Here is a 56,997-nt window from a genome sequence, read left to right on the forward strand (position 1 = left end):
GGTGGTGATGTCGTCCAGGCGGCCGCTCACCGTCTCGAGCGTGCCGCTGAGGCCGCCGAGCTCGCGCTCGCGCACCTCGCGCAGCAGCCACTCCATGCCCTCAAGCCGCTGGCGGATCTCGTCGAGCACGGCGCCCTGGGTGCGCTGTTCGTAGACGTGGTCCTGGGCGGCACGCGCGAGCAGCTCGCGCATCCTGTCGGAGATGGCGGTCTGGCTGCCTGCCTGGAGAAGGGTGGTGTGGTTGGAGTGATCCACCGAAAGCTCCTTCACTCGCCGACGGTCTGCCGCGCAGCGGTGTGGTTTTCAGATTCGTTAGGGGAGAACTCCCGCCCGGCCACCCTAGTAGCTCGATCAAGATCCTTCGGGGCTGACTTTAAAAGATCGTGGTTATAGATGTATCGCCCCGATTTGTCATTTACGCAGGTCGAGAGGGGGTACAGATGAGTGCGGAAGGGCGGTCCATAATCCTGGTCAGAATGACGACCGCGGATTTGTCACCGGAAAGTCGCAGGTCACGCCGCAAACGCTCGATGTCGACCGCGGAGGCGCGTTTCTTGATAGTCGCATTTCCGACCTGGCGTGCGCGGAGGGCGGCTCGCAGGCGTTTGACGGAAAACGGCATGGCTTCGTGCACCTCGTACCTGGAGGCCCATTCGGTGTCGAGCGGATCGTCGCCGGTGATGTAGGCGATCAGCGGGTCGGCGAGGCGCCCGCCGACCCTTTCTGCCACCTCGGCCACCAGGTGGGCGCGGATGGCCGCGCCGTCGGGTTCGTAGACGAAGCGCCCCAGCGGGCCGACACGGGCCTCGGCGCCCGTGGGGGTGAGCGTGCTCCCGCCAGGCAGGAGCGTCGCCCTCCTGAGGCCCGCGCCGCCCGAGAGGCGGCCGGTCCAGACGACGGCCTCCTTGACCTCTCCCCTGTGGGAGACCCACTCCGCCTCGGCGCCCTCGGGGATGAACTCGTACGGGATGCCGGGCGCCACCTTGAGGCAGGCGGCTGGAGCCCTGCCGAGCAGGTCGAGGACCACGGGCCACGGCGGCGAGTAGGCGTTGGGATCGAAGGTCCTGCCCCTGGCCGTACGGCGGGCGGGATCGGCGAACAGGACGTCGTAGCCGGAGGGGTCCACGGTCGCGGCGTCGGCCGTACGGACGGTGGCCAGGTCTGACAGCCCCAGCGCGTCGATGTTGGCGCGCGCGACGGCGACCGTCAGCGGGTCGGCGTCGACGGCGTCGACCTGGCAGCCGGCTCTGGCCAGGGCGATCAGGTCACCGCCGATGCCGCAGCACACGTCGATGACGCGCTGTCCGGGGCGGAAGCGGGCGGCGCGGTGCTCGGCGACCTCGCGGCGGGTGGCCTGCTCGACGCCGTGAGAGGTGAAGTACATCGAGGCCGCGTCGTCGCCGAACTTCGCCACGGCCCGTTCGCGGAGCGTGGCCTGGGTGAGGGCGGCCGAGGTGAGGGCGGCGTCGTGGCTCTTGCGCATGCGGGTCGCGGCCACGACGGGGTCGGCGCCCATCAGCTCGACGGCTTCGGCGAGGGCTCGCTGCCCGCGGGGCGTCAGGAGGGCGAGGAAGGCGTCGTGGTCCACGCCGTACGACGTTAGTGCAGGCCCGGGCGGAGCGGGCGGCCACGCTCGGCGAGCCGTTCGCGCCCGGCCGGCGCGTGGGCGGGGTGGATACGGGGTCGTACGGGCCTTTTGTCGGGCCGCTCCGACGGCTTCCGCGTCACGCTCTAAGCGGAGCGGAGCGGTTCGTGTTGACGGGCAGGGCCCGCTTGCATACTGTTTCGTTTTGGCACTCTCATACCGAGAGTGCCAACGTGCGACGAGGCAGGTCTGACACCCGCGACGGCAGGCCCAGCTGGTCGCCTCTTCTAGATCATTCAAATCTGAAGGGGAGGTCCGATCGTGACGACCGCCACTAAGGTTCCCGTTAAGCCGCTCGGCGACCGCATTGTGGTCCAGCCGCTTGAGGCCGAGCAGACCACCGCTTCCGGCCTGGTCATCCCGGACACCGCCAAGGAGAAGCCGCAGGAGGGCAAGGTCCTCGCGGTGGGCCCCGGCAACTGGGACGAGGACGGCGACAAGCGGATTCCGCTCGACGTCAGCGAGGGCGACATCGTCCTCTACAGCAAGTACGGCGGCACCGAGGTCAAGTACGGCGGCGAGGAGTACCTCGTGCTCTCCGCCCGTGACGTTCTCGCCATCATCGAGAAGTAAGCCGTGAGAAAGCCCCGGGCCCGCAAGTGCCCGGGGCTTTCTACGCTGAGAGGACTTTCCCATGCCGAAGATCCTGGAGTTCGAAGAGGACGCACGGCGCGCTCTCGAGCGTGGCGTCAACGCCCTCGCGGACGCAGTGAAGGTGACCCTGGGCCCGCGCGGCCGCAACGTGGTCATCGACAAGAAGTTCGGTGCGCCGACGATCACCAACGACGGTGTCACCATCGCCCGCGAGGTCGAGCTGGAGGCGCCGTACGAGAACCTCGGCGCGCAGCTCGCCAAGGAAGTGGCGACCAAGACCAACGACGTCGCCGGTGACGGCACCACCACCGCGACCGTCCTCGCTCAGGCGATGGTCCGCGAGGGTCTGCGCAACGTGGCGGCGGGCGCTTCCCCGCTGTCGCTCAAGCGCGGCATCGACCTGGCCGCCAAGGCCGTCAGCGAGAAGCTGCTGGCCTCCGCCAGGCCGGTCGAGGACAAGAAGGAGATCGCCAATGTCGCGACGATCTCCGCTCAGGACGCCAAGATCGGCGAGCTGATCGCCGAGGCGTTCGACAAGGTGGGCAAGGACGGTGTCATCACCGTCGAAGAGTCCAACGCCATGGGCATGGAGCTCGAGTTCACCGAGGGCCTGCAGTTCGACAAGGGTTACCTGTCGGCCTACATGGTCACCGACCCGGAGCGGATGGAGTCGGTCCTCGAGGACCCCTACATCCTGATCCACCAGGGCAAGATCGCCTCCATCGCCGACTTCCTGCCGCTGCTCGAGAAGGTCGCCCAGACCAAGAAGCAGCTGCTGGTCATCGCCGAGGACGTCGAGGGCGAGGCCCTGGCCGTCCTGGTGACCAACAAGATCCGCGGCACCTTCACCTCGGTCGCCGTCAAGGCGCCCGGCTTCGGTGACCGCCGCAAGGCCATGCTGCAGGACATCGCGATCCTGACCAACGGCCAGGTCGTCAGCGAGGAGATCGGCCTCAAGCTCGACCAGGTCGGCCTCGAGGTGCTCGGCACCGCCCGCCGCATCGTCGTCACCAAGGACGCCACCACGATCGTGGACGGCGCCGGCGACGCGCAGGCGATCGAGGACCGCGTCAAGGAGATCAAGCTCGCCATCGAGCAGTCCGACTCCGACTGGGACCGCGAGAAGCTCCAGGAGCGCCTCGCGAAGCTGTCGGGCGGCGTCTGCGTGCTGCGCGTCGGCGCGGCCACCGAGGTGGAGCTCAAGGAGAAGAAGCACCGCCTCGAGGACGCGATCTCCGCGACCCGCGCCGCGATCGAGGAGGGCATCGTCTCCGGCGGTGGCTCCGCGCTGATCCACGTCTCCAAGGACCTGGACAACCTGGGCCTGACCGGTGACGAGGCCACTGGTGTGGGTGTCGTCCGCAGGGCGCTCGCCGAGCCGGCCCGCTGGATCGCCGAGAACGCGGGCCTCGAGGGCTACGTCGTCACCCACAAGGTCTCCGAGCTGCCCGTCGGCCACGGCTTCAACGCCGCGACCGGCGAGTACGGCGACCTGGTGGCGCAGGGCGTCATCGACCCGGTCAAGGTCACCCGCTCGGCCGTGCAGAACGCCGCGTCCATCGCCGGCATGCTGCTCACGACCGAGGTCCTCGTGGTGGACAAGCCCGAGGAGGAGGCCCCGGCCGCCGGCGGCCACGGCCACGGTCACGGCCACGGCCACTAGATCGGTCTCTGAAAGGCCCGCGCCGTCGTGCGCGGGCCTTTTCGTTTTGTTTCGTACGGCAAGCCAACGTAAGGCCACCGTGGGTGCGTGGCCGGCCCCTGGGCAGGTCCGTCTCATGCCGGTGCCTCTCAGGCAGGTCTCCCCTCAGACCTGGACGCATGACGGACGCATCGCTGGGATCGAGATCCCCGACAGCCGTATGGCGCGCGAGGCGACCGCGCTGGTTCGCGAGGTGGCGGGGCCGCTGCTGTTAGACCACTCCCGTCGCGTCTACCTGTTCGGTTCGGCATCGGAGGGTCGCCTGGTCCCGTCCACCGGGGTTCGTCAGCCGCGCCGGAGGTTCATCGAGTCTCGTCCCCTTGTTCCGCGCCGGAGGTTCGTCAGGCGCCGAGGGTTCATCAAGTCCCAGCCACCTGTTTCGCACTGGAGGTTCGTCATGTCTCGTCCGCCTGTTCCGCCCTTCACGGAGACCGACGCGCTGGCCAAGGTCCAGGCCGCCGAGGACGCGTGGAACACCCGCGACCCCGCGCGGTGGCGCTGGCTTACACGCCCGACTCCGTCTGGCGCAACCGCGACGTGTTCGTCACGGGGAGAGCCGAGATCGAACGGTTCCTGACCGAGAAGTGGGCCAGGGAGCTGGACTACGCCCTGCGCAAGGAGCTCTGGGCGTTCGGCGACGACAGGATCGCGGTGCGGTTCCAGTACGAGTGGCGTAATGCCGCGGGGCAGTGGTGGCGCAGCTACGGCAACGAGTTGTGGGAGTTCGACGCCGAGGGGCTGATGCGGCGGCGCGAGGCCAGCATCAACGATGTGGCGATCACCGAGGAGGAGCGACGCATCCACGGCGCCAGACCCGCAGCAGAGCGCGGCCTTCCGTTCCCTCTGCACTAGCGATGAGCCCCTCTGGGCGGCCGGCCCCCGCTTGGCGGTGGAATGAGCTCGGGCGAAGTGGGCCGGTGCGCAGCCTGTGGCGGATGAGGCAGGTTCTCCCACATGGCGGGTGAGGTGAGCTCATCCACGCCGGATGAGCTCTGTTCGATGAGTGAGGCGGGAGCTCCTGGTTGGCGGTGCCAGGGGCGGCGGCGTGCCATGGGGGAGTGGACGATCCGTTGTGACGGGGGAGACGCGCGGGCAAAGAAGGGCAAGGTGTCCGGAAAGTGGCCTTATTCCGGTAAACCGAACGCGTTCGTAAAGCGTCCAGGAGTCTGACAAGTATCGTGCATTTCGGCTAATCGCGTGAAATATTGTGTCACCCCGAAAGGCTTAGTGTCGTCATTCGATTACGCCCCGTTATCGTCCCCTCAATGTGACCAATCCGTAGCCGTTCGCTATGACGACATGCAGGATCAGTGCGGGCATCATGCCTAACGTGAGCGAGGGAAGCGTCGCCGACGCCAAAATTGGGGTAAGGCTAGCGTCGAGACTTCCGGCACGATCGGATGAGTCCGACCTTCGGGAACTGACGAGCCTCGCCGTCCAGGGGGATCGCAGTGCGATCGAATCTCTGCTCGGGGAGCTCCGCCCGATGGTGGTGCGCTATTGCCGGGCGCGCCTCGGCAGGGTTTCAGGGCAATATCACATTGCAGATGATGTGGCGCAGGAAGTGTGCATCGCCGTTCTGTCCGCACTGCCGCGCTATCGCGATATGGGGCGGCCGTTCGCCTCGTTCGTGTTCGGGATCGCCTCGCACAAGGTCGCCGACGCGCTGCGCAGTTCGGTGCGCTCGGCCGTACCCACGCAGGATCTGCCCGACGGGCCCGACGACGGGCCGGGTCCCGAGGAGACGGTGGTCCGCTACATCGAGGTGGAGCAGGCCCGCAGGCTGCTGTCGAGGCTGCCCGACAACCAGCGCGAGTTGCTGCTGTTGCGGGTGGTATCAGGGCTGTCGGCCGAGGAGACCGGTAATGTACTCGGCATGTCACCAGGAGCGGTTCGGGTCGCCCAGCATCGGGCCCTGGCCAGGTTGCGGCAGATGGCCGAGCTGGAGTCGATCGCTTGACCGAGGAGGAGAGCGACGCGCTTCTCGACGCCCTGTCACGGGGTGAGGCGCCGCCCGCGTGGGATCAGGCGGCCAGGCTGCTGGCGGCGCTGGTCGAGGACGTCAGTCAGTGCCGTTCCTCGGTGTCGATGACACCGTCGACGTAGCCTCTGGCGTACTCCCAGCTCACGTAGTCGGACGGGTCGGGGTGGAAGGCCGGTTCGTGCACCTGCGGCTGGCCGTTCTCGATCATCTGGCGGAGGTTGCCGCGCAGCAGCTCCCAGTCGAAGAAGTGCTGCTCGGAGCATTCGGGGCAGTCGAGAACGAGGCCGAGCACCCCCTGGGGCTCCAGCAGCGAGCGGAAGACCTCGACGTCGGCGAGGTCGGTGATGGCCTCGTCGCGTTCGGCAGCGGTCAGCGGTTCGGCGTCGTCGAGGTCGCCCAGCGCCGAGCTGGGGTCGTTCGGGTCGTCCGCGAACGGGTCCGGTGGCACGTCTTCCAGCACCTTCCCACCATATGACTGATGGGGCGCTCTACGTGAGCCATCCTCTGCGGGCGGCCTCCACCCCGGCGTGGAAGCGCGACTGCGCGCCCAACTCGGCCATGGCGTCGGCGAACCTGGCGCGGACCGTGCGCACCGACACCCCGAGGTGCCGCGCGATGGAGTCGTCGCACATGCCCTGCGCGGCCAGCCGCAGCACCTGCACCACCCCGTCGGCCTTGCGCCCCCACGGCAGCGGCATCGCCCTCGCCCACAACTCCTCGAACAGCGAGTGCAGCACGCCGACGACGATGGGCGCCCGTACGACGTAGAAGTTGTAGGCGTGGTCGGGCAGGTTGCCGCCCCAGGTGGCGGGCAGGCCCGCCACTCCCGCGCCCGCGGTCATGAACCAGCTCGGCACCCTGTCGAGGGTGCGGACCTGACCGCCGGTCTCGATCAGGCGGCTGAGCTGGTCGCGCACCCCGGGCAGCGGCAGCGTCGCCACCGGGATGATCGCGCGCAGCGCCAGCAGGCCGCGCCGCTGCGCGTCGACCCACGGGTCGGCGAACTTCCTGGCGAAGTCGATCATGGTTCGCTCGTCGGGGATCGCGGTGAGCAGATCCATGGGCGTGGGCGACTGCACGGCGATGCCGACGACGCTCTCGTAGAGGATGTCGGCGCCGCTGACCTGCTCGACGGTGAACGGGCCGCTCTGGTAGTCGCGCCCGGCGTCGTAGTCGCGGATGAGGTGGCGGATGGAGCCGAGCGCGGAGTCGATGCGGCGGCTCTCCTCGGCCAGCAGGTCGAGGCGTTCGGCGATCAGCCTGCCGAGCGCGGCCGCGGGATGGCGGGCGAGGTAGTGGCCTGACTGCTCATCGACGACGCCCAGCCGGACGAGATCGTCGAGTTGCCTGCCGACGGTGTCGATCGGGCCGTCCATGGCCGCCGCGAGCTCGCTCAAGGTGGCCCTGTGCAGTCTCAGCACCGCCGTGTACAGCGCGGTCTGTGCCGGATCGAGGCCGAGGGTCTCGAGCGGGTCGGGCATGGTGCTGGAGTCGTTGCGCATGTGCTGTGCTCCGTAGAGGGGACACGGGCGTGCCGCGAGAATAACCCGGCGGCAGGGCCCTGTCCCGTCCTTGCGCCGACTCCTCCGCAGGCGGTGCAACTTCGTGCAATTGCACGTTTGAACATTGCGGTGTGCCACGGGGTAACGCAGCATTAACCCAGCGTCGGCACCCTTTGGAGCGAGCAGCGCCGCCACTAGGACGCGGAGGGGGGTTCGGTGGCATTCCGCGCCTCACCCGAGGCTGCCGGTGGCCGGGGAACCGGGACGGATCACCGACCGTCCCGGTTCCTCGGCACTTCGATGCCTGGAGGACGACGGACCGTGGGGGTCATCGTCCTCCAGACCCGCCCTGATCCTTTTGGCCGCACCCACTAAACTTGCTGCGACAAGCAGGGATGGCGGCTGGAGGGGTCACGGCATGTCCAAATTCACTGAAACGGGGCTCACGTTCGACGACGTGTTGCTCGTTCCCGCCTATTCGGACATGCAGCCGGGTGACGCGAGCACGGCGACACGGCTCTCACGGGGCATCACCCTGTCCATCCCGCTGGTCTCCGCCGCGATGGACACCGTGACCGAGGCGCGCATGGCGGTGGCGATGGCCCGCCAGGGCGGCATCGGCATCCTGCACCGCAACCTGTCCATCGAGGAGCAGGCCCAGCAGGCCGACCTGGTGAAGCGCTCCGAGGCCGGCATGGTCACCAATCCGGTGACCTGCTCGCCCGACGACACTCTCGCCGACGTCGAGCGGCTGTGCGCCGCCTACCGCATCTCCGGAGCCCCCGTCACCGACGCCGACGGCGTGCTCCTCGGCATCGTCACCAACCGTGACATGCGCTACGAGAGCGACCAGAGCCGCACCGTGCGTGAGGTCATGACCGCCATGCCGCTGGTCACCGCGCCGGTCGGGGTCTCGCGCGACGACGCGTTCGCGCTGCTCAAGGCGAACAAGATCGAGAAGCTGCCGCTCGTCGACGGCCAGGGCAGGCTGCGCGGCCTCATCACCATCAAGGACTTCACCAAGAGCGAGCAGTACCCGCTGTCCACCAAGGACGCCGACGGCCGCCTGATCGTGGGCGCGGCCATCGGCGTGGCGGGCGACGCCGAGCAGCGCGCGCAGGCCCTCATCGACGCGGGCGTCGACGTCATCATCGTCGACACCGCCCACGGCGACTCCAAGGGCGTCGGCGACATGATCGCCAAGGTCAAGGCGAACAGCCAGGGCATCGACGTGATCGGCGGCAACGTCGCGACCCGCGCGGGCGCGCAGTTGCTGATCGACGCGGGCGCCGACGCCGTCAAGGTCGGGGTGGGCCCCGGCTCGATCTGCACCACCCGCGTGGTCGCGGGCGTGGGCGCGCCGCAGATCACCGCCATCCACCAGGCGGCGCTGGCCTGCGGTCCCGCGGGCGTCCCGCTGATCGGCGACGGCGGCCTGCAGTACTCGGGCGACATCGTCAAGGCGATCGCGGCGGGGGCCGACACGGTCATGCTCGGCTCGCTGCTGGCCGGGTGCGAGGAGTCGCCCGGCGACCTGATCTTCATCAACGGCAAGCAGTTCAAGTCCTACCGGGGCATGGGCTCGCTCGGCGCGGTCCGCAACCGCGAGCGCGGCGGCACCTCCTTCAGCAAGGACCGCTACGGCCAGGACGAGGTCAGCTCCGAGGACAAGTACATCCCCGAGGGCATCGAGGGCCAGGTGCCCTACCGCGGCCCCGTCTCCGCCGTCACCTACCAGCTCGTCGGCGGCCTCCACCAGGGCATGTGGTACGCAGGATGCCGCACGATCTCCGAGATGCACGAGCGCAGCCAGCTCATGCCGATCACCTCGGCCGGCCTCAAGGAGAGCCACCCGCACGACATCCAGATGACGGTCGAAGCTCCGAACTATCACAGAAGGTAATTTTTTGATGACTCAGGTGGAGATCGGCCGCGGCAAGACCGGCCGCCGTGCCTACGCGCTCGACGAGATCGGCCTGGTGCCGTCTCGGCGCACGCGCGACCCGGAGGAGGTCTCGATCACCTGGCAGATCGACGCCTACCGGTTCGAGCTGCCCGTCGTGGTCGCGCCCATGGACAGCGTCGTGTCGCCCGCGACGGCGATCGCGATCGGCAAGCTCGGCGGTCTCGCGCCGCTCGACCTGGAGGGCCTCTGGACGCGCTACGAGGACCCCAGGCCGCTCCTCGAGGAGTGTGCCTCCCTCGACATCGAGGCGGCCACGCGCAGGCTCCAGGAGATCTACACGGCCCCGATCAAGGAGGAGCTGATCGGGCGCAGGATCCACGAGATCCGCGACGCCGGCGTGACCACCGCGGTCCGCCTGTCGCCGCAGCGCACCGTGCAGTTCCACAAGGCGGTCATCGACGCGGGCGTCGACATCTTCGTCATCCGCGGCACCACGGTCTCGGCCGAGCACGTCTCGAGCAAGGCCGAACCGCTGAACCTCAAGCAGTTCATCTACGAGCTCGACGTGCCGGTGATCGTCGGCGGCTGCGCCACCTACACCGCCGCGCTGCACCTGATGCGCACCGGCGCCGCGGGCGTGCTGGTGGGCTTCGGCGGCGGGGCCTCGCACACCACGCGCAACGTGCTCGGCGTCGCGGTGCCGATGGCCACGGCGATCTCCGACGTCGCGGCGGCCCGCCGCGACTACCTCGACGAGTCGGGCGGCAGGTACGTCCACGTGATCGCCGACGGCGGCATGGGCACCTCGGGCGACATCGCCAAGGCCATAGCCTGCGGCGCCGACGCGGTGATGGTCGGCTCGCCGCTGGCCAGGGCGGCCGAGGCGCCTGGACACGGCTTCCACTGGGGTTCGGAGGCGCACCACCCCGACCTCCCGCGCGGGCGTCGCGTGGAGTTCGGCACGGTCGGCACCCTGGAGCAGATCCTGCACGGGCCCTCCAGTGTGGCCGACGGCTCGATGAACCTGATGGGCGCGCTCAAGCGGACGATGGCCTCCACGGGCTACTCCGACATCAAGGAGTTCCAGCGCGTCGAGGTGGTCGTGGCGCCGGTCCAGCGCTGACCCTCCCGATCACACACGAGACCCGCACCGCCGTACGGCGGTGCGGGTCTCGTCGTCTGCCGGGGCGCCGCCGTTCAGGGGCGCTCTCACGTCCTGGCGTACCACGTGACCCGCGCCCCGTTGCTGAAGGTCTCGGACGTGGTCGGGATGAACAGCGTGGGCCTGAACTCCCCGGAGAAGGCGGGGACGCCCGTGCCCGCGACCACCGGGTAGTGCTTGATGATCAGCTCGTCGATCTCCGGCAGGACCGCCGCGGCCAGCCGGCCGCCGCCGGCCAGGTAGATGTCCATGCCCTCCTCCTTCTTCAGCCGCCGCACCAGCTCCAGCGGCTCGCCCCTGACGATCTCGACCTCGGGGTCGGTGCTGTCGGGCAGCGTCGTGGAGAGCACGTACTGCCGCAGCGGGCTGTACGGGCTGGTGATGCCCTCGTCGAGGGCGGGCGTGCCGACGGGCACCGCGTCCAACTACTTCGCCAACCGCGACGATCTGCTCACCCAGGCGGGCGGCCGGATCTACGAGCGGCTGCAGCCCGACGAGGCCACGATGGAGCTGAGCCTGAAGGGGCCCCGCGACCAGGGCAGGACCGTCGAGCTGATGCGGGAGCTGGTGGCCAGGATCACCGCCTACGACATCGGCTATCTCGCCCTGCTGGAGCTGAGGCTGGAGGCGACGCGGCGGGCCGCGCTGCGGGCCGTCCTGACGGAGCGCATCAGGGCCGATGTCGAGGCGAACGTCCGCTACCACCTGGAGTCGGGCCTGCCGGGCGACGCGACCATGGTGAAGCTGCTCTACCTGGCGATGAACTGGCTGATCGTGGAGCGGCTCACGCTGCCCGACGTGTTCAGCCCCGAGGAGAGCGAGGAGCTCGTGACGCGGGCGGTCGAACGGCTCATGCCCAGCTCGTAGACTCCACGACCGTGATGGCCGATCTTCAGGGCACGCACGTGGTTGCGGTGGACGGCGACGTGGTCACCAAGCGCTTCGTCGACGGGAAGGCGGGGGGAGCCGAGCGCGAGTGGCGCGCGCTGTCCCTGCTGGCCGAGCACGCGCCGGGACTCACGCCCGAGCCGATCGCCTTCGAGCCCGGCGTGGTGGTGATGTCGCGGTTGGAAGGGACGCCGTTGCGGGGTCTGACACTCGGCCCGCCGCATCTGGAGGGCCTGGCAGAGGCGCTCGCGAGGCTGCACGAGGCGGTGCCCGCCCGGATCCTCGCCGGCGTGCCCGAGCGGCCATGGCAGGCAGCCCAACTGTCCGCGCAGGTGCGCGAGTGGTGCGCCCGGTGGCGGCCCAGGGGCTCGCTCGCCGACCTCGCGGTGAGGGAGGGCGCCAGGTGGCTGGACGGCTGGCGGCCGGGTCCCGCAGGCGCGCGACCCGCCTTCGGCGCGGGAGACGGCAACCTGGCCAACTTCCTCTGGGACGGCACGCGCGTGCGGATCGTGGACTTCGAGGACTCGGGCCGCAGCGACCGGGCCTTCGAACTCGCCGAGGCGGCCGAGCACGTGTCGGCCTGGGTAGACGGCGAGGTCGATGTCACGGCCTGGGTCGAACTCGACCGCGACGAGGCGGCCAGGGTGCGCGAGTGCCGCAGGCTGCAGGCGTTGACGTGGCTGTTCCTGCTGTCGGGCGAGGGCCCGCGCAACCCGCCGGGCACGTTCGGACGGCAGGTCGAGCGGGTGCTGCGAGCGCTGGACGACTGACAGCTGGACGACTGACAGGGCGCAGGTCAGCGGGTGCGCTTTCGCTTCGCCCTCGGCCTCGCCGAGAGCCACGCCACCGCTGCGGCCCCCGCCAGCAGGACCGCGCCGCTCATGACCGGCCCCCAGGCCGGGCCGCGCTCCCGCATGGCCTCCGCCGCCGCGGGAGACACCGCGGGGGACGCCGCGGGGGACCCGCTGGGCGACACAGCGGGCGCCGGGCGGCCGAGGACGGTGAGCAGCTCCTTCGTGAGGGACTGCCCCGCGAACTCCGGCGACGCGGCCTCGTCGCCCCTGCGCAGGGGACCGCTCCCCGGCCTGAGCGCCACGTTCCCCGAGCAGAGCGAGGAGTACAGCGTGGTGCCGGGATCCGTCGAGAACAGCCCGCTGCCCATCGGCCCGTCGGAGGCGAACACGAGGTAGCGCGCCCCCTGCGCGAACCGGTAGCCGCAGGAGGCCGAGTCGGCGTTGGTCGCCACCTCGACCGTGGCCTGCCGCTCACCCTTGTAGATCTGGTCCACCGCGAACGTCACCACGAAGGGCGGCGTCGGCCCGAGCGGCGAGCCAGGGAGCTGCCGCAGGCCGGTGACCGTCCCCGTGAACACCGAGGCCGCGTTGCCCACCGCCGCGCGGGGCTCGAAGGGCACGCAGCTGCAGGCGCAGGCCGTGCCCGCCGGCACCAGGAGGAAACCGGCGAGGACGGCGAGGAAGGTGAGCAGGCGCATACCCGCTCACACGTACGGCAGGGCTCCGCGGTTCAGCCCAGGACGCCGAGCAGGTGGGTGACCTCGCGGGCCACCGCGTCGCGTCCGGCCCTGAGGTACTTGCGGGAGTCGACCACCTTGGGGTCGGCGGCCAGGTACTCGCGGACCGCGCCGGTGAACGCCTTGTTGAGGTGCGTGGCGATGTTGATCTTCTTCATGCCGTGCCGTACGGCGTCGCGCAGGTTGTCGTCGGAGACGCCGGAGGAGCCGTGCAGCACCAGCGGCACCGGCACCGCGGCGGCCAGCTCCGCGATCAGCGCCAGGTCGAGCACGGCGTCCTTGGTGGTCATCGCGTGCGAGGTGCCGACGGCGACCGCGAGCGCGTCCACGCCGGTGCGGGCGACGTAGTCGACGGCCTCGTGCGGCTTGGTACGGGCCCCGGGGGCGTGCACACCGTCCTTGCCGCCGACCTCGCCCAGCTCGGCCTCCACCCACACGCCGTTCGCGTGGCAGTGGGCGACGACCTCGGCCGTGGCGGCGACGTTCTCCTCGTCGGGCAGCGCGGAGGCGTCGAACATGACGGAGCCGAGGCCCAGGGAGACGGCCTCCTCGACGAGGGCCCTGTCGGTGGCGTGGTCGAGGTGCACGGCGACGGGCACGGCCGCGCGCCTGGCGACGGCCAGCGTGGCGAGCGCGACGGGCTCGAGCGCGCCGTGGTAGCGGACCGCGTTCTCACTGATCTGCAGCACCACGGGGGCGCCCGCCGCCTCGGCGCCCGCGACGATGGCGGTGGCGTGCTCCAGCTGGATCACGTTGAACGCGCCGACTCCTGCCTTCGCGCTGTGGACGATCTCGGCGATGCCGACGAGAGGCATGGTGCTCCTTAAGCGATGACGATCTGAGGGTGGATGGCGTCGAACACGTCACGGTCGAAGTCGCCCGCCACGGGCGCGGCGACGGCGGCGGCGCCCAGCGCGGCGGCCCTGCGCAGCCGTTCGGGCCAGGGCGTGCCCTCGGCCAGGCCGAGCGCCAGCCCGGCGACCAGCGCGTCGCCCGCACCCGTCGGGTTCCCCTCCACCCGGTACGGCATGCGCGCGCGGAAGACTCCTGAAGGGGTGATGGCGTGCAGCCCTTCCTCGCCCATCGAGACGACGACCGCCCCGGCGCCCTGGGCCATGAGCTCCTCGGCGCCCCCGCCGGGGAAGGCGCGGGCGAGCTCCTCCTTGTTGGGCTTGACGATCGCGGGCCTGCCCTTGGGCGCGTGGCGGAGCGGTTCGCCGTCGGCGTCGACGATCGCGGGGACGCCGGCCATGGCGGCGAGCGTGGCGTAGAAGTCGGCGGGGACGCCTCGGGGGAGGCTGCCGGAGATGACGACGGCCTCGGCCCCCTTGGCCAGGCGGGCGAAGTCGGCGACGAAGCGGTCGAGCTCGTCGGCGGTCACGACGGGCCCCGGCTCGTTGAAGAGCGCGGTGGTGGTCGAGTGGATCACCAGCGTGGTGCGGGAGTCGCCGCTGATGGGGGTGAGGGCGGAGGGCAGTCCCGCCGCGTCGAGATCGGCCTGGACGGCCTGGCCCGTGGGTCCGCCCACGAGGCCCGCCACCACGACCTCACGGCCGAGGGCGGCGAGCACCCGCGCGACGTTGACACCCTTGCCACCGGCACGCCTGTGCACCGCGGAGACGCGGTTCACCCCGTCCCAGTCGGCGTCGGGCACCTGGTAGGTGACGTCGAGGGCGGCGTTGAGCGTGACGGTGAGGATCATCAGGGCTCCGTGATCCAGGCGCCGCGCCGCATGACGCCGGCGACCTCGAGAGAGTCGTTCATGACAACCAGGTCGGCCACCTTGCCCGCGGCGATCGAGCCGATCCGGTCCTCGAGGCCCAGCACGCGGGCGGGGGTGAGCGAGGACACCTCGACCGCCTCCGCGATCGAGAACCCGACCTCCCGGACGGCGCGGCGGAAGGCGACGTCCATGGTCAGCGTGCTGCCGGCGATCGAGCCGCCCTCGACCAGGCGGGCGACGCCGTCCCTGACGCTGACCTCCATCGAGCCGAGCACGTACGTGCCGTCGCCCATGCCCGTGGCGGCCATCGCGTCGGTGATCAGCACCGTGCGCTCGGGCCCCGCGACCGTGTAGGCCAGGCGCAGCATGGCGGGGTGGACGTGCACGCCGTCGTTGATCAGCTCGATCGTGACGCGCTCGTCCTCCAGTAGGGCCGCGATGGGGCCGGGCGTGCGGTGGCCGAGCGGGGGCAGCGCGTTGTAGAGGTGGGTGGCGACCCGCGCGCCCGCTTCGATGCCGGCGATCGTCTGGTCGTAGGTGGCGTCGCTGTGGCCGAGGGCGGCGATGACGCCTTCGGCGGCCGCCGTACGGATGGTGTCGAGCGCGCCGGGCAGCTCGGCGGCGATGGTCAGCATGCGCACGTGCCCGCGCCCGGCCTTGACCAGCTCGCCGAACTCCTTGGGGTCGGGCTCGCGCAGCAGCCTGGGGTCGTGCGCGCCGCAGCGCGCCTTGGAGATGTAGGGACCCTCGAAGTGGATGCCGGCGAGGAGCCCCTCGTCGCACAGCTCGGCGAGGGAGGCGGTGGCCGAGGCGATGTCCTCGACCGACCCCGTCACCAGGCTGGCGACCATCGTGGTGGTGCCGTGCCTCTCGTGGAGCGCGACCGCGTCGCGCGCCTTGTCCTGCTCACCAGTCGGAAAGGACCCGCCCGCGCCGCCATGGTTGTGGATGTCGACGAAGCCCGGGACGACGAGTCGTCCGGCCAGGCTGTGGCCCGTTCGGGGGGCGGGTCCGTGGCCCACATGCGTGATGCGGCCGTCTTCGATGGTCAGCCACCCGTCGTGAACTCCCTCGGGGGTCGCGATACGGGCGTCGGCGAGAGTAAGGCTCATGGAGAAAGAATCACAGATCGCGTGAGGTGCATCGGCTCGTCGGGGTCGAGCCCGCGGGCGAAGGCGCGCGCGACGGCCACCCGCTGGGCGCGGATCAGCTCGGCCATCGGGTCGAGCGAGGTCTCGAAGAACGTGCCGCCGGTCGCCTCGACCTGCTCACGCAGGCCCTCGGGCGCGGTGCCGAGCATCCAGGTGACGCGTCCGGGCCCGGCGATGCTGATCGGGCCGTGGCGGTACTCCATCGCGGGGTAGGCCTCGGTCCACGACCGCGAGGCCTCGCGCATCTTCAGCGCGGCCTCCTGGGCGAGACCGACCGACCAGCCGGCGCCGAGGAAGCTGAACTGCTCGGCCTCGACCAGCTCGGCGGGCAGCGGCGCGGAGACGGCCTCGGTGGCGTCGGCGATGGCCTGGGTGAGGTCCTCGCCGAGGCTGGCGCGCAGCAGCGCGAGCTGGGTGGTGGCGAAGCGGGTCTGCACGACCGACCGCTCGTCGGCGTAGTCGAGCACGACGACGTGGTCGGCCAGAGTCATGACGGGGGTGTTCGGGTCCGCGGTGATGGCCGTGGTCTTCGCGTCGACCTTGCCGAGCAGGTCGAGGACCTCGGTGGTGGTGCCGGAGCGGGTCAGCGCGAGCACCCTGTCGTAGGAGCGGCCCAGCGGCGCCTCGGACGCGGCGAAGGCGTCGGTCTCGCCGAGCCCCGCCTGCTCACGCAGCGTGGCGTAGGCCATCGCGATGAACCAGGAGGTGCCACAGCCGATGACGGCGACCCGCTCGCCCGGCTGGGGCAGGGCGTCGGCCGGGATGTGCGCGACGGCGCGTTGCCAGCAACTCGGCTGGGACGCGATCTCGGCCTCCGTGTGGGTGGTCAAGGCTTTCCTCCCGATTGTGATTGTTTCTGCTCTTTTTATATCAGAACAGAGCATGAGTGTGCAGTGCTGGTCGTGCGGTCCCCGGTTGTGTCAGGCTTGCCTTCATGAGCCGTTATGACCGATGGAACTCGATTCTCGAGCTGCTCGCGCAGGAAGGACGGCTCTCGGTCGAGGAGGCTGCCGAAGCGCTCGACGTCTCCACCGCGACGATCCGCCGCGACTTCGATCAACTGGCCCAGCAGCAGATGCTCATGCGCACGCGCGGGGGCGCGGTCGCGCAGAGTGTCAGCTACGACCTGCCGTTGCGCTACAAGACGGCGAGGCACGCGGACGAGAAGCACCGCATCGCCGCGGCGGCCGCCGAGCTGGTCTCGCCGGGGGCGGTGGTCGGCATGAACGGCGGCACCACGACCTCCGAACTGGCCCGCACCCTCGCCACCCGCTCCACGCTCGAGGCCGGGTTCACCATCGTCACCAACGCGCTCAACATCGCCGCCGAGCTCACCGTCCGCCAGCACGTGAAGATCGTCGTGACCGGCGGCGTGGCCAGGCAGCAGTCGTACGAGCTCATCGGGCCGCTGGCGGGCGGCGTGCTCGAGCAGGTGACGCTCGACGTGGCCTTCCTCGGCGTCGACGCGATCGACGTCGAGCTCGGCGCCTCGGCGCACCACGAGGGGGAGGCCTCGGTCAACAACCTGCTCATCAGCAGGGCCAGCCAGGTCATCGTGGTGGCCGACTCCTCCAAGGTGGGCAGGCGCGCCTTCGCCAGAATCTGCCCGATCGACCGGATCGACACGCTCGTGACCGACGAGCAGCTGTCGGACGAGCGCGCGGGACAGCTCACCGAGGCAGGCGTGAAGGTGATCCGCGCGTGAGGCGTGCCGTCCGAAAGCGGGTACGTTCGGAGTCATGACGGCGAATATCGGATCCGCCCGGCTCGGTCCCGCCGAGAGATCGGCCGCGCTGGCCGCCATGGCGGAACGAGAGCTGGACGTGGTCGTCGTGGGCGGCGGCGTCGTCGGCGCGGGAATCGCGCTCGACGCGGTCACCCGTGGCCTGTCCGTAGGGCTGGTCGAGGCGCGCGACTTCGCCTCGGGCACCTCCTCTCGCTCGTCCAAACTGATCCACGGCGGTCTGCGCTACCTGGAGCAACTCAACTTCGAACTCGTCAGGGAGGCGCTGCAGGAGCGCGCGCTGCTCCTCCAGCGGATCGCCCCCCACCTCGTACGGCCGGTGCCGTTCCTCTTCCCGATGACCCATTACGGCTGGGAACGGCCCTACGTCGGGGCGGGGGTGGCGCTCTACGACACGCTCGGCTTCGCGTCGAGGCTGTCCAGAGGAGTGCCGGGACACCGCCACCTGTCGAGGAGCAGGGCGCTGCGGCTGGCCCCCGCGCTGAAGCGGACCGCCTTCACCGGCGCCGTGCAGTACTGGGACGCCCAGGTCGACGACGCCCGCTACGTGATGACCATGCTCCGCACCGCGGCCGCCTACGGCGCCTGTGTGGCACAGCGCGCCCAGGTGGTCGGCTTCCTGCGCGAGGGCGAGCGGGTCACCGGGGTGCGGGTGCGCGACCTGGAGAACTCCACCGAGGTCGAGATCAGGGCCAGGCAGGTCGTCAACGCCACGGGCGTCTGGACCGACGACATCCAGGAGCTGGTCGGCGGGCGGGGGCAGATCCACGTCCGCGCCTCCAAGGGCATCCACCTGGTGGTGCCGCGCGACCGTATCCACTCCCTCACCGGGATCATCCTGCGCACCGAGAAGTCCGTGCTCTTCGTGATCCCCTGGGGCAGGCACTGGATCATCGGCACCACCGACACCGAGTGGACCCTCGACAAGGCCCATCCGGCCGCCTCCAGGGTCGACATCGACTACCTGCTCGACCACGTCAACGCGGTGCTCTCGGTGCCGCTGACCAGGGACGACGTCGAGGGCGTCTACGCGGGGCTGCGGCCGCTGCTGTCGGGCGAGTCGGAGGAGACCTCCAAGCTGTCGCGCGAGCACGTGGTGGCGCATCCGGTGCCCGGCCTGGTGATGATCGCCGGCGGCAAGTACACCACGTACCGGGTGATGGCCAGGGACGCGGTGGACGCCGTGGCGCACGGGCTGGACCAGCGCGTGCCCCACTCGTGCACCGACCGGATCCCGCTGGCGGGGGCCGAGGGCTACCAGGCGCTGTGGAACGCCCGTCACCGCCTGGCGCACAGTTCCGGGCTGCACGTGGCGCGCATCGAGCACCTGCTCCAGCGGTACGGCTCGCTCATCGAGGAGGTGCTCGAGCTGATCGAGGCGGACCGCTCGCTGGCCCGTCCGCTCAACGGGGCCGACGACTACCTCCGCGCGGAGATCGTCTACGCGGCCAGCCACGAGGGCGCGCGCCATCTCAACGACGTGCTGACCAGGCGCACCCACATCTCGATCGAGACCTTCCACCGGGGGCTCGCCGTGGCGCAGGAGGCCGCCGAGCTGCTGGCCGGGCCGCTGGAGTGGGACGGCGACCAGGTGAAGAGGGAGGTCGAGTACTTCACCAAGCGGGTGGAGGCCGAGCGGCTGTCCCAGGAGCAGGACACCGACCAGGAGGCCGACGCGATCCGCCTGGGCGCCCCCGAGATCGTCCCCGTCGCCCTGCCGTCCTGAGCGTCACGGCCCCGACGGTCCGCCGTCAGGGCCGTGACCCCTGGTCATCGCTCGCTGAGCGGGATCCAGGACTGCTCGTCCAGCGTGTTCAGGTCGTTGACCTTGATGCCCGCCTGCGACACCGTCCACAGCGAGTCGCCGATCACCAGCGAGCGCTGGATGCCGGGCTGGTAGCTGTGGTCGCCCTCCTTGATCTTCGGGTGCGTGATGGTGCCGACCTTGGTGACCTCGGTGTCGGAGATCTTCAGCACCATCGCCCCCGAGTCGGGCTGCCCCTCGCGGTAGCTGCTCACGGGGATGACGGCGGAGCCGGTCTTGGGCCAGTACAGGAACGCGTGCGGGTCCCACTCGGCCTCCGAGCCCGAGTCCTTCTGGAACAGCTGCGACAGCCGCTTGGGGGCGGCCGGGTCGCTGACGTCGAACAGGGAGACCTGGGTGCCGAGCGTCCTGCCCTTCTCGCTGGCCTCCTGGCCGAGCCCGATGAGGCGGCCGTCGCCCGCGGGGTGGAGATAGGCCGAGTAGCCGGTGATCTTGAGCTCGCCCGTCACCTTCGGCGCGGCGGGGTCGCGCAGGTCGAGCGTGTAGAGCGGGTCCACCTGCCGGAAGGTCACGACGTAGCCGACGGGGCCGATGAAGCGGACCGAGTAGATGCGCTCGTCCTTGCCCAGGCCGCCGACCTCGCCGAGCTTGGCGAGAGTGTCGGCGCGCAGCACGTAGACGGCGCTGGAGCTGGTCTTCTGGTCGGCGAGCGTGGTGGCGATGCGCAGGTTGCCCTCGTGCTCCGACATCGCGTACTGGTTCAGCAGCCGGCCGGGGACCTTGCCGGAGGCGAGATACTTCGGCGCGCCCGCCTGGCTGATGTCGAAGCGGTGGACCTCGGTCTCCTCCGGCGGGACGACGGGGGACGTGGTCGGCTCGGGGGTGACGATGGTGGACGGCGCCGACGAGGTCGGCTCCTCGGCGGGCGCCACACCCGCACCCGAGGAGGAGGTGGAGGCGGGAGGGGCCGAGGCGGTGGCCGAGGGGGCGGGCTCCACGGGGGTGTCCATCACCGGCGGCTCGACCGGGATCGGGAACCACCAGCGCGGGTTGCTGGTCACGTAGAGGCTGGTGCCGGTGCCGTAGACCGTGTCGCCGTCGGCCGCCACGCTGATCGGGTTGGCCGCCGCGGCCGACAGGTCCTGCGTCAGGTCGATGGAGTGCACGGTCAGCAGCGACGTCCCCGTGTAACTCTCGGGGTGGCTGACCCGCTCGCACTTCACCGACTCGTCGCGGGACGCGCCCGACGCGTCGGTGATCGTGAACTTCGGCAGCCAGGCGGCGATGGGCGCCTGCCGTACGACCGCCTGGTTGACCTTGAGGCGCTCGGACTCGGGCACGTCCTCGCGGGGCTGGGGGAAGGTGATGTCGGGCTGGCTGCGCACGACCAGCCGTACGGTCGAGCCCACCAGGCGGGCGTCCACGTGCATGCCGCGCGGCTCGATGGTGCCGAGCAGCTTCGGCCCGCCCTCGCCCGCGAGGTCCACGAGCGCGTACTGCGGGCCGCCGGTGGGCGCGAAGGCGCGCTTGGCGACCGCGCCGAGGGGGATGCCGCCGCCGTTGAACAGCACGAGCGCCCGGTCGCCCGACACCAGCAGATCGCCCGCGACCCAGTTCTCCTTGGCCAGCTCGAGCGTGCCGGTGATCTTCCTGGTCGCCGCGTCGATGACGCGGAGCTTGCCCTGGCTGACGGTGATGACCCGCTTGCCGTCGGTCTTGACCAGGTCGGGCTCGTCGACGCCCTGCTCGTGCACGTTCGTCGTCGAGTGCTCCGCCGCGCCGCTGTCCTGGGTCGCCTGGGGCACGGCCTTTCCGGCCACGTCCGCGCGCTCCATGTACATGATCGGAGGGCCGCCGAGCCCCCATGCCGTGACGCTCTTCGCGGTGTTCTCGCGCAACCCGGAGAGCATCTCGTCGCACCCGCTGTAGGAGACCAGCTTCACGTCGCTCAGGTCGAGCGGCGCGGCGGCCGGGGGCGCGACGACGGATGAGGTGCAGGCGGCGGTCGCCGTCGCGAGGGCCGCGGCGGTCAGTGCCGTCCGGATCAGCGTCTTCATGCCCCCTACACGGGCGCCCGCTCCGAACGGTTCATGGTGCTCTCGTAAAGTTTGGGCCGAACCCCTCGGCGCTGGGGATGTCGAGCAGGGTGCGGACCTCCTTGCCGGAGAAGTCGACCACCACGACACGGGCCTTGGCGGCGTTGCCGCTCTCCCAGCAGTACAGATGGGTCTCGTCGTACCAGCCGAGGAGCTTGTCGCAGAAGGTGGTGATGCTGCGCAGCCGTTTTCCCGACTCGCCGTCCCACACGCACAGTTGGCCGTCGTCGCCTTCCGGGCACTTCGTGGCGAACGACCTGCCCGAGGGGGAGAAGATGTCCGGGGCGCCGACGGGTAGTTCGCCGACGTTGCCGGCGTCGCGCAGCTTGTTGCCGGCGGCGCCGAAGAAGCGCAGGTCGGAGCCGTAGAGGCTGACCACGCCCGTGGTCTGGCCGTCCCATCCGAAAGAGCCGTCCTTCCTGCCGGCCACCTTGACCACGCTCGCCTTCCCCGTCGCCACGTCGACGATGATGAAGCCCAGGTTGAGCCAGTCCTTGCCCTTCAGCTGGTCGATGTTGAGCAGGATCTTCGAGCTGTCCTTCGACCAGCCGCTGATGTTGCTGACCAGCGGCTCCTTGACGGTCTTGACGGACGTCCTCTTCCTGCCGGTCCTCGTGTCGGTGATCTCGATGAAGTCGTAGCGGTCGGAGGTGTAGTTCTCGCCGTGGCCCGCGAGAAGACGGCCGTCGGGGGAGAGCAGGCTCTTCGCGTTGTCGCCGTAGCGGCGGAACGGGCCCGTCAGCGTGTCCCTGGTGTAGTGCACCCACTCCGTGGAGTTCTTGTCGACGTCGTAGGAGGTGAGCCTGATCGGATCGTCGGGGCGCTCGTAGAGAGTGGCCTGCGTGCCCAGCGGCCGCTGCGTGACCAGGCCCTGTGTGGGCTCGGCCGGTCCGGACGGCGAGGGCGACGCCGCGGGCACACCCCGGTCGAAGATGCGCTGCCACGGCACGGCGACGGCCACCACGACGAGGAGCAGCGCGGTGAGCCCCGCCGCGAGTCCGGCGATCAGGCCCTTCCTGCTCTTCCTGGGCGGCGTCGGACCCGTCACCTGGGGTGGGGTGGCGGGGGGAGCCCTGCCGTGCCGGATTCCCGGTGGCGGGCCGCTCGCCCCTGCGGTCTGGAGGCGATGGGCGCCATGGTGGGGGAAGACGCGGGTGGATTCCACCATGGAGGCGGCGGCGGCCTCCCGCAGCATGGCACCAGGGGTCACCGGGTGCTGCAGCAGCTCCATGATGACCTGCCCGGCGGTGGGCCGCCGGGAGGGGTCCTTGGACAGGCAGGCGTGCACCGCCCCGTGCAGCGGCTCGTCGAGACCCGAGACGTCGGGTTGCGCGTTGAGCACCCTGTTGATCACCGCGGGCATCGTGTCGCTGCCGAACGGCGCCCTGCCCGAGGCGGCGTAGGCGATGGTGCTGGCCCAGGCGAACAGGTCGGCGGCCGCGCCGACCGCGTCTCCGAGGAGCTGTTCGGGAGCCATGAACGACGGTGTCCCCACCGGCGAGGAACTGATCGTGGAGGTGGCGTCGAGCGCTCTGGCGATGCCGAAGTCGATCACCCTGGCCCCGTCGGCGGCGATGATGACGTTGGCCGGTTTGAAGTCGCGGTGCACGATGCCCGACTGGTGGATCGCCGCCAGCGCGGTGACGGTGCCGATCGCGAGGCGGTGCAGGGCGGTCCCGGTGATCGGGCCCTGCGCCTGGACGACGCGCTGCAGGGTGGGGCCCTCGATGTACTCGCTGACGATGTACGGCCGGTCGTCCTGCGCACCCGTGGCGAGGACCTGCGCGGTGCAGAAGGGCGCGACCTGCTGCGCGACCCTGACCTCGCGCAGGAACCTCTCGGTGTTGACGGGGTCGCCGAAACGCAGCCACTTGATCGCGACACGCCCACCAGTGCCGTCGGTGGCGAGGTAGACGACACCCTGGCTGCCGTCGCCGAGCCTGCCGACGAGCCTGTAGTCACCGAGACTTGCCGGGTCTCCTGACCTGAGCGGATCGTAGGACGGCATATCTGACATTGTCGCGCGCCGCCACAAGCTTGAACCACCGAATATTCTTCCAGATATGCCGCACAGCCTGAGTCACGTCGTCTCCAGCGGGAGCACGCAGGAGATCATCGATCCCTTCACCGGCGAACCACTGGCCGCGATGCCGGTCTCCACGGCCGACGACGTCCGCGCGGCCCACGAGCGGGCGCGTGCCGCCCAGGAGGCGTGGGCCGCGCTGCCCGCCGCCGAGCGGGCCAGGCCGTTCCTCCGCCTGCACGACGCGATCCTCGACCGGCGCGCGGAGATCCTCGACATCGTCCAGAGCGAGACGGGCAAGGCCCGCAGGCACGCCTTCGAGGAGGTGCTCGACGTCGCGGGCTGCGCGCTCTACTACGCCCGTCGCGCGGCGGGGCTGCTCGCCCCGAAGGCGCGCAAAGGCATCTTCCCCGTGGCCACGCGGGTGGTCGAGCTGCGCCATCCCAAGGGCGTGGTCGCGCTGATCTCGCCGTGGAACTACCCGCTCGCGCTGGGCGTGAGCGACGTCGTGCCGGCGCTGCTGGCGGGGAACGCGGTCGTCCACAAGCCCGACACCCAGACCTCGCAGTCCACGCTGTGGACGATCGACCTGCTGGTGGAGCTCGGGATGCCGCGCGAGATCTGGCAGGTCGTGCTGGGCGAGCCCGCCGACATCAGCGACGCGCTCATGGACGGCGCCGACTACGTCGCCTTCACCGGCTCCACGAAGGCCGGACGCAAGATCGCCGAGGAGGCGGCCAAGCGGCTCATCGGCTGCTCGCTGGAGCTCGGCGGCAAGAACCCGATGATCGTGCTGGACGACGCCGACCTCGACGTGGCCGCCCAGGGCGCCATCCGCGCCTGCTTCACCAACGCGGGCCAGCTGTGCCTCTCCATCGAGCGGCTGTACGTGCACGAATCGGTCTTCGACGCCTTCGCCGAACGCCTGGTGCGCCAGGTGGAGGCGATGAAGCTCGGCGCCGGCCACGACTGGTCGGTCCAGATGGGCTCGCTGACCTCCCGGCGTCAGCTCGACGCCGTCGTCGCGCACGTCACCGAGGCCGTGGACAAGGGCGCGAAGGTGGTGACCGGCGGCCGGGCCCGTCCCGACCTCGGCCCGCTGTTCTACGAGCCGACCGTGCTGACAGGCGTCACCGAGGACATGGCGCTGTGCCGCAACGAGACCTTCGGCCCGGTCGTCAGCCTGTACCCGTACTCCACCGAGGAGGAGGTCCTGGCGCTGGCCAACGACACCATCTACGGGCTCAACGCCTCGGTCTGGACGGGCAACCCGGCGAGGGGGCGGGCGTTGGCCGCGCGCGTCAAGGCGGGCACGGTCAACATCAACGAGGGGTACGGCTCGGCCTACGCCTCCTACGACGCGCCCATGGGCGGCATGAAGGCCTCGGGCCTCGGCCGCAGGCACGGCGTCGAGGGCCTGCTGAAGTTCACCGAGGTGCAGAACATCGCCAGCCAGGCGTCCTGGCTCGGCTTCGACCCGCCGATGGGCATGCCGTACGAGAAGTACGCCGACGTGCTGGCGGGTCTGCTCAAGACGATGAGGAAGCTGCGGCTGAAGTGAGCTTCGACGTCCTGGTCATCGGCTCCGGGTTCGGTGGCAGCGTCTCGGCCCTGCGGCTGGCCGAGAAGGGGTACAAGGTCGGCGTCCTGGAGGCGGGCCGCAGGTTCGACGAGTCGACGCTGCCGGCGACCTCGTGGCGGGTGCGCGACTTCCTGTGGGCGCCCTGGCTCGGCCTCAAGGGCATCCAGCGCATCCACGTGCTCGGCGGGCCGAAGGGCACCAGGGTCATGGTGCTGGCGGGCGCGGGCGTGGGCGGCGGTTCGCTCGTCTACGCCAACACGCTCTACGAGCCGCTCGAGCCGTTCTTCCGCGACCCGCAGTGGGCGGGGATCACCGACTGGAAGGCCGAGCTCGCGCCCTACTACGACCAGGCCAGGCGCATGCTCGGCGTGGTCGTGAACCCGACGGTGACCCGCGCGGACGAGGTCATGCGGAAGGTCGCCGCGCGCATGGGCGTCGCCGACACCTTCAGGCCGGCCCCCGTCGGCGTGTACTTCGGGAAGAACGGCGAGGACCCGTACTTCGGCGGGGTGGGCCCGCCGCGCGACGGCTGCGTCGAGTGCGGCGAGTGCATGACCGGCTGCCGCCACAACGCCAAGAACATGCTGACGAAGAACTACCTCTACCTGGCCGAGCGGGCGGGGGCGAAGGTCTATGCCGAGTGCACGGTCGTCTCCGTCCGGCCCGACGGCGACGGCTACCTGGTCGGCGCGCACCGTACGGGGGCGCCGTGGCGGCGCCGTACGTTCAGGGCGAGGCAGGTGGTCTTCGCCGCGGGCACCTACGGCACCCAGCGCCTCCTGCACCGGCTGAAGGCGACCACGCTGCCGGGGATCTCCCCGCGGCTGGGCGCGATGACCCGTACCAACTCCGAGGCGCTGCTCGGCTTCGAGCGGCTCTCCGCCGGCGGAGACAAGCTCAACCGCGGTGTCGCGATCACCTCCTCGATCCACCCCGACGCGCGGACCCACATCGAGCCGGTCCGCTACGGCGACGGCTCCAACGCCATGGGCCTGCTGCGCACGCTGCTGGTCGACGGCGACGGCTCGCGGTGGCGGGGGTTCGCCCGCCAGGTGGCCCGCGACCCGCTGACCGCGTTGCGCCTGCTGAACCTGCGCCGCTGGTCGGAGCGGACCCTCATCGCCCTGGTCATGCAGGCCGACGGCGCCGCCATCACGACCAGGAGGTCGCCGCTCGGCCTGCGCAGCGAGGGCGGCGCCAACCCGACCTGGATCCCCGCGGGGCACGAGGCCGTCCGGCACGCCGCCGAGGAGATCGGCGGCGTGCCGGGCGGCTCGTGGCTCGACCTGTTCGACACCCCGGCCACCGCGCACTTCCTCGGCGGCTGCGCCATCGGCGACTCCCCCGGCAGCGGCGTCATCGACCCCTACCACCGGATGTACGGCTACGACGGGCTGCACGTCGTCGACGGCTCGGCGGTCTCGGCCAACCTCGGCGTCAACCCCTCGCTCACCATCACCGCGCTGGCCGAGCGGGCGATGTCGTTCTGGCCCAACGCGGGCGAGCCCGACCCCCGTCCCGCCCAGGGCGCCGCCTACGTGAAGCTCTCGCCGATCGCCCCCGCGCGGCCCGCGGTTCCCGAGGCGGCTCCGGGTGCGCTCAGGCTGAAGGTGCTGTCATGAGCTGGACGGACTGGGCGCTGGCCGTGCTGGACGAGCCAGGCGAGCCGACCCCGCTGGTGGAGTACCCCACGGGCGAGGCCGCGCGGATCCTCGAGGTGCGCGAGGTCGTCCCGCTCCACTCCGAGCACTGGGCGCACTTCACCCAGGGCCGCTCGACGCTCGAGGAGGCCTTCGAGCGGGCCGGGCTGTCCGATCGGCTGCGCCTGCTCAAGCCGGGCGAGCAGATCACAGTGGGTGGCTGACCCACACGTTCGGCTCCACGTAGACGGCGTGGTCCTGGTCGACGTCCACGTGGACGGCTACCAGCGCGCCGGGGACCTCCACCCGGCCCGAGACGTCGAAGGGCAGGCCGGTCCACCGCCGCCATTCGGCCAGCGTGCCCGGCACCACCATCGACCTCGGCGCCACCTTGAGGATCTTCGCCCCGGCCCGCACGTGCACCCGCAGCCATGCGTCGTACGGCAGGCCGTCGTCGCGCGTCCTGAAGGCGTACTCCGCCATCGGGACGCGCGGCTCCAGGTGCTTCTGGTTCGGCCGCACGGGCGCGAGCAGTTCGCTGAATCCCAGCCGCGCGGCGTTCTCCCGCATCGCCGTCAGCATCCTGCCCGACATCCCGCTGCCCCGCAGGTCGTCCCTGATGGTGATGTCGAGCGCCGAGATCGCATCGGCGCGGCCACCCCTCCTGCGGGTGGCCGCGCCCCATCGCACCACCGCGTCCCATCCGTCGTCGGGCAGGTCGCCTTCGGGCCGCTCGAAGGGGATCGAGCACGCCCTGGCCGCGACGGCGCCCTCCTCGTCCACCGCCACCAGGAGGTATTCACCGAAGTCGGTGGCGATGTCACTGTTGAAGTAGAGCCCGGCGACCGGGTCGTTGAGCATGAACTCAGGCCACGAGTGGGTCATCTGCCACAACGGCTCGACCAGGTCGGGACGCTCGGCCAGGGTGGTGATGCGGATCGTCATGCGTCTAGATATATCCGTTCAGGCCGCTCAGGAAGTCCTCGAACAGGTGGCGGTGGATGGTGTGCTCGGCGCCCTTCACGACGCGCACCTCGAAGCCTCTCTCCTTCAGCTCCTCGGCGAAGGCGGGGGCGACGAGGAAGCTCGGGTCGGCGATCTGCACCAGTGACGGCACGGCGGTCGAGGGCGTGAAGTCGGTCCCGACGATCTTGCTGAGGGAGAGCGCGGTCTGCGGGTCCCAGCCCTTCAGCATCTCCACCTCGACCGCCACCTCCTCGGCGGAGAAGCCGGGGTGCATGGCCGCGATCTGCTCGGCCGTCCAGTCCTTGGCCGCCGCGAAGCCGTCGGTCATGGCCACGCCGCCCTCCAGCACGGACAGTCTGAAGGCGGGATCGGAGTAGACGGCCCTGCCGGGCGCGAGCCGGTCGACGGCGGCGGCCAGCGTGAGACCGCCGAGCGAGTGCCCGATCGCCAGCGCGGGGGAGGAGGGCACCGACTCCAGCACGGACGAGGCCATGAGCTCCACCGGATAGCTCTCCGCCCTGGGCGAGGCGCCGTGCCCTGGCAGGTCGACCGCGACCACCCGGTAGCCGCGCTCGGCGAGCGCGGGCCCGACCCGCCACCAGCACTCCGAGCCGGCCATGATGCCGTGGATCAGCACCGCGACCTTGTCGCCTGTGCCCCATTCACGCGTGTGCAGCTGCATTTACCTGACTCCCTTGACGGGCAGTACGGCGACCGCCCCGATGAGTGAGATGACGATGGCCACGAGCCACAGCGCGCTGTATCCGCCCAGCCCGATGATGCCCGAGGCGATGAACGGGGCGACCATCTGTGGCCCCGCGTTCGCGATGCTGAGGATGCCCATGTCGCGGGCGGCGTCGTCCTTGCTGGGCAGGACGAGGGTGACGATGGCGATGTCCACGGCGCCGTAGGCGCCGAAGGCGGCGCCGTGGATGGCGCTGTAGATCAGCATCGAGGTCCAGCTCGGCCACAGCAGCGGCAGCACCATCGACAGCGCGGTGACGACGCCCGCGACGGTGACGAAGAGCTTGCGCCGGTCGAGCCGGTCCGACAGCGGCCCGCACACCACGGTCGCCAGCACGGCGCAGATCGTGGAGACGAGCGTCGCGGTGGCCACCGCCTGCGGCGCCTCGTCCTTCGGGATGCCGATGTGGTCCTGGAAGATGAAGAGCATGAACATCAGGACCATGAAGTAGCCGAGCACCATCAGGCTGCGCCCGATGAAGACCCACAGGAAGTCGCGGTGCCCCAGCGCGGAGAGGAAGTCGGCGATCGACCGCTTGGGCCGCACCGTCACCTCGTACTCGCCGGGGCGCGGGTCGTGGGTGAGCGAGACGACCAGGAGGGCACCGAGCACGACCGCCGAGCCGTACACCAGGTAGCCGAGAGAGACGTTGCCGACGAAGAAGACCGCGATCTGGGTGCCGAAGACGATGCCGACGGAGGTGGCGACGCCCAGGACGGCCGAGGCGGTGCCCCTGCGCTGCTCCGGCACGCGGTCGGGGATGATCGCGGTGAGCGCGGCCTGGTAGAGGTTCATCATGGCCTGGGCCAGCGACCAGCCGAGCAGGATCATCGGGATGGTCGAGACCTGGCTCATCAGCAGCATCGTGGCCAGCGCGGCGATCGCGCCGCCGAGGATCCACGGGTTGCGCCTGCCCCAGCGCGAGCGGGTGGTCCGGTCGGAGAGCATGCCCCCGATCGGGTTGAAGACCGTCGCGAAGACGGCGCTGACGCCCGCGACCAGGCCCACGTTGGCGACCTTGTCGGCCGGGTCGATCTCGGCGATCTGGGTCTGCACCAGCAGGCCGCCGACGCCCAGGTAGAGGGCGTACATGACGGCGTTGCTCGCGCCGAGGACGGTGAGCAGCTTCGGCAGGCCGTCCCGCCGGACGCCAGTGGTGGGGACCATGGCGACTCCTGACTTGAGGGGGGTGCTTATACGTATAAGCAGTGGATAGCATCAAGGGACCGAAGCTGACAAGAGGAATGTTCTGGATGTGATGAGCGGCAACAGGCCCGCCACGAGCATGGACGTCGCCAGAGCGGCCGGCGTCTCCCAGGCCACCGTCTCCTACGTGCTCAACGACCGGCCGGGCAGCCGGATCAGCGAGGAGACCAGAGCCCGCGTCCGCGACGCGGCCGAGCGGCTCGGCTACGTGCCGCACGCGGGCGCGCGCACGCTGCGCACCGGCAGCAGCGGCGTGGTGCTGCTCGCCGTGCCCGACATACCGCAGGGACCGCTGGCGACCGGCCTGCTCGAGGAGCTCGACAGGGAGCTGGGCGGGCGCGGCTACACCATGGTCCAGTACGGCGCCCGCCGCACGAAGGGCGTCGCGGCCGCCAAGGCGTGGGCCGAGCTCAGGCCCGCCGCCGTGGTGGCCGACACCAGCAGGCTGACCAGGGCGGGCATCGAGGTGCTCAGGGCTGCGGGGGTCAGGGCGATCATCGGGATGGGACTCGCGCCGGTGGCGGGCGTCCCCTCGCTGCGCACCGACCACGAGGGGGTGGGCGCGCTGGCCGTACGGCACCTGCTGGAACGGGGCCGCGAGCGGATCGTGGCGGTGGTCCCCCGAGAGGAGGGGCTCAGGGAGATGGGCCTGGCCAGGCTGCGCGGCGCGCGGTCGGCCGGCGTGCCGGTCACGGCCGTCGACCTGGCCTTCGACGAGGGTGCGGCGGCCGCGTTCGCGGCGAGCCTCGCGGGCGGCGAGGGCGTGTTCGCCTACAACGACGAGTACGCGATGCTGCTGCTCGCGGCCTTCCACGACGCGGGGATGGAGGTGCCCGGCGACGTGGCGGTGATCGGCTGCGACGACCTGCCGATCTCACGGCTGACCCGGCCGAGACTGAGCACGGTGCGGCCGGACCTGTCGGCGGCGCCGGCCAGGACGGCCACGCTGATCGACCGGCTCGTTCGCGGGATGCCCTGCGACGACGTCGACCTCTGGACTCTCCAGCTCATCCGCAGGGGCTCCACCTGACCGGCCGCCGCCTGGTCGCGAGGCCCAGCATGCACATCTGCATGACTAGACGTTGCTCAGTATTCCCATTGCCGCCGACCATACGACCCCCGCGACCAGGAACCCCAGCGCTTGACGCGTGAGCAGCTTGCGGAGGGGCCCGGTCAAGGAGAACGAGCAGCAGTGAAAGGCGAAGAGCGTGGCGGCGGCGGGAACCAGGACGACCGTCCCGCCCAGGAACCCGACCTTCCACGCCGAAGGACAGGTCGCGCCCCCGCAGACGCCGGACCACCCGATCTCGATGAGGCCGAAGAACCCGAGCGCCGCCATGCCCAGCGCACCGGCGCAGGCCACCACGATCAGCCTCGTGCGTTGCCCTGAGATCATCGACGGCGGGGCGGGGCGATCCGTCACACGACTCTCCTTGGCCGAGACGACGAGGAAGGAGGAGTATTTCATTCCGGGCGGCGGGCCGCGCTAGCGGTCGACGGCGGTGGCGCCGCCGTCCACCACCAGATGGGTGCCGGTGACGAAGGAGGCCTCGTCGCTCATCAGGAACCGCACCGCGGCCGCCACCTCCTCCGGCCTGCCGAGCCTGTTGGCCAGCGCCCTGCCCTTGAAGACCTCGACGAGCTCCCCCGCCGCCCTGGCCAGCAGAGGGGTGTCGATGTAGCCGGGACAGACCGCGTTCACCCTGATGGGGGCGAGCTCGTGCGCCATCGATCTGGTGAGGCCGAGCAGGCCCGCCTTCGAGGCGCAGTAGGCGGGGATGAACGCCTGGCCCACCAGGCCCTCGATCGACGAGATCCCGACGATCGCGGCGCCCTCGACCTCGCGCAGGTGGGGGAGGAGCGCCCTGGTCAGCAGGGCCTGGGCGCGCAGGTTGACGTCGAGGACGAAGTCCCACGCCTGCTCGGTGAGGTCGGAGACGGCCATGGGATGGGCGACGCCCGCCGCGTGGACGAGCCCGCCGATCGGGCCGAGCGCGTCGCGGGTGGCCGCGATCGCCGGCTCGAAGGCGGCGGAGTCGGTGACGTCGACCCGTAACCCGATGGCTGTGGCGGCCGTCTCCATGGCCACCTTCTTGGCCGCGGGGCCGTCGAGATCCCAGATCGCCACGGGCCGCCCGGCCGCCGCCAGCGCGATGGCGCACGCCCTGCCGATGCCCGAGGCGCCGCCGGTAACGATTACCGCGCTCATTCGTGTCCTTTCCACGCGACGCGGATCACGCTAACGTCAGATTCAAGCGAGCGCTAGGGAGGGACGGTGCGGGAGCTCTCCGGCAAGGTCGCGGTGGTGACGGGCGCCTCGAGCGGGATCGGCAGGGCGCTGGCGGTACGGCTCGCGGCGGAGGGCATGTCGCTGATGCTCGCCGACGTCGATCCGCGCGGCCTGTCCCAGACGGCCGCGATGATCTCGGGGGTCACGGTGCTCACGCAGATCACCGACGTCTCCGACGCGCCCGCCGTCCAGCATCTGGCGAACCGGGCCTTCGGCGAGCTCGGCGCGGTGCACGTGCTCTGCAACAACGCGGGCGTCTTCCAGGGCGGCCGGATCTGGACCCGCACCGAGGAGGACGTCGCCTGGCTGCTCGGCGTCAACGTCTGGGGCGTGCTGCACGGCATCCGCGAGTTCGTGCCGCGGATGATCGAGCAGGACACCGAGGGGCACATCGTCAACACCGTCTCCGTCGCGGGGCTGTTCGCGGGCGCCAACACGGGCGGGCAGGCGGTCTCCAAGTACGCCGCCCTCGCCGCCTCGCAGTCCCTCGCCCTCGATCTCGCGCAGATCGGCTCCAAGCTGCGCGTGAGCGCGCTGTGCCCGGGAGGGGTGCGCACCGGCATCAACCGCTCCGAGCGCGTACGGCCCGCCGACCTGATCGTGGCCCGCACCCGCGACGACCTCACCTCCCAGGAGTGGCTCGACGGGATGCTGGAGAAGGGCATGGAGCCCGCCGAGGTCGCCGACGCGGCCGTCGACGCCATCAGGCAGGAGCGCTTCCTCGTCCTCACCCATCCGGGCTACGAGGAGCGCCTGCGGGAGCAGACGGCCGCGCTGCTGGCGGGCCTGTTGCCGGAGCCGCCGGACGGCGAACCCCGCCCCTAGCGGGCCGGATACACTGGGAGCACCGCATTCACCTGCTTGGGGGTTCTCTCGGTGTCTGAATTCGACACAGTGCTCGTGGTCGACTTCGGTGCGCAATACGCACAGCTCATCGCCAGGCGAGTGCGCGAGTGCCACGTCTACTCCGAGATCGTCCCCTCGACGATGCCGGTCGAGGAGATGCTGGCCAAGAAGCCGAAGGCGATCATCCTGTCCGGCGGCCCTTCCTCGGTCTACGCCGAGGGCGCTCCCGCCGTGCCGCATGGCCTGTTCGAGACCGGGGTGCCGACCTTCGGCATCTGCTACGGCTTCCAGGCCATGGCCCAGACTCTCGGCGGGGAGGTGGCCCGCACCGGCGTCGCCGAGTACGGCGGCACCGAGCTGCGCGTCGGTATGGAGGGCGTGCTGTTCTCCGGGCTGCCCGCCAAGCAGACCGTCTGGATGTCCCACGGCGACAGCGTCGCCGCGGCGCCCGAGGGCTTCGCCGTCACCGCCGCCACCGACGAGACGCCCGTCGCCGCCTTCGAACACCCCGGCAAGGGCCTGTACGGCGTGCAGTTCCACCCCGAGGTGCTCCACTCCGAGCACGGCCAGGCCGTGCTGAAGCACTTCCTCGACGCGGCGGGCTGCCGCCCCTCGTGGACGATGCTCAACATCGTCGAGGACGCCGTCGCCGCCGTCCAGCAGCAGATCGGCCCCGAGGGCCGCGCGATCTGCGCGCTGTCGGGAGGCGTCGACTCCGCCGTCGCGGCCGCGATCGTCCAGCGTGCCATCGGCGACCGGCTGACCTGTGTCTTCGTCGACCACGGCCTGCTGCGCAAGGGCGAGGCCGAGCAGGTCGAGCGCGACTTCGTCGCCGTCACCGGCGTCAAGCTCCGTGTGGTCGACGCCGCCGACCGCTTCCTCAAGGCGCTCGACGGGGTCACCGACCCCGAGGAGAAGCGCAAGATCATCGGCCGTGAGTTCATCCGCGTCTTCGAGGACGAGCAGCGCGCCATCATGTCTGAGGGCCCCGTCGACTTCCTGGTCCAGGGCACCCTCTACCCCGACGTCGTCGAGTCGGGCGGCGGCACCGGCACCGCGAACATCAAGTCGCACCACAACGTCGGCGGCCTGCCCGAAGACCTGCAGTTCTCGCTGGTCGAGCCACTGCGCACGCTGTTCAAGGACGAGGTGCGCAGGGCGGGCGAGGAGCTCGGCCTGCCGTCCGCGATGGTGTGGCGCCAGCCGTTCCCCGGTCCTGGGCTCGGCATCCGCATCATCGGCTCGGTCACCCAGGACCGCCTCGACATCCTGCGCGAGGCCGACGCGATCGCCCGCGAGGAGCTGTCCAGGGCGGGGCTCGACCGCGAGATCTGGCAGTGCCCGGTGGTGCTGCTGGCCGACGTCCGCTCGGTCGGCGTCCAGGGCGACGGCCGCACGTACGGTCACCCGGTGGTGCTGCGCCCGGTGACCTCGGAGGACGCGATGACGGCGGACTGGGCGCGCGTGCCCTACGACGTGCTGTCGCGCATCTCGACGCGCATCACCAACGAGGTGCGAGAGGTCAACAGGGTGGTGGTCGACGTGACCAGCAAGCCGCCCGGCACGATCGAGTGGGAGTAGCCATCACTTAGCGGGGAGTCACGGAATAATCGCATTCCGTGACTCCCCCTTTGCGTTTCGGCTACATCGACGAGTCGATCCACGACAGACACGGCCTCTATCTCATCGCCGTGGTGCGCGCGCACCCCTCATTGGAGGGCGAGGCGCGCGACCTGCTGACCGCCTGCATACCCACCGGTCAGCGACCACATTGGGGCAAGGAGAGTGGCTCGGTGCGCGACGCCCTCGTGCGGGCCGTCGCGTCCCTTGAGGTCGATGCGCCAGGAGGCCGCGCGGGCTCGGGCGCTGGGCTGGGCGGCGCTCGAGCTTGCCCCGGGTGTCGGTCACCTGGTCATCGACCGGCGTGAGGATCGGCAGAACCGGACCGACAGGAAGGTGCTATCGGCGTTCGCGGGACGCCCTCAGCGCTTCACCTTCGCGCACGCGTCGTCCAGTGCGATGCCTCTGCTGTGGGTGGCTGACATCGTGGTGGGTGCCGCCGCAGCGCAACTCGCGAGAGGGGAGGAGCGTTATCTCAAGGCGCTGGACGGGCTGGTGGAGCTCTCGTCCGAGCTGACCGCGTCTTGACAGCGCAAAGGCCGGGCGCCCGTCATGCGGCGGAAAACCCGGCCTCACTTCGCAGCCCTAGTGGGCTGCGCATAACCGAGTGTAATCGACCGACTGCGGCAGTCAAGCGGAAAGCGCAAAGGCCGGGCGCCCGCCATCCGGCGGAAAAACCCGGCCCCACTTCGCAGCCCTAGTGGGCTGCGCATTACTTATAGTAGCCAATCGACTGCGGGGGTCAAGCCCTTTGCGGGACTGACGCTCACCGACTGGTCACGACGACACAGTGCTCGTGTCGCGCGGTCGAGGGAGCTCTACGACGCCACCCACTGACCTGGCGGCCAGCCGCCTGCCGTACCGCTGGGCGGGCAGTTCCACGAAGCGGTGGGTGAGCCGGCTCGCGCCGAGGATGAGCGCCAGCAGCGCGAGGCCGAGGCCGAGCTGGGCGGGCCACGGCAGCAGCCTGGTGTCGCCGAAGATCAGCAGCGCCAGCTTGAGCAGCGGTACGTGCACGAGGTAGACCGAGTAGCTGATCAGGCCGAGCCAGGCCAGCACCCGCGGCAGGGCCCGCTCGCGCAGCGCGAAGAACACCGCGAAGGTGGCCGCGGCCAGGCCCATCGTGGCCAGGTTGGTGAGGCCGTTGAAGGTCACCGGCTTGAGGAACGGCACCAGCACGATCAGCGCCGCCACCCCCGCCACCGGCCACAGGCCCGAGCTCTGGCCGTGCTGCCAGCGGTGGATCGCGGTGCCGGTGAACATCACCGACAGGATCATCGCGCCCTGCCAGGTCTCCCTGCTGCCGATCCAGATGAGCCCGACGGCCAGGACGGCCAGCGTCACCCCGCCCGCCAGCCGCAGGGAGCGAGAGCCGTACAGCACGCCGCTGAGGCCCGCCGCGACCACGGCCAGCACCACGAGCGGCGCCCACGGGCCGTCGAGCAGGTGGCCCTCGCGCGGCATCGTGAAGGCCACCAGTGTGGCCAGCGCCGCGAACGCCAGCGCGAACAGCCCGCTGCGCCGGTGCACCCCGGCCACGAACAGGCCCGTGACCAGCAGGTAGAAGACCATCTCGTAGGAGAGCGTCCACATCGGCTCGACCAGGCCCGCCGAGCCCGTGACCTCCATGAGCATCGTGAGGTGGGCGAAGACGTCGGCGTCGCCGCGCAGCGGCAGCAGGGGCGCCAGCGCCAGCGTGATCACGATGACCAGCAGGTAGAGCGGGTAGAGGCGGAACACCCTGCTGATCCAGAACGCCTTGATCTCGCCCCTGCGCTCCAGCGAGGCGGGGATGATGTAGCCGCTGACGAGGAAGAACACCAGCACTCCGTAGATGCCGAGGTTCATCCAGCGCGGCCGCAGCCAGTCGAGGAAGTGGTAGTTGAGGTGCTCGACGAGGACGGCTGTCGCGCCCACGCCACGCAGGGCGTCGAGCCACGCCAGCCGTCGGGTCATTCCGCGAAGTTTACCCGCGCCCCGCGCGCCAGAAGCGGACGAGCAGAGGGAGCATGAGGAAACCGATGAAGATCGGCGAGGCCATGTAGCGGAAGTCCTGGGCGGAGATGTTGGCGAGCACCGCCGCCTGCTGGCCGAGCATCGCCGCCGCGATCGCGAACACCCACCGGTTGCCCCGCAGCCACGCCGCCACCCCCAGCGCCAGGTAGGAGGCGTAGCACCAGATCGGTCCGCGCCAGACCAGCCAGTCGAGGTCGGGCTCGTAGGAGGCCCACAGCCATTCGTTGGCGAGGTCGTTGAGCGGCTGCGACAGCGGGCGCAGGTTGAAGCTCTCGTACTCGGGATGGCGCTCGATCGCGTACGGGCCGACGTACTCCCACGTGAACCACCGGTGGGAGAAATGGTAGGTCTCGCCGCCCTCCGACCAGCGGTCGGCTCCAGGGCGCCAGGCGATGGCGCCCCTGCACAGCCGAGTCTTGATCACCTGGTCCGGCGCCTCGATCAGAAGCCGCTGCCAGAGCGCCATCACCTGCGGGCTCAACTCGTCGGCCCGCCGCCAGTCGAAGTCCTCCCGCCAGATCAGCGGGTTGATCGTGTTGCAGTTGGCGCCCCGCCACCACCGGTCCAGCGGCGCGATCTCGGCCATCAGCGCCACGTCCTGCGTGGTGAACAGGTCCGTGCGCTCCTTCCACGCCACCGCGATGTCGCCGTAGGCGGTGTGGTAGACGAACGTGCGCGACGGCGGCACGATCCCGACCTGCGGGAGGATCAGGTTGGTCAGCAGCACGGGCACGCCCGCCGCGACCAGGCCCGTCACGGCCAGCCGCGCCCTCGCGCCCTTCCCGATGATCACCAGCACGATCACGGTGATCGCCACCACCAGGAACCCGTTGGCCCTGAACAGGCCCGCGCCCAGCATGACCGCGCCGAGCCCGATCAGCGTCCCCCTGGTCGGGCCCCTGTTCTTGGCGATGCGTGCGATCACCGCGGTGATGCCGATGACGCACGCGGTGAACGGCACGTCCTTCCAGAACGTCACCGCGAACGCCCCGAACGGCGGAGCGAAAGGGAGCAGGACAGCGGCGATCGTCGTCGGCACCCGCGGCGCGCCGAGCCGCTTGAGCTCCTGGGCGAGTAAGGCGACGGCCGCGGCCATGGCCGTCGTCTGCAGGAACGTCACGGGGCTGACCTCGCCCGTGGCCTTCACGCTCAGCCACAGCAGCGCGTCGTAGAGGACCGAGTGATCGCTGACCCATGGCCCTTCGAGGGTGTGGGTCAGATAGAGCGCGGAGTCACGGCTGAACAGTCCAGGATAGAAGGCGGCCCACCACAACAGGAGCACGACCTGGATGAAGAGGAATGTCCGCGCTGTGGACCGTTCGACCGTCACACGGGCTATATTTCAGGTGCGCGTGGATCAGTGCAAAACGGTCTTCTCACCGGTAGGCCCAGGGACCGAAATCCTGTGGACAGCGCTGCCTAGAGGCCGGTGCGCGTCATGAACGGCGAGCGCCTGGGCCGGCGAACACGGGTGCCGAGCGTCCCGTTCCACGGCCGTCCGATCCCTCTTCGTGGTACTCCGCCTCGACGTTGACCGACCAGATGTCGTGCTGGGCGTCGTGGACGATGTTCTCGACCGTCAGCATCGCCGTCAGCATGGAGTGATCCTGGTTGTTGTACCGATGCATACCGTTGCGGCCGACTGGGTGAATCTCCGGCCACTCGACCTCGAGGTACTTCCGCAGCGTCTCAACGCTGCCGGCGTAGTCGGCGTCGTAGACGGGATAGGCCTTGGGCATCCGGACAACGTATCCCTGCTGAACCGCACCCGGGTGGACCAGCCCGAGCCGCTCCAGCTCCTCGGTGCCGAACCGTACGAGTTCGTGGTCAGCGCTCTCCCACAGGTCGTCGCCCTCGTTGACGAAGTACTCCAGCCCAAGACAGGTCCGGCCGGCCTGAACCAGGTGCGGCGACCAGGAGCCGTAGTTCTGCACGCGGCCCAGCCGCACCTCGGGGGAGTGGATGTAGATCCAATTGTCGGGGAAGGAGTACTTCTCCGGCACCACCAGGGCGATCGTGAGGAAATCGCGGAACTTGAGTTTCGCCGACGCCTCGGCCACGGCGTCGGGTACGCCGGTGTCGAGAGCCTGGATCAGGTGGTTCATCGGCATGGTCGAGATGAGGTTCTGGCAGTCGACCGTCCTGGCCTGGCCGCCCGACCGGACCGTGACACTGAGGCCGCGCGGCCCCCGGCTGATGCGCTCCACCCTGGTGTTGAGCCGGACGGCGGAGCCGAGCTTGTCGGCGCAGGCCTCCCACATCATGCCAGGACCGTACTTCGGGTAGCGGAACTCCTCGATGAGACTGGTGATCTCCTTCTGGTTCCGCCGGGGCATCAGCGCGTTGAGGATGGCCCTGCCCAACGAGAGGTTCTTGATCCGTTGGGCGGCCCAGTCCGCCTGGATCGACGTGGCCGGTACGCCCCACACCTTCTCGGTGTAGGTCTTGAAGAAGATGCCGTAGAGCCGCCATCCGAACCGGGCGGCCACCCAGCCCTCGAACGTGGACTGGTCCGCGGGCGGACGCAGCCTCGCCCAGGCGTACGAGCCCACGCAGCGGAAGGACTCGTAGATCCCAAGGTTCTTGAGGGCGTTGGCCGCCTTCAACGGGTAGTCGTAGAAGTTGCCCTTGTAGTAGATCCGGCTCATCCGAGGACGCAGCAGGAAGTCGTCGTCATCGAGGATCTCGTTCCAGAACGCCTCTACGCGCCGCACCTTGGTGAAGAAGCGGTGTCCGCCGATGTCGAACCGCCAGCCGTCGCGCTGCGCGGTCCTGCTGATGCCACCGACGACCGCGTCGGCTTCGAAGACCGTGCACTCCACGCCGCGCCTTCGCAGCTCGTAGGCGGCGGTAAGACCGGCCGGTCCCGCTCCTGCGATCACGACAGGTGTGTAGTCCACGAGAGGTCTCCGGTTCAGTGAGTGCACGGGGTCACCGCTGCGGCGTCAGCTGACCAGGGGCGCGTCGAGCGCCCTTCTGCCGCGGGCCAGACCCGATCGATAGTGCAGGCGGGCGCGCGCGAAATCCGGTTCTTTCACCTGTGCTGGAACAAGCTTGGTGAACCTATTCACCGGCTGCCGGGACTATACGGACACTCGGTGTGAGGAGACTTCAGGGAGTCGCGGCCCGGTCAGGGTGCCGCCGGGTAGCTCTCTCCTGCGGCCAGGCGCCGTCCTCTCAGCAGGGTGGAGACGGTGACCAGGTGATAGCCGCGCTTCTTGAGCTCCTCGATGACCTCCGGCATCACCTGAACCGTCTGCGGGACGGTGTCGTGCATGAGGATGACGCCGTCGCGTCTGGCGAGCTTCAGGATCACGGCTTTGATCTTCTTCTGGTCGCGAAGCTTCCAGTCGAGAGTGGTTCCGCTCCACAACACCTGCGCCAGCCCGGCATCCTTCGCCAGCCCGAGAACCCGATCGTCGGTGTGCCCGTACGGCGGGCGGAACAGGCGCGGCGGCCTGCCGGTGACGCTCGCGATGGCTTCCTGGGTGGTCAGCAACTCCTGGGTGACCTGTTCGTCGAAGAGCGTGGGAAGACTCGCATGGGACCACGAGTGGTTGCCGATCTCATGGCCTTCGCGAGCCATGCGCTTCACCAGGGCGGGGCGTCGTTCGACGTGCTTGCCGACGAGGAAGAAGGTGGCTTTCACGCGCTCTTTCCTGAAGAGGGACAGCAGCGCTCCCGTCTCGGTTCCCGGGCCGTCGTCGAAGGTGAGGGCGATGCATTTGACCTTGGCGCACGTGGGTGCCGCCTGCGCGGGGAGCGCCATGAGCACCACGGCCGCCGTCATGCCTGTCACGACCACACCACGAAACGCCATGATCCGCCTCTCTTAGTCCTGGTAGGGCCAGCGTCCCACAATGCGGGGCCATCCCTTGGGTCACGCAGGGGTCAACTTCGGCTATGCGTGTGGTCGCCGTTCGGTGGTCGTAGCAGGGCCGTGGGCATGCTGGACACTCCGTCAATCGCTAAGAAGGTAACGTCAATGGGCCCGGAACTCAGCGTCGTCGTCCCCTTCCACAATGTCGCGCATTATCTGCCGGCGTGCCTTTCTTCGCTGGCCGCACAGACCTTGACCGATCTTGAAGTCATCTGCGTCGACGACGGCTCCACGGATGGCGGCGACGTGGTCGTCAAGGAGTTCGCCGCGGACGACTCCCGTTTCCGTCTCATCCGGCAGGACCAACAAGGCCCGGGCCCGGCCAGGAACAGAGGCATCGCGGAGGCCGCCGGCCGGCTGCTCGCCTTCGCCGACGGTGACGACGTCGTGCCGCCACGTGCCTACGACCTGTTGGCGGGGAGCCTCGACCGGACGGGCTCCGACCTGTCCTGCGGCAACGTGCGCTGCTTCGACTCCTACGGTTCGTGGCCGTCGCCCATGCACGCCGACCTGTTCGCCATGGCGGCCGAGCGCACGCATGTGAGTCACAGACCCGGACTGTTGACGGACAGGACGGTCTGGAACAAGGTCTACCGCCGAGACTTCTGGGATCGCAGCGCGCTCACCTTTCCCTCGGGCCTGTACGAGGACATCCCCGTCGCGCTCCCCGCGCATGTGCTGGCCCGCGGTGTCGACGTGCTGGAGGAGGTGGTCTACCACTGGCGGCAGCGTGACGCGGGCGATCGGTCGATCACGCAAAGCCGGCTGGAACCAGGCCATATCGAGGACAGGGTGGCGTCCATCGCGACGGTTCGCGCCTTCCTGCGCCGCGAACGCCCGGCGCTGCTGGCCGCCTACGACGAGCAGGTGCTCCGCAGCGATCTCATGCCGTTCCTCGAGCTGTTCGAGCAGGCGGGGGAGGACTATCGGCGCCGCTTCGTCGAGAGAGTGGGCGGGCTCGTCTCCGAGATTCCCGACGGAGTGCTCGCCCGACTGCCCTGGCTCTGCCGGCTCGCCTACCACCTCGCCTCCGTCGGCATGGCGGACGAGCTGGTCGACGTGCTCGTCGATCGTAGAACCGGACGCCGGTTCGCCGTTTCACGCCGCGTCCTCCGGCGCTACGCCGATCATCCTCTCCGTCACCGCCGATCCTTGCCGAAGCGGCTGTTCCATGTCAGCGACGACCAGGTGACGCTGGTGGCCAAGGCCGAGAGGGTCAGAGAAGCCGACGGCCAACTGGTGATCACGGGGCACGCTTACCTCCGCGAGCTGGACGCGCGGAAGTCCTCGATCGCGATTCGGCTGAACTCCGCCGAGGGGTCGGCGATCGACCTGCAGGTGCGCACCGTGTCCCGACCCGACATCTGCGCTGTGACAGGCCCGGACAGGACCTGGTACGAGCCGTGCGGATTCGAGGCGCGCATGCCAGTGGAGTGGCTGTCCCCGCCTGGCACGTGGGAGATCAGAGCGGAGGTCACCAATGGGTCGGTCACGAAGGAGGGACCACTCACGGTCGGCCCGCGGCACGCCGCCGCCTGCGCCGTCGTGCTCTGGCGCGGGTGGCGGGTCAGGGTCGAGTTCGCTCCCACGCGTTCGGGCCTGCGGGTGACCTCGCGCACCGTCAAGGCCGTCCTGGATCGTGGGGAGGTCCGCGAGGACGGGCTGGCGTTGTGGGGGCGGGTGGCGAAGGGGATCTCCACGTGCCGCCTGACGGTGGGCGCCGAAAGCCTCCCCGTGCCGGTGGAGAGGAACGCGGCCACCTTCCACGTGGTCGTTCCGCACACCCTCGCGGCTGAGGGAATGCTCGGTCTGGAGGCCGGCGGTAAACGCATCAAGATCTACGCCCCCGCCAAGCTGGGTCATCTGGCATGCCGTACCCCGTACGGCGAGCGCGCCGTCGTGGCGGGCCCCGCCGGCACAGTCGGTGTGGCCAACCACGCGGCCGTGCCGTCCGTCACCACGGTCGAGTGGTTGGAGGAGGGCGGACTCAGGCTCGCGGGCCGCTATGCCGAAGACGCCGAGCCCAAGGGTTTCCGGCTCGTCCGAGCCACCGGAGGCGGCGTTCACGAACTCACGGCCACGATGGGCGACGGCCGTTTCACCGTCGACATCAGCCCGGGGGCCATGCCCGTCCACGGAGCCCGGCTTCCCCTTGCCACCGGCAGATGGCGCTTCCTGGCACTCACCGCCGAGGGGCCGGTACGGCTGAGATTCGCCACGAGGCTGCCAAGGGCCGAGGCGATGCGGACGGGCATGCACGAGGTGTGGTTGAGGCGGACCGGCCCGTCCCACGTCGACCTCCAGGTCGGGCTTGCCCCAGCGGTGAGCCAGGCGGCGGGCCGTCGCGCGGTGGAGCGTGACTACCCGCGCCTTCGCCTGCGACCCCAGGAGGACCTGGTCGTCTTCGAGTCCTGGCACGGCAGGCGGTGCTCCGACAGCCCACGCGCGATCTTCCACGAGCTTCGGTCGAGAGACGCCGGTCGGGAATGCGTGTGGGTGACGCGCGACGGGCAGTTCAGCCCGCCCGACGGTGCGAGGGTGGTCGTCAGGAACAGTCCAGAGCACTGCGAGGCGCTGGCCGCGGCGTCGCATATCGTGACCAACTGCAGCGCTCCCGACTGGTACGTCAAGCGCGGTGGCCAGATGTATGTGCAGACCTGGCACGGAACGCCGATGAAGAGCCTCGGCGATGACATCCTCGCCCCCGCCAGGTTGGTCCTGGAGGAGCAGGCGGGTGTGGACGACCGCGACGTCGGCCACTGGGACCTCCTTCTGTCGGCCAACCGGTTCAGCACCGAGATCTTCCGGCGGGCGCTCGGATACACAGGGGAGATCGCCGAGATCGGCCGCCCCGCGAACGACAGGCTGCTGTCCGCACCGGATCCGGCCCTCAGGAAGGTGCTCGGGATAGCGCCGGACAAGCGAGTGGTGCTGTACGCCCCGACCTGGCGGGAAGACGAAATCGGTCGCGGTGGGCACCCCCGTATGAGGTTCCGGTTGGACCTGGAGCTGATGCGTGCGCGACTCGGAGACGACCACGTCCTTCTCGTGAGCGCCCATCCATGGGTGGCCTGTGGCGTTCCGGCGCCCAACCATGGCGGATTCGTCCTCGACGTCAGCGGCTACCAGCACCCGGAAGAGGCGCTGGCGCTCGCGGACGTGCTCGTCACGGACTACTCGGGCATCGCGTTCGACTTCGCGGTGACAGGCAAGCCGATGATCTTCTTCGCTGACGACCTGCCCCGCTACCGCGACCGGCTGCGAGGTCTCTATCTCGACTACGAGTCGGAGGCGCCTGGGCCGGTCGTCTCGACTACGGCGGAGGTCGTCTCCGCGGTGCGCCGCGCGGAGGCGCGCTACGACGCGTTCGCGAACACCTTCTGCGCGTTGGACGACGGTCATGCGGCCGCGCGCGCGGTGGATCGGATCTTCGGATGACCGAGGTCCGCTCCAGGCCGGCGGCGAATCGGATGCCCGTCACCCGTAGCGCGGTCATCTACGTCGCGGTCGGGCTGACCAGCTACGCGGTGGACGCCGGAGTCCTCGTGCTGTTGCACCGGGTGCTGGACGTCGGGCTGGCGGCCGCCACGACGGCCGCCTTCGCCACGGCCTTCGTCGCGAACTTCGCGCTCAACCGCAGGTTCAGCTTCGCCGGCGGCCATGGGCGCCTGGGCGCGCAGTTCGGCCGCTATCTGCTGCTCGGGACGATCAGCTACGCCCTGACACTGGCGCTCGTTCTCGGGCTGGCGTGGCTCGGCCTGCACTTCCTGCTGGCCAAGACGACCGCGGTGGGGTGTTCTGCCGGAGTCAACTTCCTGCTCTGCCGCTCCTGGGTCTTCCGCGGGGTGCGTGTTTAGCGATCACTGAACGCGGTTTGGCCGTTCCTTTGAGGGGTGTGCTGAACACTCGACTGCGTTGTGGACTCCTTCGAGGAAACACCCGTGGAGCGTGATGGTTGATCTCGTTGGCGCGAGCGTTTCGGCCGTTTCACCGCCGGTGCGCCGGCCGCGGCTGAAGGCGAACGCGAAGCTGTACGGCGCCACGTGCGCGGTGCTGTGCTGGGCCGCCATGCTGCCGCTCGCCTTCTTCCTCCCGAAGTTCTTCGACCTGAACCCCTTCACGGTGCGGGGAGCCGCCGCGCCGGCAGTGGCAGGGCTGATCGCCGCCGCCGTGCTGTCAGGCGCAGCGCTGATCTTCCGTGGGCGGCGCAGGGGCATCGACCTGGTGATCTGCTGTGGCGCGGGCGTCTATTCCGCCTGGATCGCGATGGTGCTCTGGACGTCGCTCCACGGAACGCCCTTCGGATTCGCCGGACTGGTGGGCGACATGCAGCGCATGTCGGCGATGGCCACCCGCTATGCCACGACCTCCGCCAGCACCGACCATTTCGTCACCAGTCTTCCGAGCGAGTATCCGCCCCTCTACCACTGGATCATCGGGCGGTCGGCCGCGGTCACCGGCATACCCGCGTGGCGCCTGCTGGGTGACGCGGAGGTCATCACCGTGTCGCTCGCGGTTCTCGCCGCCTTCCTGCTGTGGCGCATGCTGGTGCCGAGCGGTGCCGCGCTGGCCATAGCCGCCTTCGGCATCGTGGCCTACGGAGAGCCGCTCAAGCCTTTCGCCGTACTCGCCGCCGCCGTCTTCACGCCCTGGGTCATCGCGTCATTCGTCACCCGGTCGCCCTGGCGGATGCACTGGGCGTGGAGCGGACTGATCGGTGGCGGCCTGATCCTGCTGTACCAGGGCTACTTCATGTATGCGGGGATCGGTCTCCTGCTGATCGTCGGCGTGAACCTGTGGTCGGCGGCGAGCCGGCGGCGATACCTGTCACACTGCGCCGGGGTGCTGGCCGTCGCGCTGATCGTGTCGTCGTGGTTCCTGGTGCCGTATGCGTCGGTCCTGCTGGCGGAGGGCGGCCAGGCGACCGCCATGGCCTGGGTGAACACGGCCATCGCCGATGGGCAGTTCCCGTTTCTCCAGCTGACGCTCATCGGCCTGCTCCAGCTGACCGGACTGTTCGGGGCGGTGTGGTACCGGCTGACCGCGTTCTGGGCGGCCCCGGTGATCATGCTGGTGGTCGGCGCCTACGCCTACTACGCGGTGATGGGCATCGGCTTCCTGCAGGACGGCGGAGGCCGCCAGATGCACTATGTGGTCCGCATCGCCAGTCCTGTGCTCGCCGCCGCCGGAGTGCTGACCGTCGCCGCGGTGGCCAGGACGGTCGCCCGCGCCGGCGGTCCCGCTTTCGGCAGGCCAGGCTCGGGCATGTGCGCCCTGCTGGTGGTGGCCCTGGCGGCAGGGACGGCCTACGCCGACCGCTGGTCGCCGAACATGAGGCGCGACTGGCAGAACAGGTGGACCTATCTGGGCGGCGCACCCAACGAAGCGGTGGTGGCCCACCAGGAGCCGTTGCCTTCGGGGCAGTATCCGCCCTACGGGCCGGAGGAAGGACGGACGAGCCGGTTCCCCGTCCTGGACATCAGCAGGACGGTGCGCGGCTGGGGACAGGAGCGACCACTCACGCTCTCCTACGACGAGCGGCTCTTCTCCTACCTGCCCTGGCCGGGATACGTGGGAGTGGACCGCACCTCGGCCAACAGCCTGGTCCGCTGGGATGACAGGCACGCGGAGGTGCGCCTGCTGGCCCAGACCCGGGATGCGCGAGCGTTCGCGGCCAGGGCGGCCGCGACCCGGTTCGGGCCGATCGACCTGTTCGTTCTCCGCCGGTCGGGGTCGCGGTGGACGTGGCTCGACGTCGCCTTCGATCCAGGCCAGTTCGACACCAGATTCTTCCTGGTTCGCCAGGACCTGCCTCACGGCACGGTGATCGCGCTGAGGAAACCTGAACTCGCCGTAAAGGCTGTCCCATGACGGCCAAAGGTGATGGTGATGCACTCTCCAGTTCACGGACGTGGTCGGGATGCTGGCGTCATGGCATCTCTCAAGATCAGCATCGTCGTGCCGTTCCACAACGTGGAGCGATACATCTCCGAGTGCCTAGCCTCACTGGCTCGCCAGACCCTTGCCGATCTGGAAGTCATCATGGTGGACGACGGATCACCCGACGGTTGCGCGGTCATCGCCAAGGAGTTCGCCGCTCGTGACTCCCGGTTCCACCTGATCCAGCAGGAGAACCGGGGGCTGGGGCCCGCACGCAACAGGGGCGTGACGCACGCCCGCGGTGAGTACCTCTGCTTCGCCGACAGCGATGACGTGTTGCCGCCCCAGGCGTACGAGCTGATGGTCGCGTCGCTGGACCGGACGGGATCCGATTTCGCCACCGGTGACGTGCGGACCTTCGGGGCCATGGGGGTCAGGCCTTCGTGGCTGCCCGCCCGTCTGTACGCGACCGACCGGCCAGGTACGCACGTCCGTCAGGATCACCGGCTGCTCTGGGACAGGTCGGCGTGGAACAAGGTGTTCCGCCGGTCCTTCTGGGACGCCCAAGGGTTCGCCTTCCCCGCAGGTCTGTACGAGGACGTTCCGGTGACGGTGCCGGCACACGTCAAGGCGTGCGCGGTCGACGTCGTACCCGAGGTCGTCTACTACTACCGCGTCCGAGAGGGCGGCGAGCCGTCCATCACCCAGCGCAAGCACGAGCCGGCCCACCTGGCGAGCCGCATCGCGCAGCTCCAACCGGTGACCGACTTCTTCGAGCGCGAAGCGCCCGAACTGGCGACCCCCTTTCACAAGACCGTCGTCCAGGCGGAGTTCCGGCTGGCCATGGAGGCGCTCCTGTCGGCCGATGACGACGGACGCGCGCAGCTGCTCGCTCTGGTCGCCGACTACCTCGATCGGATGGCGCCCGAGGCCTACGGCGAACTCGGCCCCTCCTACCGGCTCAAGTGCGCTCTTGCCGCACGACGTGACCTCCCTGCCCTGGTCAAGGCGCTGCAGGCGGAGAAGGAACGCGGCGAGCCCGCCGTGGTGGTCAGCAGAGGACGTCTGCGCCGACGTCTTTACCACGACGTGCTCTTCCCTGGAGCGAAGCTGCCGGAGGAGCTGTTCAGAGCCGAAGACGATCTCTCGCTGCGCGGCAAGGTCGACGCGGTCACCTGGCGGGACGACGTCATGGTCATCGAGGGACACGCCCACATCGATCGTCTGCCCATGGGAGAGCAGGACGACCTGCAGGTCTGGCTCCGCAACACCAGAACGGACGAACGGCTCCCGCTCGACTGCCGGCGGACCCGCCGTCCCGACGTCACCGCGGCCTCGCGGCAGTCGGCCGTCTCCTATGACGGGTCAGGGTTCCGGGCCGAGCTGCCCTCCACGGCCCTCAAGAGCGGCAACCGGTGGATGCCGGCCGTATGGGAGCTATGCGTGGCCGTCGGGAGTGGCGGTCTGTGCAGGGAAGGACCGCTGCGGGGAGAGGGACTCCCGCCGGTCAAGGGGCTTCAGGGACGTCGCTGGATCCGCCCCCTGTTCACCGAGAGCGGCCGCTTCCAGGTCCGCGTGCGCAAGCCGCGGACCGTGCTGGTCTCGTGCCGGTACGAGGAGGGAGAGCTCCGCCTCAAGGGTTGGATCAGAGCCGGTTCGCCGCCCATCGGCGTGGTCGCCACACGGCGCAGGGACGGCCTGGCAGTGGAGGCGGCAGTGGAGGGAGTCGCGACTGACGGCAGACACTGGGATTTCCATGCCCTGCTCCCCACTGACCAGCTGGCGGAGGAGCCCCGAGGCCAGGTGATCGACACGATGCTCTGGGCGGGTGAGCAGACCGAGTGGGCGCTCTCCGTGATCACAGAGGACGGCCGGTTCCGGCTCGCGGCCGATGACCTCCAGCCGGTCAGAGCGCGCGCCGGCCAGGGTGAGGCGGTGCTGGCCCCTACCCGGTACGGCGATGCGGCGCTGACCGTGCGCCCATGCCTTCCCTATGTCACGCACGTCGCGTGGTCGCCGGCGGGGGAGCTCGTCCTGGATGGCGGCCGCGTCGAGGGGCCCTGCCCGCTGGAACTCAGGCGGCTGCCCGAGCAGGACGCTCACACGGTCGTCGCGGCCTGGACCGGCACCACCTTTCGCGCCGTGCTCGATCCCGTCACCATGCCGGGGGCCGCCGCTGCCGCGCCGTTGGCGGCAGGCACGTGGGACCTGGTGGCCGGCGACGGCTTCCCGGTGCTCATGGACTGCCCGCCCGCCGCCGCCCTCGACCGCGGCGAGCTCAGGTTCACGCCGCTGCGCTCCGGGAACGGCGTCCTGCGCCTGGCCGTACGGCAGGCGGAGGGAGAGCGGGAAGAAGGACGCTACGCGCGGCGCAGGCTGGAGCGGGAGATCTACCCGAAGCTACGCCGTCAGCCGACCTCGGACAGCGTGGTCTTCGACAGCTGGGAGGGCAAACAGTGCTCGGACAGCCCCAGGGCGATCTTCGAGCGGCTCAGGGACAGCGGCCTCGACCTGGTATGGGTGCGCAGAGAAGGCCGCTTCGAGACACCTGAGGGCGGCAGATGCGTGGTGCGGGACAGCGAGGCGCACTACGAGGCATTGGCGCGGGCCAGGCACGTGGTCGCCAACAGCACACAGCCGCGCTGGTACCGCAAGCGGAAGGGCCAGATCTATCTGCAGACCTGGCACGGGACTCCGCTCAAGCGCATCGGCTTCGACATGGAGAAGGTGCACAGTCTCGAGGGAGCCGCCTATCTCGATCGGTTCGCGGCGGACGTGGCGCAGTGGGATTTCCTCATCTCGCCCAACCCCTTCAGCACGCCCGTCTTCCGCAGGGCCTTCCGGTACGAGGGAGAGATACTGGAGACGGGCTATCCGCGCAATGATCTCCTCCTGGCCCCGGACAGGGAGCAGCGCGCCCTCGAGGCGCGCCGGCGCCTGGGCGTGCCGGACGGAACGCGGGTGGTGCTGTACGCGCCGACCTGGCGCGACGACGACCACGTTCACGGCCGCTACCGCTTCGACCTGAAGCTGGATCTGGCACACGCCCGCTCGGCACTCGGAGCCGACCACGTCGTGCTGGTACGCGGCCACAGCAACGTCTCCGCGCGGCTGCCGCGAGACGACGGGTTCACCATCGACGTCAGCCGCTACCCGGACGTCGCCGACCTCTACCTGGTGGCCGACGTGCTGGTCACCGACTACTCCTCGGCGATGTTCGACTTCGCGGTCACCGGCAAGCCGATCCTGCTGTTCACCTATGACCTTGAGCGCTACAGGGATGAGCTCAGAGGCTTCTCCTTCGATCTGGCGGAGTGCGCGCCAGGGCCGCTGTTGCGGAGGTCGGAGGAGGTGGTCGAGGCCCTGGCGGCACTGGACAGGACCGCCGAGGCCTACGCGTCGTCGCACGCGGCCTTCACCGCCCGCTTCTGTCCGCTCGACGACGGGGCGGCCACCGAGCGCGTGGTTCGGCGTGTGTGGGGAGACATCTGATGGCCGTGACGCTGCGACGGATCGACGAGGCGAGCGTCACGCCGACCCGGTGGCGAAAGATGATGCCGCGCGGACGCCGCCGGATGCCGGTGGTGGTGTTCACCGCATGCATGTCCGTCTACGCGATCTGGTGGGCCGCCTGTTATCCGGGGTTGATGAGCTGGGACTCAGTGACCATCGTGTGGCAGGTCACGTCAGGGTCGTGGCGGGCCGACCACTCGGTCCTCTACAACGCCCTCGTATGGGCGTCCATCGCGACCACCGGAGATCTCGCCGCCCTCACCCTGACCCAGGGGGCACTGGCGGCCGCGACTCTCTCCCTGATGGCGGTGGCGATCAGGGATCTGGGGGTGCCAGGCCGGTGGTGCGCCGCCGCCGCGGTCGTGGTGGCCGCGCTGCCGGCGACGGGCACGTTCGTGGTCACGGTGTGGAAGGACGTGCCTTTCGCGCTCTGCCTCGTGGCGATGACCGCCACCGTGGCGCTTCTCGTGCGGCGCAGGCGCTCGACCGCGCTCGCAGTGGGCCTCGCGGCCGAGACACTCGCGCTGGTGCTCCTGCGGAACAACGCGTTCGTCTTCGTGCTGATCGGCTTCGTCATCGTCGTGGTGCTGCTTCCCGGCGCCAGGGTGAGGGTGGCGCTCGCGGGGGCCGTGCCGGTGTCCCTGTCGTTCCTCGCCTCGGCGTTCGTCTATCCCGCCATGGGGATAGAGCCGGTCAGGCCATGGCTCACCTATGCCACGGCGTACTCCGACATCGCGGTCACCTATGCCGCCCGTCCGGAGATCTTCGGGGCCAAGGAGCTGGACCTCATGCGGCGCGTGGCGCCTCTCGAGCATTGGCGTGACAACGCGACGTGTTACAACGCGGACCCCACCCTGAGCAGAGGGTTCGACGTGGCGAGGTCGGACCGGCTCCATCGCGAGCTCGTCGGGCTCTGGGCCGATCTGCTGAAACGGGTGCCCGCCGAGGTGGCAGGGGCCCGGTTGTGCCGTGGGTCGGTGGCGTGGAAGGTCTTCCCCGAGGTTCCGGAGGAGCGGCTCCTCATCGGCTGGTCCAGGGTGCCCGACGACCTGTTCGGTTGGAGCATGGGCGGGAAACCGTTTCCTGAGGGACGGAACAGGGACATCCTCACGACCAGGCCCTTGTCCGACACTCTGCACAACGTGGCCGCGTTCGCCAGGGACGTGACGTACACCAGGCAGGTGGAGTGGATCTTCTGGCGTGGTGCCACCTGGTGCTACGTCGCCTATGCAGCGGTCATCGCGGCGGCGTGGGCCACGCGCAGGCCGGCACTGCTGGCGCTCGCGGGCATCGTCGCCGGGCAGCAGCTCGGTGTGATGCTCGCCATTCCCGCGCAGCTGTTCAGGTACATGGCCGCCCCGATGATGGTCGGCATGATGCTGGTCCCGCTCCTGGTGGCCGCCCTGGCGGGGCGTCTGCGCGGTCGGGAGGCGTCATGAAGAGACGGGTCCTCATCATCATCCCGGCGCTCAACGAGGCGCTGTCGATCACCAAGGTGCTCGATGAGCTGCGCACCACCTGTCCTGAGCATGACGTGCTGGTGGTGGACGACGGATCGAGCGACGCGACCGGCGCCGTCGCCGCGGCGGCCGGCGCGGCGGTGCTGCGTCTGCCGTACAACCTCGGGGTGGGCGGCGCGATGCGAGCCGGCTACAGGTACGCGCGTGAGCGCGGCTACACCGTGGCGGTTCAGGTGGACGCCGACGGGCAGCACGACACGGCCTACGTCCCCGCCCTCATCGAGCTGCTGGAGCGGGCCGACGTGGCGATCGGCGCCCGTTTCGCCGGGACCGGGACGTACAGTTCGGCCGGCCTGCCGCGCAGGGTGGCCATGTGGCTGCTCGCCAAGGTCCTCTCGGTGCTCGCGGGGACTCGCATGACCGACGTGACCAGCGGCTTTCGGGCGTGCAACGCCAGGGCGATCGCGGTGTTCGCCACGCACTACCCGGTGGAGTATCTGGGGGACACGGTCGAGTCGCTGGTCATCGCGCTGCGATCGAACTGTGTCGTTCGGCAGGTCCCCGTCGTCATGCGCGCCAGGCGCGAGGGGCGGGCCAGCCAGAGCACGGCCAGATCACTGGTCTACCTGGCCAGGGTCGCGGTCGCGCTGGGGCTCGCGCTGGTCAGACGTTGGGAGCCGGTCGAGACGGCGTCGGAAGGAGTCCGCGCGTGAGCGCCTACACGCTGGGAGTGCTCGGGGCGGCCGTCACCATGACGGTCATCTTCGAAATGCTGCGCAGGCGGAAGCTGCGTGAGAAGTACGCCGTCTTCTGGATGCTGCTCTCCGCGGTGATGGTGTTGATCGCCGTCATGCCGGGGCTGCTGGAGTGGGCCGCGGACGTCACCGGCGTCCAGGTCCCTTCCAACCTGCTGTTCTTCGGCGGGAGTCTGTTGCTGCTGGCGGTCAACGTGCAACTCAGCTCCGAGGTCGGGCGGCTGGAGGAACGGACCCGCACGCTGGCGGAGGAGGTCGCCATGCTTCGGTTCGACGCGGACCGGATGCTTCGCGCTGAATCGCGCAGAAGCAGCTCCTTGCCATCCTGACGATGGGCTCGTTTTCTCCGCCTTTACTGACAAGCCCGGCTTGGTAAAGATCCCGTTCGGTTGCTCCCTGTTGCTGTTCAATCCCATGTCCGGGGTCCATGAAGCGACAACAATATCGAAAACGAGTGCCGACCATAGGGAGCGAGAATGGACGCCGTCGAAATAGACCGGGCAATGCGCTTGGAAGACCACAATTGGTGGTATCGCGAACGACGTGCCATTCTCGCTCGGCGCGTGCGCCGTCTCGGCACGCCCGGTTGCGCGGTGGACCTCGGAGCGGCGGCGGGTGGCAACACGCGGGTCCTGGTCGAGCACGGTTGGCGGGCCCTGGCGGTGGACTACTCGGAGGTGGCGGTCGACCACGCCCGTGGCCGGGGCGTCGACGCCATGTGGGGGGACATCAGGAGCCTGCCGCTGCCCTCGGACGAGTTCGACCTCGTCGTCGCTTTCGACGTGCTCGAGCACATCGACGACGACGCGGCGGCGGCGGGTGAGATCAACAGGGTGCTGAGGTCAGGCGGCACGGCGTTGATAGCCGTGCCCTGCGACATGCGCCTGTGGTCGGCACACGATGTCGCGCTGGGGCACGAACGCCGCTACACCCGGGACTCCCTCACGACGCTCTTGGTCGACGCCGGTCTGACGATCGAGCGGATGTGGAGTTGGAACGTGTTGCTGAGGCCGGTCGCCCGTTGGCGCCGGCGCAGGTCCACCGGCTGTGATCTGGAGGAATTGTCGCCGTTGGTGAACGGCCTGCTCGGCGCGATCGTGCGGTCGGAACGCTTTCTTCCGGTCGGCCGACTGCCCGGAGTCTCCTTGATGGTCGAAGCGCGCTCGCACTGAGGCCCGAAACGAGGATCACCGATGAACATGGTTTCACCGGTCCGCGAAGCGAAGCCGGACCAGCCGTTCGCGGACCTGGTTTTCGTGGATGTCGTCATTCCGGTTCTGAACGAGGAGCGGGCGCTGCCCGGCTGCGTTCGCACTGTCCACTCGTTTCTGACTTCCTATTTCCCCGCCGGCTGGCGTATCACCATCGTCGACAACGGCAGCACGGACGGCACCTGGAAATTGTGCCAGGAATTCGCCGACACGGTTCCCGGAATTCACGCGATGCGGCTGGGGGAGCGCGGAAAGGGCGCGGCGATCAAGGCGGCGTGGACGGCCAGCCCCGCCGACGTGCTGGTCTTCATGGACGTGGACCTCTCCACGGACCTGCGCGGCCTGCTGCCGCTGGTGGCGGCCGTGGCCTCGGGGCACTGCGAGATCGCCATCGGCACGCGACTCGGCCACGGGGCCAGGATCCGGCGCGGGCTGAAGCGGGAGCTGATCTCCCGGATGTACAACGGCGTGCTCCGGGTCGGGTTCTCGGCCAGGTTCAGCGACGCCACCTGTGGGTTCAAGGCGGCGAAGGCGGAGGTGATCCGCCCCGTCCTCGACAGGGTCGCCGACACGGGCTGGTTCTTCGACACCGAGCTCCTGCTGGTGGCGCAGTACAACGGCGTGCGCATCCGCGAGGTGCCCGTCGACTGGGTGGAGGACGCCGACACACGGGTCAACGTCTGGCGGACGGCGGCGGAGGACGTGCGCGGCCTGGTCAGGGTCTCGCGGGCGATGGCCACGGGCGCGGCCTGGGCGGAGGTTCCGCCGATCCCGGAGCTGCGTCCCGCCCATCCTGACGCGGCCCTGCCGGTCCCCAGACTCGAGACCCTGCGAAAGGTCACGCTGTTCGCGCTGGTCGGCCTGGCCTCGACGGTCGTGCACATGCTGCTGTATCTCACCGCCCGCCAGATGGCGGGGCCAGGCCTGGCGAACCTGGTCGCGCTGGCCCTGACGTCCCTGGCCAACACCGAGGCGAACCGCAGATGGACCTTCAACCGGCCCGGCGGCCACCGCGTGGTCATGCACCTGCGGGCGGCGCTGCTGTTCTTCCTCACCTACGCCGTGACCACCGGGTCCGTCGGCCTCGCCCTGCACGAATGGCCTGAGCTGCCGCGCCTCGCGGAGGGCGGGATCCTGCTGGCGGTCTCCATCGCCATGGCGATCCTGCGTTTCACGCTCCTGGACCGCTGGGTGTTCAGGTCTTCGGGGGGACGTCCGTGAACCTCGTGCTCGTTCGACGGATCCGCGGCCTGCGGCTGGAGGCCGTCGCCTGGGTGGTCGCCGGGCTGTTCGTCGCCTTCGGCGGCGTGGTCGCCTTCTTCGGGCTGTTCGTCAGGCCCGCCTCCGACGACTACCGCCTGGCCACCTTCACCAGGGAGGGCGGCCTGCCGGGCATCATCGCCATCTTCCACACGAACCTCACCGGGCGGGTGGGGAATGCCTTCCTCGCCGGACTGGTCTACTTCGAGCCCGAGCTCGGGATGCGCTCGATCGGCCTGCTGTCCTACGCCGGCCTCGCCGCCGCCGTGGGCCTGCTGTCGCACGGGGTGGCGAAGCAGCTGGGCGCGCGCGGTGCGACGGCGCCGGTCCTGCTGGGCCTCGGAGCCGCGGCGATCATCCTGATGGACCAGCCGCGCGCCTACCAGACCCTCTACTGGGCGCCAGGGGTGATCACCCACACCATCCCGCCGATCCTGCTCATCGCCATGTGCGGCATGGCGCTGGCGGCACGGACCCGCAGGGCCAGGATCGCCGCCAACGTGACCGGCCTGGCCGGAGGGCTCTTCCTCGGGACGGTGAGCGAGTCGATCACACTGGTCGGGCTCGTCCTGGGGGCGCTGTCGGCCGTCACCTACGTGCTCGTCCGGCGCGGCAGGTCACTCCTGCTCACCTTCATGGCATGTCTCAACGCGGGCCTCTGCGCGGGCCTGGCCGTCATCTGGACCACCCCGGCGGGCGCGAAGCGGCGCAGGGACGAGAGCCCCTTCGCCCTGGAGGTCTTCCAGGACGCGGCCACCATGGCGGCGGCGGCGCTGCGCCAGGTGCTGGTGAACTCCGCGCCGCTGGCCGCCGTGGCGGTGGGCCTGCTGGTGGGTCTCGTGGTCCGGGTGGAACTGCGCGTCACCGCCTCGCGGCTGGCGTGGCTCGTGCTGTGCCCGGCGCTCGCGGTCGTGGGTTCGGCGTTCGCCGTGCAGTACGCCCTCCGGTTCGGGTACGGTCCGGACCCCGGCTGGGTCCCCTACCGGGCGTGGCTCAACTTCACGTTCGTGCTCCAGCTCGCGGGCGTCTGGTACGGCGTCCTCCTCGCGACCGTCATGTGGCGCCAGAGCGTACGGCGCGCGGTGACGGCCGCGGCGTGCTCTGTGCTGCTCGTCGCCGCGGTGGCCGACTACGCGGAGGACCTGCGGCGTCTGGGCAGGAAGATGATCGTCAGGTCCGTCGCGTGGGACCTGCAGGCCGCCAGGATCGAGCGGCTGCGCGACCAGGGGCAGCGGATCGTCCCCTACCGGCCGCTGCAGATCGCCTCGCTCAGCGAGCCGTTCCTCGTGCCGCCGGCGCATACCTGGATCAGTAACTCGGTGGCCGCCTACCACCGGATCGACCGGCTCTATCCGCAGTAGTCATGTCATTTGTGAGGGAGCGTTCGCATGTCCGCGATCTTGAGCGTCGTTGTGCCCTTCTACAACGTGGAGCACTATCTCGATGAATGTCTGGAGTCGATCGCCACACAGACGCTGTCCGACCTCGAGGTCTTCCTGGTCGACGACGGATCCACCGACAACAGCGCGGTCATCGCCAAGGCGTGGGTGGAGAGGGACGGCCGGTTCCGGCTGATCCAGCAGGAGAACCGCGGTCCCGGCCTCGCCCGCAACACGGGCCTCGACCGGATCGGCGGAACGTACCTGGCGTTCGCCGACGGCGACGACATCGTGCGGCGTGGCGCCTACGCGGCGTTGGTCGAATCCCTCGAGAGCAGCGGCTCGGATCTCGCGTGCGGAGGCGTGCGCCGTCTCTCCTCCGGCCAGGAGGTGCCCTCGTCGCTGCACGACAAGGCGCTGCCTCCAGCGGAGAAGCGCACCCACCTGCGCCACCATCCGCAGCTCCTGCGGGACCGCACCGTGTGGAACAAGGTGTACCGCCGCTCGTTCTGGGAGTCCAGGGGCTTCCGCTTCCCCGCCGGGATCTACGAGGACGTCGCGCTGGCCGTGGCGGCCCACGTGCACGCCGGCGCGGTTGACGTCGTCGACGACGTCGTCTACCTGTGGCGCCGGCGCGAGCGCGGCCGCGGAGAGCCGTCCACCACCCAGAACCGCGAGGAGCTCCCCAACCTGCTGGCCCGCTTCGAGGCGCTGGGCGAGCTGCGGTCGGTCGTGTCCGCCCATCTCCCCGAGCTCCTCCCCGAGCTGGACGCGCAGGTGCTCGAGACGGACCTGAAGATGGCGGTGGAGGCGGTCACCTCCATGGAGCAGGACGAGCGTGAGGTGGCGCTCGACCGGATACAGACCTTCCTCGCCGCCGCCGACCTGCGCCTGCTCAAGTCGCTGCCCGTCGGCGACCGGCTCAAGCTGTACCTGGCGCGGCACCGCAGGGTCGACGAGCTCTGCGAGGTCTTCGCCCTGGAGCGCGACGACCTGCCGACGGTGAAGGCGGTGCGCAAGGGCCTCCTCCGCCCGCGGTTGTACCTCACCTATCCCTTCTTCGGCGACTCCAAGGTAAAGGTGCCGATCGACCTCTACGAGGTCGACGAGGAGCTGGAGCTGCAGGCCAAGGTCGACAGGGTCGCCTGGGAGTCGGGCAGGCTGACGATCGAGGGGCACGCCTACATCGACCGGCTGGAGATGGCCGCTCCCGAGTCCGCGAAGATCGAGGTCGAGCTGCGCAACGCGAAGACCAACGACGCGATCCCGCTGGCGATCGAGCGGGTCGCCCGCCCCGACGTGACGGCCAAGGCGGGGCACGCCGCGGTCTGC

The 56,997-nt window shown here is 69.9% G+C and carries 48 protein-coding genes and 1 pseudogene (2 of these 49 only partly in view); 28 read left to right on the forward strand and 21 right to left on the reverse strand.

Annotation, left to right across the window (positions count from 1 at the left end):
- Window positions 1-255 carry the beginning of a coiled-coil domain-containing protein gene (locus H4W81_RS40620; protein ID WP_192779645.1) on the reverse strand. Its footprint begins 1,326 nt before the window's first position, so 255 of the gene's 1,581 nt are visible here — the first part of the coding sequence; its start codon is at window positions 253-255; the stop codon falls past the left edge of the window.
- Between the two features lie 160 nt (window positions 256-415).
- Window positions 416-1,588, reverse strand: coding sequence for a class I SAM-dependent methyltransferase (locus H4W81_RS40625; protein ID WP_318782376.1), 1,173 nt, complete (start codon window positions 1,586-1,588; stop codon window positions 416-418).
- A gap of 318 nt (window positions 1,589-1,906) precedes the next feature.
- Here H4W81_RS40625 and groES point away from each other — a divergent pair, with 318 nt between their 5' ends.
- The 4 genes and pseudogenes from groES to H4W81_RS40645 all read left to right on the forward strand — a co-directional run bounded on the left by groES (window position 1,907) and on the right by H4W81_RS40645 (window position 5,901).
- Entirely contained in the window at window positions 1,907-2,218 is a 312-nt protein-coding gene (gene groES, locus H4W81_RS40630; RefSeq protein ID WP_043623565.1) for a co-chaperone GroES, read from the forward strand.
- 61 nt (window positions 2,219-2,279) lie between these two features.
- Window positions 2,280-3,902: a chaperonin GroEL gene (gene groL, locus H4W81_RS40635; protein ID WP_192779646.1), complete on the forward strand. Its 1,623-nt coding sequence runs from the start codon at window positions 2,280-2,282 to the stop codon at window positions 3,900-3,902.
- A gap of 436 nt (window positions 3,903-4,338) precedes the next feature.
- Window positions 4,339-4,793 (forward strand): annotated as a pseudogene (locus H4W81_RS40640) (nuclear transport factor 2 family protein).
- A 469-nt stretch (window positions 4,794-5,262) separates the two neighbouring features.
- Complete coding sequence (locus H4W81_RS40645; protein WP_225959028.1) at window positions 5,263-5,901, forward strand: sigma-70 family RNA polymerase sigma factor; 639 nt, start codon at window positions 5,263-5,265, stop codon at window positions 5,899-5,901.
- A gap of 106 nt (window positions 5,902-6,007) precedes the next feature.
- Here the strand turns inward: H4W81_RS40645 and H4W81_RS40650 are convergent, their stop codons facing one another.
- Together H4W81_RS40650 and H4W81_RS40655 are read right to left on the reverse strand one after the other, a co-directional pair.
- Entirely contained in the window at window positions 6,008-6,385 is a 378-nt protein-coding gene (locus H4W81_RS40650; protein WP_183650746.1) for a DUF5319 domain-containing protein, read from the reverse strand.
- A 28-nt stretch (window positions 6,386-6,413) separates the two neighbouring features.
- On the reverse strand, window positions 6,414-7,427 hold the full coding sequence (locus H4W81_RS40655; protein WP_192779647.1) for a helix-turn-helix transcriptional regulator: 1,014 nt from the start codon (window positions 7,425-7,427) through the stop codon (window positions 6,414-6,416).
- Between the two features lie 418 nt (window positions 7,428-7,845).
- Here H4W81_RS40655 and guaB point away from each other — a divergent pair, with 418 nt between their 5' ends.
- Both guaB and H4W81_RS40665 read left to right on the forward strand, forming a co-directional pair.
- Window positions 7,846-9,330, forward strand: a complete 1,485-nt coding sequence (gene guaB / locus H4W81_RS40660) for an IMP dehydrogenase (RefSeq protein ID WP_192779648.1) — start codon at window positions 7,846-7,848, stop codon at window positions 9,328-9,330.
- A 7-nt stretch (window positions 9,331-9,337) separates the two neighbouring features.
- Window positions 9,338-10,456 carry a GuaB3 family IMP dehydrogenase-related protein gene (locus H4W81_RS40665; protein WP_192779649.1) on the forward strand — a complete coding sequence of 373 codons (1,119 nt, stop codon included), beginning with the start codon at window positions 9,338-9,340 and terminating at the stop codon, window positions 10,454-10,456.
- Window positions 10,457-10,542: 86 nt separating this feature from the next.
- Here H4W81_RS40665 and H4W81_RS40670 read toward each other — a convergent pair whose 3' ends face one another.
- Entirely contained in the window at window positions 10,543-10,911 is a 369-nt protein-coding gene (locus tag H4W81_RS40670) for a dihydrofolate reductase family protein (RefSeq protein ID WP_318782378.1), read from the reverse strand.
- On the opposite strand from H4W81_RS40670, the gene H4W81_RS40675 reads away from it, so the two are divergent.
- The gene (locus H4W81_RS40675; RefSeq protein ID WP_192779651.1) at window positions 10,877-11,362 is read left to right on the forward strand and encodes a TetR/AcrR family transcriptional regulator; all 486 of its coding nucleotides are present in this window, start codon (window positions 10,877-10,879) and stop codon (window positions 11,360-11,362) included. The genes H4W81_RS40670 and H4W81_RS40675 overlap by 35 nt on opposite strands.
- 14 nt (window positions 11,363-11,376) lie before the next feature.
- Complete coding sequence (locus H4W81_RS40680) at window positions 11,377-12,153, forward strand: phosphotransferase family protein (RefSeq protein ID WP_192781335.1); 777 nt, start codon at window positions 11,377-11,379, stop codon at window positions 12,151-12,153.
- Window positions 12,154-12,179: 26 nt separating this feature from the next.
- On the opposite strand, the gene H4W81_RS40685 is transcribed toward H4W81_RS40680, so the two are convergent.
- The 5 genes from H4W81_RS40685 to H4W81_RS40705 are packed head-to-tail and all read right to left on the reverse strand — an operon-like array spanning window position 12,180 to window position 16,618.
- The gene (locus H4W81_RS40685) at window positions 12,180-12,875 is read right to left on the reverse strand and encodes a hypothetical protein (protein WP_192779652.1); all 696 of its coding nucleotides are present in this window, start codon (window positions 12,873-12,875) and stop codon (window positions 12,180-12,182) included.
- A gap of 32 nt (window positions 12,876-12,907) precedes the next feature.
- Complete coding sequence (locus H4W81_RS40690; RefSeq protein WP_192779653.1) at window positions 12,908-13,729, reverse strand: class II fructose-bisphosphate aldolase; 822 nt, start codon at window positions 13,727-13,729, stop codon at window positions 12,908-12,910.
- A gap of 8 nt (window positions 13,730-13,737) precedes the next feature.
- Window positions 13,738-14,616: a 1-phosphofructokinase family hexose kinase gene (locus H4W81_RS40695; protein WP_192779654.1), complete on the reverse strand. Its 879-nt coding sequence runs from the start codon at window positions 14,614-14,616 to the stop codon at window positions 13,738-13,740.
- The gene (gene nagA / locus H4W81_RS40700) at window positions 14,616-15,749 is read right to left on the reverse strand and encodes an N-acetylglucosamine-6-phosphate deacetylase (protein WP_192779655.1); all 1,134 of its coding nucleotides are present in this window, start codon (window positions 15,747-15,749) and stop codon (window positions 14,616-14,618) included. Before nagA ends, H4W81_RS40695 begins: the two co-directional genes overlap by 1 nt.
- Window positions 15,746-16,618 (reverse strand): SIS domain-containing protein, encoded by an 873-nt coding sequence (locus tag H4W81_RS40705; protein ID WP_225959030.1) that lies wholly within the window; start codon window positions 16,616-16,618, stop codon window positions 15,746-15,748. The genes nagA and H4W81_RS40705 overlap by 4 nt, the downstream gene beginning before the upstream one ends.
- Before the next feature lie 104 nt (window positions 16,619-16,722).
- On the opposite strand from H4W81_RS40705, the gene H4W81_RS40710 reads away from it, so the two are divergent.
- Window positions 16,723-17,493 carry a DeoR/GlpR family DNA-binding transcription regulator gene (locus H4W81_RS40710; protein WP_192779657.1) on the forward strand — a complete coding sequence of 257 codons (771 nt, stop codon included), beginning with the start codon at window positions 16,723-16,725 and terminating at the stop codon, window positions 17,491-17,493.
- A 34-nt stretch (window positions 17,494-17,527) separates the two neighbouring features.
- Complete coding sequence (locus H4W81_RS40715; RefSeq protein ID WP_192779658.1) at window positions 17,528-19,258, forward strand: glycerol-3-phosphate dehydrogenase/oxidase; 1,731 nt, start codon at window positions 17,528-17,530, stop codon at window positions 19,256-19,258.
- Window positions 19,259-19,302: 44 nt separating this feature from the next.
- On the opposite strand, the gene H4W81_RS40720 is transcribed toward H4W81_RS40715, so the two are convergent.
- Both H4W81_RS40720 and H4W81_RS40725 read right to left on the reverse strand, forming a co-directional pair.
- Complete coding sequence (locus H4W81_RS40720; RefSeq protein WP_192779659.1) at window positions 19,303-21,354, reverse strand: beta-propeller domain-containing protein; 2,052 nt, start codon at window positions 21,352-21,354, stop codon at window positions 19,303-19,305.
- A gap of 31 nt (window positions 21,355-21,385) precedes the next feature.
- Window positions 21,386-23,401, reverse strand: coding sequence for a serine/threonine protein kinase (locus tag H4W81_RS40725; protein ID WP_192779660.1), 2,016 nt, complete (start codon window positions 23,399-23,401; stop codon window positions 21,386-21,388).
- Window positions 23,402-23,456: 55 nt separating this feature from the next.
- Here H4W81_RS40725 and H4W81_RS40730 point away from each other — a divergent pair, with 55 nt between their 5' ends.
- From H4W81_RS40730 to H4W81_RS40740, 3 genes are read left to right on the forward strand one after another with little or no spacing between them, the layout of a single operon-like run.
- Window positions 23,457-24,977: a succinic semialdehyde dehydrogenase gene (locus H4W81_RS40730; protein WP_192779661.1), complete on the forward strand. Its 1,521-nt coding sequence runs from the start codon at window positions 23,457-23,459 to the stop codon at window positions 24,975-24,977.
- Window positions 24,974-26,620, forward strand: a complete 1,647-nt coding sequence (locus H4W81_RS40735) for an FAD-dependent oxidoreductase (protein WP_192779662.1) — start codon at window positions 24,974-24,976, stop codon at window positions 26,618-26,620. The genes H4W81_RS40730 and H4W81_RS40735 overlap by 4 nt, the downstream gene beginning before the upstream one ends.
- Window positions 26,617-26,862 (forward strand): hypothetical protein, encoded by a 246-nt coding sequence (locus tag H4W81_RS40740; RefSeq protein ID WP_192779663.1) that lies wholly within the window; start codon window positions 26,617-26,619, stop codon window positions 26,860-26,862. Before H4W81_RS40735 ends, H4W81_RS40740 begins: the two co-directional genes overlap by 4 nt.
- On the opposite strand, the gene H4W81_RS40745 is transcribed toward H4W81_RS40740, so the two are convergent.
- Genes H4W81_RS40745 through H4W81_RS40755 form a run of 3 tightly spaced genes read right to left on the reverse strand, consistent with a single transcriptional unit; the run spans window position 26,846 to window position 29,516 of the window.
- On the reverse strand, window positions 26,846-27,583 hold the full coding sequence (locus tag H4W81_RS40745) for an N-acetyltransferase (RefSeq protein WP_192779664.1): 738 nt from the start codon (window positions 27,581-27,583) through the stop codon (window positions 26,846-26,848). The two genes, H4W81_RS40740 and H4W81_RS40745, sit on opposite strands and share 17 nt — an antisense overlap.
- A gap of 4 nt (window positions 27,584-27,587) precedes the next feature.
- Window positions 27,588-28,286 carry an alpha/beta fold hydrolase gene (locus H4W81_RS40750; RefSeq protein ID WP_192779665.1) on the reverse strand — a complete coding sequence of 233 codons (699 nt, stop codon included), beginning with the start codon at window positions 28,284-28,286 and terminating at the stop codon, window positions 27,588-27,590.
- Complete coding sequence (locus H4W81_RS40755) at window positions 28,287-29,516, reverse strand: MFS transporter (protein ID WP_192779666.1); 1,230 nt, start codon at window positions 29,514-29,516, stop codon at window positions 28,287-28,289.
- A 91-nt stretch (window positions 29,517-29,607) separates the two neighbouring features.
- Here H4W81_RS40755 and H4W81_RS40760 point away from each other — a divergent pair, with 91 nt between their 5' ends.
- Window positions 29,608-30,585: a LacI family DNA-binding transcriptional regulator gene (locus tag H4W81_RS40760; RefSeq protein ID WP_192779667.1), complete on the forward strand. Its 978-nt coding sequence runs from the start codon at window positions 29,608-29,610 to the stop codon at window positions 30,583-30,585.
- A 45-nt stretch (window positions 30,586-30,630) separates the two neighbouring features.
- On the opposite strand, the gene H4W81_RS40765 is transcribed toward H4W81_RS40760, so the two are convergent.
- Both H4W81_RS40765 and H4W81_RS40770 read right to left on the reverse strand, forming a co-directional pair.
- Complete coding sequence (locus tag H4W81_RS40765) at window positions 30,631-30,978, reverse strand: hypothetical protein (protein WP_192779668.1); 348 nt, start codon at window positions 30,976-30,978, stop codon at window positions 30,631-30,633.
- Window positions 30,979-31,041: 63 nt separating this feature from the next.
- Window positions 31,042-31,764, reverse strand: a complete 723-nt coding sequence (locus H4W81_RS40770) for an SDR family NAD(P)-dependent oxidoreductase (protein WP_192779669.1) — start codon at window positions 31,762-31,764, stop codon at window positions 31,042-31,044.
- A 66-nt stretch (window positions 31,765-31,830) separates the two neighbouring features.
- Between H4W81_RS40770 and H4W81_RS40775 the strand changes: the two genes are divergently transcribed.
- The 3 genes from H4W81_RS40775 to H4W81_RS40785 all read left to right on the forward strand — a co-directional run bounded on the left by H4W81_RS40775 (window position 31,831) and on the right by H4W81_RS40785 (window position 34,839).
- Window positions 31,831-32,670, forward strand: coding sequence for an SDR family NAD(P)-dependent oxidoreductase (locus H4W81_RS40775; RefSeq protein ID WP_192779670.1), 840 nt, complete (start codon window positions 31,831-31,833; stop codon window positions 32,668-32,670).
- A 51-nt stretch (window positions 32,671-32,721) separates the two neighbouring features.
- Window positions 32,722-34,272 carry a glutamine-hydrolyzing GMP synthase gene (gene guaA / locus H4W81_RS40780; protein ID WP_397125810.1) on the forward strand — a complete coding sequence of 517 codons (1,551 nt, stop codon included), beginning with the start codon at window positions 32,722-32,724 and terminating at the stop codon, window positions 34,270-34,272.
- A 255-nt stretch (window positions 34,273-34,527) separates the two neighbouring features.
- A complete protein-coding gene (locus H4W81_RS40785; protein ID WP_192779672.1) occupies window positions 34,528-34,839 on the forward strand; it encodes a hypothetical protein in 312 nt (103 codons plus the stop codon).
- Between the two features lie 249 nt (window positions 34,840-35,088).
- On the opposite strand, the gene H4W81_RS40790 is transcribed toward H4W81_RS40785, so the two are convergent.
- The 4 genes from H4W81_RS40790 to H4W81_RS40805 all read right to left on the reverse strand — a co-directional run bounded on the left by H4W81_RS40790 (window position 35,089) and on the right by H4W81_RS40805 (window position 40,147).
- A complete protein-coding gene (locus H4W81_RS40790; protein ID WP_192779673.1) occupies window positions 35,089-36,267 on the reverse strand; it encodes an acyltransferase family protein in 1,179 nt (392 codons plus the stop codon).
- 10 nt (window positions 36,268-36,277) lie between these two features.
- A complete protein-coding gene (locus tag H4W81_RS40795) occupies window positions 36,278-37,657 on the reverse strand; it encodes a hypothetical protein (protein ID WP_192779674.1) in 1,380 nt (459 codons plus the stop codon).
- Window positions 37,658-37,763: 106 nt separating this feature from the next.
- Window positions 37,764-39,227, reverse strand: coding sequence for an NAD(P)/FAD-dependent oxidoreductase (locus H4W81_RS40800; protein ID WP_318782383.1), 1,464 nt, complete (start codon window positions 39,225-39,227; stop codon window positions 37,764-37,766).
- A gap of 230 nt (window positions 39,228-39,457) precedes the next feature.
- Window positions 39,458-40,147, reverse strand: a complete 690-nt coding sequence (locus H4W81_RS40805) for a polysaccharide deacetylase family protein (protein ID WP_192779675.1) — start codon at window positions 40,145-40,147, stop codon at window positions 39,458-39,460.
- A 165-nt stretch (window positions 40,148-40,312) separates the two neighbouring features.
- Here H4W81_RS40805 and H4W81_RS40810 point away from each other — a divergent pair, with 165 nt between their 5' ends.
- The 11 genes from H4W81_RS40810 to H4W81_RS40860 all read left to right on the forward strand — a co-directional run.
- The gene (locus H4W81_RS40810; RefSeq protein ID WP_192779676.1) at window positions 40,313-43,645 is read left to right on the forward strand and encodes a bifunctional glycosyltransferase/CDP-glycerol:glycerophosphate glycerophosphotransferase; all 3,333 of its coding nucleotides are present in this window, start codon (window positions 40,313-40,315) and stop codon (window positions 43,643-43,645) included.
- Window positions 43,642-44,064, forward strand: coding sequence for a GtrA family protein (locus tag H4W81_RS40815; RefSeq protein ID WP_192779677.1), 423 nt, complete (start codon window positions 43,642-43,644; stop codon window positions 44,062-44,064). Before H4W81_RS40810 ends, H4W81_RS40815 begins: the two co-directional genes overlap by 4 nt.
- A 94-nt stretch (window positions 44,065-44,158) precedes the next feature.
- On the forward strand, window positions 44,159-46,078 hold the full coding sequence (locus H4W81_RS40820) for an arabinofuranosyltransferase (RefSeq protein ID WP_192779678.1): 1,920 nt from the start codon (window positions 44,159-44,161) through the stop codon (window positions 46,076-46,078).
- Window positions 46,079-46,138: 60 nt separating this feature from the next.
- Window positions 46,139-49,579 carry a bifunctional glycosyltransferase/CDP-glycerol:glycerophosphate glycerophosphotransferase gene (locus H4W81_RS40825; RefSeq protein ID WP_192779679.1) on the forward strand — a complete coding sequence of 1,147 codons (3,441 nt, stop codon included), beginning with the start codon at window positions 46,139-46,141 and terminating at the stop codon, window positions 49,577-49,579.
- Window positions 49,579-51,039 carry a hypothetical protein gene (locus H4W81_RS40830; protein WP_192779680.1) on the forward strand — a complete coding sequence of 487 codons (1,461 nt, stop codon included), beginning with the start codon at window positions 49,579-49,581 and terminating at the stop codon, window positions 51,037-51,039. The genes H4W81_RS40825 and H4W81_RS40830 overlap by 1 nt, the downstream gene beginning before the upstream one ends.
- The gene (locus tag H4W81_RS40835) at window positions 51,036-51,773 is read left to right on the forward strand and encodes a glycosyltransferase family 2 protein (protein ID WP_192779681.1); all 738 of its coding nucleotides are present in this window, start codon (window positions 51,036-51,038) and stop codon (window positions 51,771-51,773) included. The genes H4W81_RS40830 and H4W81_RS40835 overlap by 4 nt, the downstream gene beginning before the upstream one ends.
- Window positions 51,770-52,144 (forward strand): DUF2304 domain-containing protein, encoded by a 375-nt coding sequence (locus H4W81_RS40840; RefSeq protein WP_318782386.1) that lies wholly within the window; start codon window positions 51,770-51,772, stop codon window positions 52,142-52,144. The genes H4W81_RS40835 and H4W81_RS40840 overlap by 4 nt, the downstream gene beginning before the upstream one ends.
- A gap of 147 nt (window positions 52,145-52,291) precedes the next feature.
- Window positions 52,292-52,987 (forward strand): class I SAM-dependent methyltransferase, encoded by a 696-nt coding sequence (locus H4W81_RS40845; protein ID WP_192779682.1) that lies wholly within the window; start codon window positions 52,292-52,294, stop codon window positions 52,985-52,987.
- A gap of 21 nt (window positions 52,988-53,008) precedes the next feature.
- The gene (locus H4W81_RS40850; protein WP_225959032.1) at window positions 53,009-54,247 is read left to right on the forward strand and encodes a glycosyltransferase; all 1,239 of its coding nucleotides are present in this window, start codon (window positions 53,009-53,011) and stop codon (window positions 54,245-54,247) included.
- Window positions 54,244-55,647 carry a hypothetical protein gene (locus H4W81_RS40855; protein ID WP_192779683.1) on the forward strand — a complete coding sequence of 468 codons (1,404 nt, stop codon included), beginning with the start codon at window positions 54,244-54,246 and terminating at the stop codon, window positions 55,645-55,647. Before H4W81_RS40850 ends, H4W81_RS40855 begins: the two co-directional genes overlap by 4 nt.
- A gap of 27 nt (window positions 55,648-55,674) precedes the next feature.
- Window positions 55,675-56,997, forward strand: partial view of a bifunctional glycosyltransferase/CDP-glycerol:glycerophosphate glycerophosphotransferase gene (locus H4W81_RS40860; RefSeq protein WP_192779684.1) — the start only. Its footprint extends 2,118 nt past the window's final position; the window shows 1,323 of its 3,441 coding nt (coding positions 1-1,323); its start codon is at window positions 55,675-55,677; its stop codon lies off the right edge, out of view.

It is taken from the genome of Nonomuraea africana, assembly GCF_014873535.1.
GTDB classification, from domain to species: Bacteria; Actinomycetota; Actinomycetes; order Streptosporangiales; family Streptosporangiaceae; genus Nonomuraea; species Nonomuraea africana.

What these genes read in the sequence shown, in the direction of transcription:
- groL (WP_192779646.1), top strand. Translation starts at nt 2,280, where the DNA reads ATGCCGAAGATCCTGGAGTTCGAAGAGGACGCACGGCGCGCTCTCGAG.
- H4W81_RS40645 (WP_225959028.1), top strand. Translation starts at nt 5,263, where the DNA reads ATGCCTAACGTGAGCGAGGGAAGCGTCGCCGACGCCAAAATTGGGGTA.
- H4W81_RS40655 (WP_192779647.1), bottom strand. Translation starts at nt 7,427, where the DNA reads ATGCGCAACGACTCCAGCACCATGCCCGACCCGCTCGAGACCCTCGGC.
- guaB (WP_192779648.1), top strand. Translation starts at nt 7,846, where the DNA reads ATGTCCAAATTCACTGAAACGGGGCTCACGTTCGACGACGTGTTGCTC.
- H4W81_RS40665 (WP_192779649.1), top strand. Translation starts at nt 9,338, where the DNA reads ATGACTCAGGTGGAGATCGGCCGCGGCAAGACCGGCCGCCGTGCCTAC.
- H4W81_RS40675 (WP_192779651.1), top strand. Translation starts at nt 10,877, where the DNA reads ATGCCCTCGTCGAGGGCGGGCGTGCCGACGGGCACCGCGTCCAACTAC.
- H4W81_RS40680 (WP_192781335.1), top strand. Translation starts at nt 11,377, where the DNA reads ATGGCCGATCTTCAGGGCACGCACGTGGTTGCGGTGGACGGCGACGTG.
- H4W81_RS40685 (WP_192779652.1), bottom strand. Translation starts at nt 12,875, where the DNA reads ATGCGCCTGCTCACCTTCCTCGCCGTCCTCGCCGGTTTCCTCCTGGTG.
- H4W81_RS40690 (WP_192779653.1), bottom strand. Translation starts at nt 13,729, where the DNA reads ATGCCTCTCGTCGGCATCGCCGAGATCGTCCACAGCGCGAAGGCAGGA.
- H4W81_RS40695 (WP_192779654.1), bottom strand. Translation starts at nt 14,616, where the DNA reads ATGATCCTCACCGTCACGCTCAACGCCGCCCTCGACGTCACCTACCAG.
- nagA (WP_192779655.1), bottom strand. Translation starts at nt 15,749, where the DNA reads ATGAGCCTTACTCTCGCCGACGCCCGTATCGCGACCCCCGAGGGAGTT.
- H4W81_RS40710 (WP_192779657.1), top strand. Translation starts at nt 16,723, where the DNA reads ATGAGCCGTTATGACCGATGGAACTCGATTCTCGAGCTGCTCGCGCAG.
- H4W81_RS40715 (WP_192779658.1), top strand. Translation starts at nt 17,528, where the DNA reads ATGACGGCGAATATCGGATCCGCCCGGCTCGGTCCCGCCGAGAGATCG.
- H4W81_RS40720 (WP_192779659.1), bottom strand. Translation starts at nt 21,354, where the DNA reads ATGAAGACGCTGATCCGGACGGCACTGACCGCCGCGGCCCTCGCGACG.
- H4W81_RS40725 (WP_192779660.1), bottom strand. Translation starts at nt 23,401, where the DNA reads ATGCCGTCCTACGATCCGCTCAGGTCAGGAGACCCGGCAAGTCTCGGT.
- H4W81_RS40730 (WP_192779661.1), top strand. Translation starts at nt 23,457, where the DNA reads ATGCCGCACAGCCTGAGTCACGTCGTCTCCAGCGGGAGCACGCAGGAG.
- H4W81_RS40740 (WP_192779663.1), top strand. Translation starts at nt 26,617, where the DNA reads ATGAGCTGGACGGACTGGGCGCTGGCCGTGCTGGACGAGCCAGGCGAG.
- H4W81_RS40745 (WP_192779664.1), bottom strand. Translation starts at nt 27,583, where the DNA reads ATGACGATCCGCATCACCACCCTGGCCGAGCGTCCCGACCTGGTCGAG.
- H4W81_RS40750 (WP_192779665.1), bottom strand. Translation starts at nt 28,286, where the DNA reads ATGCAGCTGCACACGCGTGAATGGGGCACAGGCGACAAGGTCGCGGTG.
- H4W81_RS40755 (WP_192779666.1), bottom strand. Translation starts at nt 29,516, where the DNA reads ATGGTCCCCACCACTGGCGTCCGGCGGGACGGCCTGCCGAAGCTGCTC.
- H4W81_RS40760 (WP_192779667.1), top strand. Translation starts at nt 29,608, where the DNA reads ATGAGCGGCAACAGGCCCGCCACGAGCATGGACGTCGCCAGAGCGGCC.
- H4W81_RS40770 (WP_192779669.1), bottom strand. Translation starts at nt 31,764, where the DNA reads ATGAGCGCGGTAATCGTTACCGGCGGCGCCTCGGGCATCGGCAGGGCG.
- H4W81_RS40785 (WP_192779672.1), top strand. Translation starts at nt 34,528, where the DNA reads ATGCGCCAGGAGGCCGCGCGGGCTCGGGCGCTGGGCTGGGCGGCGCTC.
- H4W81_RS40790 (WP_192779673.1), bottom strand. Translation starts at nt 36,267, where the DNA reads ATGACCCGACGGCTGGCGTGGCTCGACGCCCTGCGTGGCGTGGGCGCG.
- H4W81_RS40805 (WP_192779675.1), bottom strand. Translation starts at nt 40,147, where the DNA reads ATGGCGTTTCGTGGTGTGGTCGTGACAGGCATGACGGCGGCCGTGGTG.
- H4W81_RS40810 (WP_192779676.1), top strand. Translation starts at nt 40,313, where the DNA reads ATGGGCCCGGAACTCAGCGTCGTCGTCCCCTTCCACAATGTCGCGCAT.
- H4W81_RS40815 (WP_192779677.1), top strand. Translation starts at nt 43,642, where the DNA reads ATGACCGAGGTCCGCTCCAGGCCGGCGGCGAATCGGATGCCCGTCACC.
- H4W81_RS40820 (WP_192779678.1), top strand. Translation starts at nt 44,159, where the DNA reads ATGGTTGATCTCGTTGGCGCGAGCGTTTCGGCCGTTTCACCGCCGGTG.
- H4W81_RS40825 (WP_192779679.1), top strand. Translation starts at nt 46,139, where the DNA reads ATGGCATCTCTCAAGATCAGCATCGTCGTGCCGTTCCACAACGTGGAG.
- H4W81_RS40830 (WP_192779680.1), top strand. Translation starts at nt 49,579, where the DNA reads ATGGCCGTGACGCTGCGACGGATCGACGAGGCGAGCGTCACGCCGACC.
- H4W81_RS40835 (WP_192779681.1), top strand. Translation starts at nt 51,036, where the DNA reads ATGAAGAGACGGGTCCTCATCATCATCCCGGCGCTCAACGAGGCGCTG.
- H4W81_RS40845 (WP_192779682.1), top strand. Translation starts at nt 52,292, where the DNA reads ATGGACGCCGTCGAAATAGACCGGGCAATGCGCTTGGAAGACCACAAT.
- H4W81_RS40850 (WP_225959032.1), top strand. Translation starts at nt 53,009, where the DNA reads ATGAACATGGTTTCACCGGTCCGCGAAGCGAAGCCGGACCAGCCGTTC.